This is a genomic window from Devosia sp. YIM 151766, assembly GCF_030285925.1.
Taxonomy (GTDB): domain Bacteria; phylum Pseudomonadota; class Alphaproteobacteria; order Rhizobiales; family Devosiaceae; genus Devosia.
In genome coordinates this window covers 2,889,623-2,944,720 of sequence record NZ_CP127251.1, presented here as the reverse complement: position 1 = coordinate 2,944,720, position 55,098 = coordinate 2,889,623, and the positions used below count along the sequence as shown (strand labels likewise).

Annotated in this window: 58 protein-coding genes and 1 tRNA gene (2 of these 59 only partly in view); 30 read left to right on the top strand and 29 right to left on the bottom strand. The window is 63.7% G+C overall.

The features are described 5' to 3' along the window. Positions 1-13 carry the start of a tRNA glutamyl-Q(34) synthetase GluQRS gene (gene gluQRS, locus O9Z70_RS14455; RefSeq protein WP_286022024.1) on the bottom strand. The gene continues 830 nt to the left of window position 1, outside the view, so only the first 13 of its 843 coding nucleotides appear in the window; the start codon lies at positions 11-13; its stop codon lies beyond the left edge, outside the window. A gap of 82 nt (positions 14-95) precedes the next feature. On the opposite strand from gluQRS, the gene O9Z70_RS14450 reads away from it, so the two are divergent. The 3 genes from O9Z70_RS14450 (at position 96) to O9Z70_RS14440 (ending at position 2,124) form a co-directional block, all read left to right on the top strand. Beyond that, positions 96-767, top strand: a complete 672-nt coding sequence (locus tag O9Z70_RS14450) for a DNA-3-methyladenine glycosylase family protein (RefSeq protein WP_286020138.1) — start codon at positions 96-98, stop codon at positions 765-767. Then, positions 764-1,414, top strand: a complete 651-nt coding sequence (locus O9Z70_RS14445; RefSeq protein ID WP_286020137.1) for an alpha/beta hydrolase — start codon at positions 764-766, stop codon at positions 1,412-1,414. Before O9Z70_RS14450 ends, O9Z70_RS14445 begins: the two co-directional genes overlap by 4 nt. A gap of 152 nt (positions 1,415-1,566) precedes the next feature. Next, a complete protein-coding gene (locus tag O9Z70_RS14440; protein WP_286020136.1) occupies positions 1,567-2,124 on the top strand; it encodes an HNH endonuclease in 558 nt (185 codons plus the stop codon). A gap of 656 nt (positions 2,125-2,780) precedes the next feature. On the opposite strand, the gene O9Z70_RS14435 is transcribed toward O9Z70_RS14440, so the two are convergent. The 5 genes from O9Z70_RS14435 to O9Z70_RS14415 form a co-directional block, all read right to left on the bottom strand. After that, a complete protein-coding gene (locus O9Z70_RS14435) occupies positions 2,781-3,209 on the bottom strand; it encodes an SRPBCC family protein (protein ID WP_286020135.1) in 429 nt (142 codons plus the stop codon). Beyond that, positions 3,206-3,619: a DUF1801 domain-containing protein gene (locus O9Z70_RS14430; RefSeq protein ID WP_286020134.1), complete on the bottom strand. Its 414-nt coding sequence runs from the start codon at positions 3,617-3,619 to the stop codon at positions 3,206-3,208. Before O9Z70_RS14430 ends, O9Z70_RS14435 begins: the two co-directional genes overlap by 4 nt. Before the next feature lie 9 nt (positions 3,620-3,628). Then, positions 3,629-4,048: a DUF1801 domain-containing protein gene (locus O9Z70_RS14425; RefSeq protein ID WP_286020133.1), complete on the bottom strand. Its 420-nt coding sequence runs from the start codon at positions 4,046-4,048 to the stop codon at positions 3,629-3,631. A 110-nt stretch (positions 4,049-4,158) separates the two neighbouring features. Next, positions 4,159-4,377, bottom strand: a complete 219-nt coding sequence (locus O9Z70_RS14420) for a hypothetical protein (RefSeq protein ID WP_286020132.1) — start codon at positions 4,375-4,377, stop codon at positions 4,159-4,161. Next, positions 4,374-4,697, bottom strand: a complete 324-nt coding sequence (locus tag O9Z70_RS14415; protein ID WP_286020131.1) for an ArsR/SmtB family transcription factor — start codon at positions 4,695-4,697, stop codon at positions 4,374-4,376. The genes O9Z70_RS14420 and O9Z70_RS14415 overlap by 4 nt, the downstream gene beginning before the upstream one ends. Before the next feature lie 296 nt (positions 4,698-4,993). Between O9Z70_RS14415 and sdhC the strand changes: the two genes are divergently transcribed. The 6 genes from sdhC to O9Z70_RS14385 all read left to right on the top strand — a co-directional run bounded on the left by sdhC (position 4,994) and on the right by O9Z70_RS14385 (position 8,912). Next, a complete protein-coding gene (sdhC, locus tag O9Z70_RS14410) occupies positions 4,994-5,380 on the top strand; it encodes a succinate dehydrogenase, cytochrome b556 subunit (RefSeq protein WP_286020130.1) in 387 nt (128 codons plus the stop codon). Next, on the top strand, positions 5,380-5,772 hold the full coding sequence (sdhD, locus tag O9Z70_RS14405; protein ID WP_286020129.1) for a succinate dehydrogenase, hydrophobic membrane anchor protein: 393 nt from the start codon (positions 5,380-5,382) through the stop codon (positions 5,770-5,772). Before sdhC ends, sdhD begins: the two co-directional genes overlap by 1 nt. 5 nt (positions 5,773-5,777) lie before the next feature. Further along, a complete protein-coding gene (gene sdhA, locus O9Z70_RS14400; RefSeq protein ID WP_286020128.1) occupies positions 5,778-7,589 on the top strand; it encodes a succinate dehydrogenase flavoprotein subunit in 1,812 nt (603 codons plus the stop codon). A gap of 9 nt (positions 7,590-7,598) precedes the next feature. Beyond that, the gene (locus O9Z70_RS14395; RefSeq protein WP_286020127.1) at positions 7,599-7,754 is read left to right on the top strand and encodes a hypothetical protein; all 156 of its coding nucleotides are present in this window, start codon (positions 7,599-7,601) and stop codon (positions 7,752-7,754) included. Positions 7,755-7,767: 13 nt separating this feature from the next. Then, positions 7,768-8,058: a hypothetical protein gene (locus O9Z70_RS14390; RefSeq protein ID WP_286020126.1), complete on the top strand. Its 291-nt coding sequence runs from the start codon at positions 7,768-7,770 to the stop codon at positions 8,056-8,058. Between the two features lie 68 nt (positions 8,059-8,126). Then, positions 8,127-8,912, top strand: coding sequence for a succinate dehydrogenase iron-sulfur subunit (locus tag O9Z70_RS14385; RefSeq protein ID WP_286020125.1), 786 nt, complete (start codon positions 8,127-8,129; stop codon positions 8,910-8,912). 317 nt (positions 8,913-9,229) lie between these two features. Here O9Z70_RS14385 and O9Z70_RS14380 read toward each other — a convergent pair whose 3' ends face one another. The 3 genes from O9Z70_RS14380 to O9Z70_RS14370 all read right to left on the bottom strand — a co-directional run bounded on the left by O9Z70_RS14380 (position 9,230) and on the right by O9Z70_RS14370 (position 12,358). Then, a complete protein-coding gene (locus O9Z70_RS14380; RefSeq protein ID WP_286020124.1) occupies positions 9,230-10,321 on the bottom strand; it encodes a hypothetical protein in 1,092 nt (363 codons plus the stop codon). 81 nt (positions 10,322-10,402) lie between these two features. Then, positions 10,403-11,347 carry a DMT family transporter gene (locus O9Z70_RS14375; protein WP_286020123.1) on the bottom strand — a complete coding sequence of 315 codons (945 nt, stop codon included), beginning with the start codon at positions 11,345-11,347 and terminating at the stop codon, positions 10,403-10,405. An 81-nt stretch (positions 11,348-11,428) separates the two neighbouring features. Further along, positions 11,429-12,358 carry a tyrosine recombinase XerC gene (locus O9Z70_RS14370; RefSeq protein ID WP_286020122.1) on the bottom strand — a complete coding sequence of 310 codons (930 nt, stop codon included), beginning with the start codon at positions 12,356-12,358 and terminating at the stop codon, positions 11,429-11,431. A gap of 109 nt (positions 12,359-12,467) precedes the next feature. On the opposite strand from O9Z70_RS14370, the gene O9Z70_RS14365 reads away from it, so the two are divergent. After that, positions 12,468-14,636: a primosomal protein N' gene (locus O9Z70_RS14365; RefSeq protein ID WP_286020121.1), complete on the top strand. Its 2,169-nt coding sequence runs from the start codon at positions 12,468-12,470 to the stop codon at positions 14,634-14,636. Positions 14,637-14,679: 43 nt separating this feature from the next. Here the strand turns inward: O9Z70_RS14365 and O9Z70_RS14360 are convergent, their stop codons facing one another. Both O9Z70_RS14360 and O9Z70_RS14355 read right to left on the bottom strand, forming a co-directional pair. Beyond that, a complete protein-coding gene (locus tag O9Z70_RS14360) occupies positions 14,680-17,310 on the bottom strand; it encodes a TRAP transporter permease (protein WP_286020120.1) in 2,631 nt (876 codons plus the stop codon). Between the two features lie 94 nt (positions 17,311-17,404). Further along, entirely contained in the window at positions 17,405-18,373 is a 969-nt protein-coding gene (locus O9Z70_RS14355; protein ID WP_286020119.1) for a TAXI family TRAP transporter solute-binding subunit, read from the bottom strand. 361 nt (positions 18,374-18,734) lie between these two features. Between O9Z70_RS14355 and O9Z70_RS14350 the strand changes: the two genes are divergently transcribed. The 5 genes from O9Z70_RS14350 to O9Z70_RS14330 all read left to right on the top strand — a co-directional run bounded on the left by O9Z70_RS14350 (position 18,735) and on the right by O9Z70_RS14330 (position 23,713). Beyond that, on the top strand, positions 18,735-19,295 hold the full coding sequence (locus O9Z70_RS14350) for a F0F1 ATP synthase subunit delta (RefSeq protein ID WP_286020118.1): 561 nt from the start codon (positions 18,735-18,737) through the stop codon (positions 19,293-19,295). Then, positions 19,295-20,830: a F0F1 ATP synthase subunit alpha gene (atpA, locus tag O9Z70_RS14345; RefSeq protein ID WP_286020117.1), complete on the top strand. Its 1,536-nt coding sequence runs from the start codon at positions 19,295-19,297 to the stop codon at positions 20,828-20,830. Before O9Z70_RS14350 ends, atpA begins: the two co-directional genes overlap by 1 nt. A gap of 22 nt (positions 20,831-20,852) precedes the next feature. After that, on the top strand, positions 20,853-21,740 hold the full coding sequence (locus O9Z70_RS14340) for a F0F1 ATP synthase subunit gamma (protein WP_286020116.1): 888 nt from the start codon (positions 20,853-20,855) through the stop codon (positions 21,738-21,740). A 21-nt stretch (positions 21,741-21,761) separates the two neighbouring features. Then, positions 21,762-23,201 (top strand): F0F1 ATP synthase subunit beta, encoded by a 1,440-nt coding sequence (gene atpD / locus O9Z70_RS14335; RefSeq protein ID WP_286020115.1) that lies wholly within the window; start codon positions 21,762-21,764, stop codon positions 23,199-23,201. An 86-nt stretch (positions 23,202-23,287) separates the two neighbouring features. Next, positions 23,288-23,713: a F0F1 ATP synthase subunit epsilon gene (locus tag O9Z70_RS14330; protein WP_286020114.1), complete on the top strand. Its 426-nt coding sequence runs from the start codon at positions 23,288-23,290 to the stop codon at positions 23,711-23,713. A gap of 115 nt (positions 23,714-23,828) precedes the next feature. Here the strand turns inward: O9Z70_RS14330 and O9Z70_RS14325 are convergent, their stop codons facing one another. The 16 genes from O9Z70_RS14325 to O9Z70_RS14250 form a co-directional block, all read right to left on the bottom strand. Then, complete coding sequence (locus O9Z70_RS14325; protein ID WP_286020113.1) at positions 23,829-24,515, bottom strand: aspartate/glutamate racemase family protein; 687 nt, start codon at positions 24,513-24,515, stop codon at positions 23,829-23,831. Next, on the bottom strand, positions 24,512-25,054 hold the full coding sequence (locus tag O9Z70_RS14320) for an RNA pyrophosphohydrolase (RefSeq protein ID WP_286020112.1): 543 nt from the start codon (positions 25,052-25,054) through the stop codon (positions 24,512-24,514). The genes O9Z70_RS14325 and O9Z70_RS14320 overlap by 4 nt, the downstream gene beginning before the upstream one ends. Before the next feature lie 12 nt (positions 25,055-25,066). Then, complete coding sequence (locus tag O9Z70_RS14315; RefSeq protein ID WP_286020111.1) at positions 25,067-26,197, bottom strand: divergent polysaccharide deacetylase family protein; 1,131 nt, start codon at positions 26,195-26,197, stop codon at positions 25,067-25,069. A gap of 89 nt (positions 26,198-26,286) precedes the next feature. Next, the gene (locus O9Z70_RS14310; protein WP_286020110.1) at positions 26,287-27,687 is read right to left on the bottom strand and encodes a S41 family peptidase; all 1,401 of its coding nucleotides are present in this window, start codon (positions 27,685-27,687) and stop codon (positions 26,287-26,289) included. 7 nt (positions 27,688-27,694) lie between these two features. Beyond that, on the bottom strand, positions 27,695-29,089 hold the full coding sequence (locus O9Z70_RS14305; RefSeq protein WP_286020109.1) for a murein hydrolase activator EnvC family protein: 1,395 nt from the start codon (positions 29,087-29,089) through the stop codon (positions 27,695-27,697). Positions 29,090-29,200: 111 nt separating this feature from the next. Further along, the gene (gene rlmH, locus O9Z70_RS14300; protein ID WP_286020108.1) at positions 29,201-29,683 is read right to left on the bottom strand and encodes a 23S rRNA (pseudouridine(1915)-N(3))-methyltransferase RlmH; all 483 of its coding nucleotides are present in this window, start codon (positions 29,681-29,683) and stop codon (positions 29,201-29,203) included. 9 nt (positions 29,684-29,692) lie between these two features. Continuing rightward, positions 29,693-30,079: a ribosome silencing factor gene (rsfS, locus tag O9Z70_RS14295; protein ID WP_286020107.1), complete on the bottom strand. Its 387-nt coding sequence runs from the start codon at positions 30,077-30,079 to the stop codon at positions 29,693-29,695. A gap of 189 nt (positions 30,080-30,268) precedes the next feature. After that, entirely contained in the window at positions 30,269-30,886 is a 618-nt protein-coding gene (locus O9Z70_RS14290; RefSeq protein WP_286020106.1) for a nicotinate-nucleotide adenylyltransferase, read from the bottom strand. 445 nt (positions 30,887-31,331) lie between these two features. After that, positions 31,332-32,615, bottom strand: coding sequence for a glutamate-5-semialdehyde dehydrogenase (locus tag O9Z70_RS14285; protein ID WP_286020105.1), 1,284 nt, complete (start codon positions 32,613-32,615; stop codon positions 31,332-31,334). Next, positions 32,612-33,754, bottom strand: a complete 1,143-nt coding sequence (proB, locus tag O9Z70_RS14280) for a glutamate 5-kinase (RefSeq protein ID WP_286020104.1) — start codon at positions 33,752-33,754, stop codon at positions 32,612-32,614. The genes O9Z70_RS14285 and proB overlap by 4 nt, the downstream gene beginning before the upstream one ends. A 166-nt stretch (positions 33,755-33,920) precedes the next feature. Continuing rightward, positions 33,921-34,964: a GTPase ObgE gene (gene obgE / locus O9Z70_RS14275; protein WP_286020103.1), complete on the bottom strand. Its 1,044-nt coding sequence runs from the start codon at positions 34,962-34,964 to the stop codon at positions 33,921-33,923. Then, positions 34,961-35,491: a GNAT family N-acetyltransferase gene (locus tag O9Z70_RS14270; protein ID WP_286020102.1), complete on the bottom strand. Its 531-nt coding sequence runs from the start codon at positions 35,489-35,491 to the stop codon at positions 34,961-34,963. The genes obgE and O9Z70_RS14270 overlap by 4 nt, the downstream gene beginning before the upstream one ends. Further along, complete coding sequence (locus O9Z70_RS14265; protein WP_286020101.1) at positions 35,488-36,015, bottom strand: GNAT family N-acetyltransferase; 528 nt, start codon at positions 36,013-36,015, stop codon at positions 35,488-35,490. The genes O9Z70_RS14270 and O9Z70_RS14265 overlap by 4 nt, the downstream gene beginning before the upstream one ends. A gap of 121 nt (positions 36,016-36,136) precedes the next feature. Next, the gene (gene rpmA, locus O9Z70_RS14260; RefSeq protein WP_286020100.1) at positions 36,137-36,403 is read right to left on the bottom strand and encodes a 50S ribosomal protein L27; all 267 of its coding nucleotides are present in this window, start codon (positions 36,401-36,403) and stop codon (positions 36,137-36,139) included. Between the two features lie 12 nt (positions 36,404-36,415). Beyond that, complete coding sequence (gene rplU / locus O9Z70_RS14255; RefSeq protein WP_286020099.1) at positions 36,416-36,973, bottom strand: 50S ribosomal protein L21; 558 nt, start codon at positions 36,971-36,973, stop codon at positions 36,416-36,418. A gap of 248 nt (positions 36,974-37,221) precedes the next feature. After that, positions 37,222-37,986: an MBL fold metallo-hydrolase gene (locus tag O9Z70_RS14250; protein ID WP_286020098.1), complete on the bottom strand. Its 765-nt coding sequence runs from the start codon at positions 37,984-37,986 to the stop codon at positions 37,222-37,224. Positions 37,987-38,295: 309 nt separating this feature from the next. Here O9Z70_RS14250 and O9Z70_RS14245 point away from each other — a divergent pair. Further along, positions 38,296-38,385, top strand: a tRNA-Ser gene (locus O9Z70_RS14245). A gap of 182 nt (positions 38,386-38,567) precedes the next feature. On the opposite strand, the gene O9Z70_RS14240 is transcribed toward O9Z70_RS14245, so the two are convergent. Then, positions 38,568-39,635 (bottom strand): PLP-dependent cysteine synthase family protein, encoded by a 1,068-nt coding sequence (locus O9Z70_RS14240; protein ID WP_286022023.1) that lies wholly within the window; start codon positions 39,633-39,635, stop codon positions 38,568-38,570. 443 nt (positions 39,636-40,078) lie between these two features. Continuing rightward, positions 40,079-40,843: an IclR family transcriptional regulator gene (locus O9Z70_RS14235; protein ID WP_286020097.1), complete on the bottom strand. Its 765-nt coding sequence runs from the start codon at positions 40,841-40,843 to the stop codon at positions 40,079-40,081. Positions 40,844-40,987: 144 nt separating this feature from the next. Here O9Z70_RS14235 and O9Z70_RS14230 point away from each other — a divergent pair, with 144 nt between their 5' ends. The 14 genes from O9Z70_RS14230 to O9Z70_RS14165 all read left to right on the top strand — a co-directional run. Then, positions 40,988-42,427, top strand: a complete 1,440-nt coding sequence (locus O9Z70_RS14230; protein WP_286020096.1) for an aldehyde dehydrogenase family protein — start codon at positions 40,988-40,990, stop codon at positions 42,425-42,427. 1 nt (position 42,428) lies between these two features. Next, positions 42,429-43,949: a sugar ABC transporter ATP-binding protein gene (locus O9Z70_RS14225; protein WP_286020095.1), complete on the top strand. Its 1,521-nt coding sequence runs from the start codon at positions 42,429-42,431 to the stop codon at positions 43,947-43,949. Next, positions 43,946-44,905: an ABC transporter permease gene (locus O9Z70_RS14220; RefSeq protein ID WP_286020094.1), complete on the top strand. Its 960-nt coding sequence runs from the start codon at positions 43,946-43,948 to the stop codon at positions 44,903-44,905. Before O9Z70_RS14225 ends, O9Z70_RS14220 begins: the two co-directional genes overlap by 4 nt. A gap of 54 nt (positions 44,906-44,959) precedes the next feature. Beyond that, positions 44,960-45,916 carry a substrate-binding domain-containing protein gene (locus tag O9Z70_RS14215; protein WP_286020093.1) on the top strand — a complete coding sequence of 319 codons (957 nt, stop codon included), beginning with the start codon at positions 44,960-44,962 and terminating at the stop codon, positions 45,914-45,916. 424 nt (positions 45,917-46,340) lie between these two features. Beyond that, positions 46,341-46,541, top strand: coding sequence for a hypothetical protein (locus tag O9Z70_RS14210; RefSeq protein WP_286020092.1), 201 nt, complete (start codon positions 46,341-46,343; stop codon positions 46,539-46,541). An 11-nt stretch (positions 46,542-46,552) separates the two neighbouring features. Continuing rightward, entirely contained in the window at positions 46,553-48,238 is a 1,686-nt protein-coding gene (locus O9Z70_RS14205; RefSeq protein WP_286020091.1) for an IclR family transcriptional regulator domain-containing protein, read from the top strand. Continuing rightward, a complete protein-coding gene (locus tag O9Z70_RS14200) occupies positions 48,238-49,341 on the top strand; it encodes a mandelate racemase/muconate lactonizing enzyme family protein (protein ID WP_286020090.1) in 1,104 nt (367 codons plus the stop codon). The genes O9Z70_RS14205 and O9Z70_RS14200 overlap by 1 nt, the downstream gene beginning before the upstream one ends. Positions 49,342-49,468: 127 nt before the next feature. Then, positions 49,469-50,500, top strand: a complete 1,032-nt coding sequence (locus O9Z70_RS14195; protein ID WP_286020089.1) for an NAD-dependent epimerase/dehydratase family protein — start codon at positions 49,469-49,471, stop codon at positions 50,498-50,500. 35 nt (positions 50,501-50,535) lie between these two features. Continuing rightward, positions 50,536-51,273: a ribonuclease activity regulator RraA gene (locus O9Z70_RS14190; protein ID WP_286020088.1), complete on the top strand. Its 738-nt coding sequence runs from the start codon at positions 50,536-50,538 to the stop codon at positions 51,271-51,273. Beyond that, on the top strand, positions 51,270-51,737 hold the full coding sequence (locus tag O9Z70_RS14185; protein ID WP_286020087.1) for a nuclear transport factor 2 family protein: 468 nt from the start codon (positions 51,270-51,272) through the stop codon (positions 51,735-51,737). Before O9Z70_RS14190 ends, O9Z70_RS14185 begins: the two co-directional genes overlap by 4 nt. A gap of 25 nt (positions 51,738-51,762) precedes the next feature. Next, a complete protein-coding gene (locus O9Z70_RS14180) occupies positions 51,763-52,572 on the top strand; it encodes a shikimate dehydrogenase family protein (protein ID WP_286020086.1) in 810 nt (269 codons plus the stop codon). Between the two features lie 105 nt (positions 52,573-52,677). After that, a complete protein-coding gene (locus O9Z70_RS14175) occupies positions 52,678-53,493 on the top strand; it encodes a transporter substrate-binding domain-containing protein (RefSeq protein WP_286020085.1) in 816 nt (271 codons plus the stop codon). Position 53,494: 1 nt separating this feature from the next. Continuing rightward, positions 53,495-54,571 carry an Ldh family oxidoreductase gene (locus O9Z70_RS14170; RefSeq protein WP_286020084.1) on the top strand — a complete coding sequence of 359 codons (1,077 nt, stop codon included), beginning with the start codon at positions 53,495-53,497 and terminating at the stop codon, positions 54,569-54,571. A 36-nt stretch (positions 54,572-54,607) separates the two neighbouring features. Continuing rightward, positions 54,608-55,098, top strand: the 5' portion of a protein-coding gene (locus O9Z70_RS14165; protein ID WP_286020083.1) for a transporter substrate-binding domain-containing protein. The gene runs 310 nt beyond the window's last position; the window shows 491 of its 801 coding nt (coding positions 1-491); the start codon lies at positions 54,608-54,610; the stop codon falls past the right edge of the window.

Genomic DNA, 55,098 nt, shown 5'->3' with positions numbered 1-55,098 from the left:
GCAGGGCGGGCATGGAATCGAGGTCGTCCAACAGAAGGGCTCTCCCCGGCGCTTCCCGAGGAGGCGGGCGAGGCGGGGCCAGGATATCAGGATCTATGACAAATATCATTGCAACTTCCGCTCCGACACCGCGGATCGATACGCCGGAGGGCCTGGCCTGGCATCTCGATGCGCTGACGGAGCTGGTGCCGGCGCTGGCGCCGATGCGGGCGATGGCCGGCACGGTGCTGCCGCGCGTCAATCCCCGGCATTTCGCCGGCATGGCCAAGGTGATCTGCGGGCAGCAATTGTCGGTGCAGAGCGCGGCGGCCATCTGGTCGCGGTTCGAGGCGGTGCCGGGGGCGCTGACGCCGGAGAGCTATCTGCGCCTCGATGAGGAGAGTGTGCGGGCGGTGGGATTTTCGCGCGGCAAGTTCCTGGCCCTGCGCGCCGTGGCCGAAGCGGTGGTGGCGGGCGAGCTGGATTTCGCCGCGATCGAGGCGTTGCCGGCGGAGGAGGCGATTGCGCGTCTGGTGACGCTGAAGGGGGTCGGTCCCTGGACGGCCGAGGTCTATCTGCTGTTCTGCGGCGGACATCCCGACATTTTTCCGGCCGGCGACCTGGCGCTGCTCAAGGCGGCGCATCACGGGCTCGGCCTTGACGCCCGGCCGACGATCAAGGAGATGATCGGGCTGGCGCGGGACTGGTCGCCGCATCGTTCGGTGGCGGCGCTGATGTTCTGGCGCTATTTCGCCGCAGTGAAGAACAGGGAAACGAGCCTTTTATGACCAAGCTTTCCGGCCCGATGCTGGCCCCGGCCAATGGCGGGGCGCCCGATGCCGCCATGGTGCTGCTGCATGGCTATGGCAGCGACGGCCACGACCTCATCGGGCTGGCGCCGCATTGGCAGGGCGTCCTGCCCGGCGCCCTGTTCGTCTCGCCGCATGCGCCGGAAGCGCTGGGCATGGGCGGCTACCAATGGTTCGCCATCGATTGGAGCGGCGATCGCGTCGCCAGCCGCCAGAGCGGATTGCAGGCGGCGCGGCCGGTGCTGATCGAATTCCTCAACGATCTGTGGAGCCAGACCGGCTTGACGCCGGAGCGCACCATGCTGACCGGCTTCAGCCAGGGGGCGATGATGGCGCTGCATGTCGGCACGGCGCTGCCGGCGGAACAGAAATTGATGGGCATTATCGGCTTTTCCGGCGCCTTGGTGCCGCCCGAGGGCTTGGGAGGCGGGCACCTGGCCAAGCCGCCGATCTGCCTGGTGCATGGCGATCTGGACGAGGTGGTCGATCCCAATCTCAGCGCCGAGGCGGACGCGGCTTTGCGCGACGCCGGGTTCGACGTGCATTATCACGTCAGCCGGGGCGTGGCCCATGGCATCGCGCCGGACGGACTGGCCTTTGCGACGCAGTTCATCGCGGGGCTGTAAAGAAATCCGGCGGGACCCGATTTCCCGACGCTCCTTTCGTCCCGGCGCGCCGAAGCAAAAATAAGCCCGACATGCCGCTTCACATGCCCGACATAAAGGGCTTAGTATAATGGAGCTATGGACTTACGCGATTCCCGATCCGGGAGACTCAAGTGACCATCCATGTGTCGCCTGAGACCTGTCCCGCCCTGGTGCTGAATGCCGATTTCCGGCCTCTCAGCTATTATCCGCTCTCGCTATGGTCGTGGCAGGACGCCATCAAGGCGGTGTGCCTGGATCGCGTGAATATCGTTTCCGAATACGAGACGATCATCCGCTCGCCCAGTTTCGCGATGCGCTTGCCCAGCGTGGTGTCGCTCAAGGATTATGTGAAGCCGGCACGCCATCCCGCCTTTACCCGCTTCAACGTGTTCCTGCGCGACCGTTTCCAATGCCAATATTGCGGCAGCCCGCACGAATTGACCTTCGATCACGTCATTCCCCGCTCCAAGGGCGGGCTGACCACCTGGGAAAACGTGGTGGCGGCCTGCGCGCCGTGCAATCTGCGCAAGGCCAATCGGCTGCCCAAGGAAATCAAGATGTTCCCGCACCAGACGCCTTACGCGCCCAGCGTCTATGACCTGCACAATAATGGCCGGGCCTTCCCGCCCAATCACCTGCATCAGAGCTGGCTCGATTATCTCTATTGGGACATCGAATTGGAGCCGTAAGAGGATTGGCGCGCGATTTTCTCGCAGGCCTCATTCTGATCTTTCGGCAGGCTCCAATCTGCCGCAGACCTCATCCTGACCCTTCGGCAAGCACAGGATGTCGAAGGACGAGGTTGGGAGCGCCGTGGCCGCGACCTCGTGGTCCGACAAGCTCACCATGAGGTCTAAGTGGCGTCGGCGCATATATCGCCCTCTTTTCGGATCGTCGCCCTCGCGCTTGACGCGGGGGCTCCTGCGGCAGGCGCAACAGACACAGGACCCTCGCGTCGAGCGCGAGGGTGACGAGTGGGGGATTGGGGGTGACGAGTGGGGGATTGGGGGTGACCCCCTTCCCTCGACAGCGAGGCTTTGGCTTTTTTAACGGAGGTTCCCGCTTTCGCGGGAATGACGCGGTGGCCAGCGGCGCGGTCTTGCTCGCGAGCCGCATCCCGGATCGTCGCCCTCGCGCTTGACGCGGGGGCTCTTGCGGCAGGCTCAACAGACACAGGACCCTCGCGTCGAGCGCGAGGGTGACGAGTGGGTGGGATAATATCTAGCTCCCTTCCCTCGACAGCGAGGCTTTGGCTTTTTTAACGGAGGTTCCCGCTTTCGCGGGAATGACGCGGTGGCCAGCGGCGAAGGTGAAGGGGGTGAAAGTTAAGGGGCGGGACGAGCGATTACAGACCGGCCAGCGTTTCTTCGAGCTTGCCGAGGAATTGTTTCCAGCCGGCATGGGCCCCGCCATAGGCCTGTTTCTGCCCGGGGCGGAAGCCGCTTTGTTCGACGCGCAGATGGGTGCCGGCGGCATTGGGGGTGAGGGTGAAGGTGACGACGCTTGCCAGCGCATAGGCCGGGTCGTCATTGGCGAAGTTCCACGTATAGGACAGGCTGCGATCGGGTTCGATGGCCAGCACTTCGCAATCGATAATGCCGCCCCATTCGCCGCGCAGCTGGAATTTGTGCCCCGGGCTGGGCACGAAATCATTCTTCATCAGCCAGTCTTCGATCAGGTGCGGCTGGGTCAGGGCGCGCCAGAGTTTTTCCGGCGGATGCACAAAATCGCGTTCGACCACGACGGAGCGGGTTTCGGTGTCGGTCTGGGTCATTGCAGGCGCTCCCGGCTGGGTTTCTTGGCATTGTTGAGGGCGATGGCGGCGCGGATCAGCGCGATAAACGCCGCCTCGTCGAAATTCTCGTCCCGGCGGAAATCGATGGCGCGGCGGGTATTGCCGTCAAGGCTGGAATTGAAAAGCCCATGCGGATCGTCGAGCGCGGCGCCTTTGGGAAAGGTGGTCTTGACCGCGGCCTTATAGGTCTCGCCGGTGCAGATGATGCCGTTGAGCGACCAGACCGGATTGTTCCATTTGAATTCCTCGGCAATTCCCGGATCGGCCGAGAGGATGAGGGCGCGGAGGCGGGCCAACAGTTCGCCGCGCCAATCGCCCAATTCGGCGATGCGGCGGTCGATATGGGCGGGGGCTTCGGACTGGTCCCAGTCGGCAGTGGCTTTGGGCATTTGACGTCCTCACATCTTCTCGCCGGGCAGGCGGCTCGCCTGCTTGACCCATTCGGTGAATTGCGCGTCGAAATCGTCACCTTCATGGATGTCGAGATAACGCACGGCGGGATATTTGGATTTGCCCTTGGGCAAGGGATCGAGCGACGCGCCCTGGAAGAAGGTGACTTTCACATAGCGCTCGAAGCAATGCAGGCTCAGGAACCAGTAATCCTTCTTGGTGCCATAGAAGGGCGAGTTCCATTTGACCGCCTTTTCGACGCCGGGAATTTCGCGCGTGATAATGGCGTCGATGCGCCGGCCGACAGCGCTTTTCCAGCCGGGCATGGCGGCGATATAGGCCTTGACGGGCGCCTCGCCATAACCCTTGGCGATCTGCGGATTGCCCCCGGAGAGCAATTTCGGCGGTTGGCTGGTCTTGTCGGGCATGGTTCCTCCTGGAGCCTCATGCGATTGGATTGCAGCAAATCGCCGGCTCTTCCTCTTTGATGTCGCATCGCTTGTGCAGAAAGCCGGATTCCACTTTTCTGCACGATGCGCTAGCCGGCCAGGCGGCGGCTCCGCCAGCGGCCGATATAGGGCAAGAAGAACATGTAAAGCCCACTGAGCAAAAGCAGGAATAACGGCAGGAGCGGCAGATAGGTCAGCCAGTCAGAGGACTGGCCGGCAAACAGGGCGATGAAATTGGCGATCACCGTCAGGGTGAAGAAAATCGAAATCCAGCGATGGCTCTGCCGGATGAAGAGGTGCGGGTTCATTGGTCCATCCTGTGGAGAAGGTCGTCGAGCGCGTCCAGGCGCTGTCGCCAGAAGGTCTGCATGTCGCGGGTCCAGTCGCTGAGGGGGGCGAGGGCGGCGAGTTCGGCGCGGTAATGGGTCTGGCGGCCCTGGGGGCGGTCCCCGACCAGGCCGGCGCGCTTGAGGACGGCCAGGTGCCGCGAAACCACCGGCTGGGAGACGCCGGCGCCGCTGGTCAGCGCGCCGACCGTGCGCTCGCCCTCGCGGCAAAGGCGCTCGAACAAAGCGCGCCGGGTCGGATCGGCGAGGGCGCGGAACACATCATCGGGCGAGGCAGGCATAATGTCATATCCATAGCTGAATGGCTATGAATGATAGATAGCCATCGAGCTATGAATGAGTCAAGCGGAAGAATCGGCATGGCGGGCGGGCGAGGCAGTGTCTTTGCGAGCCCGCGAAGGAGACGACGCCATTCGAACAGTCTGTGCGCCCAGCGAACAAAGTGCGTAATGCGCCGAAAGTAGTCCCTTGATATGGGTCGGGGGCTTTGATTTCCTCGGCATTGGGCGCTAGAAACTCGAACCATTCCAAACTGGACGCGATATTCCATCGCGTCCCGCCGGCCCCGGATCGCCCCATGTCTGTCAGAGCCCGACCCACTTCCCCGCATTTGCAGATCTACCGCTGGACCATCACCATGGCCATGTCGATCTTCCATCGCGCCACCGGCATCGCCAATTATGCCGGCATGGCCCTGTTCGTGATCTGGCTGATGGCCGCGGCAATGGGGCAGGAGGCGCTCGACGGGGTCAATATCGTCTATGGCAGCTGGTTCGGGCAGGTGGTGCTGTTCGGCTTCACCTGGAGCCTGGTGCATCACATGCTGGGGGGATTGCGGCACTGGATCTGGGACTTCACGGTGATGCTGGAGCCCGGCCAGCGCGAGGCCCTGGCCTGGGCGACGCTGGCCGGCTCGATCGCCATCACCATTCTGATCTGGACAATCTTCGTGTGGGTGGCGTGATGCGTGAAACCATGATCACCAAGGACATGATCGCCGATCCGCGCAGCCGCTATGGCGACGCCAAGGCCTCGACCCGCCATTTCATCACCCAGCGGGTGACCGGCCTGATCAATATCCTGTTTCTGGGCCTGTTGCTGTTCCTGGTGGTGCGGCTGGCCGGGCAGGACCGCGGCGAACTCGTCGCCATTATCGGCAATGGCTGGATCGGGGTGCCGCTGATGGTGCTCATCGCGGTGGTGGCGGTGCATATGCGCAACGGCATGCGCGATACGCTGGAAGATTATGCCGAGGGCCGCATGTTCCGGCTGACCATGGCTCTCAACAGCTTTTTCTGTCTCATCGTGGCGCTGGCCGGCATCGGCGCCGTCGCCCGTCTCGTCTTCTGGAACTGATCGACATGGCTCAATACGAAGTGATCGACCACGAATTCGACGTGGTGGTGGTCGGCGCCGGCGGCGCGGGCCTGCGTGCCACGCTGGGCATGGCCGAGCAGGGTTTCAACACCGCCTGCATCACCAAGGTGTTCCCGACCCGCAGCCACACGGTGGCGGCGCAGGGCGGCATTGCGGCGTCCTTGCAGAATATGGGGCCGGACAGCTGGCAATGGCACATGTACGACACCGTCAAGGGGTCGGACTGGCTGGGCGACAACGATGCCATGGAATATCTGGCGCGCGAGGCCCCGGCGGCCATTTATGAGCTGGAACATTACGGCGTGCCGTTTTCGCGCACCCAGGACGGCCGCATCTATCAGCGGCCCTTTGGCGGGCATATGACCGAATTCGGCGACGGCCCGCCGGTGCAGCGCACCTGCGCCGCCGCCGACCGCACCGGCCATGCCATCCTGCATACGCTGTACGGCCAGTCGCTCAAGCACGACGCGCAATTCTTCATCGAATATTTCGCGCTTGACCTGATCATGGGCGAAGACGGCTCCTGCCAGGGCGTCATCGCCTGGAAGCTCGACGACGGCACGCTGCACCGCTTCCGCGCCAAGCTGGTGGTGCTGGCGACCGGCGGTTATGGCCGCTCCTATTTCTCGGCCACTTCGGCCCATACCTGTACCGGCGACGGTAATGGCATGGCGGCGCGGGCCGGGCTGCCGCTCCAGGACATGGAATTCGTGCAATTCCATCCCACCGGCATTTATGGCGCCGGCGTGCTGATCACCGAAGGGGCGCGGGGCGAGGGCGGCTATCTCACCAATTCGGAAGGCGAGCGCTTCATGGAGCGCTATGCCCCCAATGCCAAGGACCTGGCCTCGCGCGACGTGGTCAGCCGCTGCATGACGCTGGAAATCCGCGAGGGACGGGGCGTCGGCCCCAAGAAGGACCATATCTACCTGCACCTCGACCATCTCGATCCCAAAGTGCTGCATGAGCGGCTGCCGGGCATTACCGAAAGCGCCCGCATCTTTGCCGGCGTCGACCTGACCCGCGAGCCGATCCCGGTCCTGCCGACGGTGCACTATAATATGGGCGGCATCCCGGCCAATTATCACGGCGAGGTGCTCAACCCGACACCAGACGATCCCAACCGCATCGTGCCCGGCCTGATGGCGGTGGGCGAAGCGGCCTGCGCCTCGGTGCATGGCGCCAATCGCCTCGGGTCCAATTCGCTGACCGACCTCGTGGTCTTCGGTCGTGCCGCCGCGATCCGCGCCGGCAAGGTGCTGGACAAGGCCGCGCCGGTACCGGGGATCAACAAGGCCCAGGACGACAAAATCCTCGCCCGTTTCGACCGGCTGCGCCACGCCAATGGCGCCCAGCCGACGGCGAAGCTGCGTGACGAGATGCAGCACACGATGCAGGCCGACGCCGCCGTGTTCCGCACCTCCGAATCGTTGCGCCAGGGCGTCGAGGCGATGAGCGAAATCTATGCCCGCCTGCCCGACATCAAGGTCACCGATCGCTCGCTGATCTGGAACTCGGACCTGGTCGAGACGCTGGAGCTGGAAAATCTCATGGTCTGCGCCGTGACCACGGTGGTGTCGGCCGAGGCCCGCCACGAAAGCCGCGGCGCCCATGCTCATGAGGATTTCCCCAATCGCGACGACGAAAACTGGCGCAAGCATACGCTGAGCCGCATCGATGTCGCTACCGGCGCGGTGGAATTGTCCTATCGCCCGGTCATCATCGACCCGCTGACGCCGCCGGATCAGGGCGGCATCGACCTCAACAAGATCGCGCCCAAGGCGCGGGTTTATTGAGGATCGGGCATGTGTGAGCATTGCCAAGAAGCGGCTGAGGATATCGAGGCGCAGGTCGCCAGCTTCATCGCCCGGCGCGAGGCCGCCATGGCGGCGGCCGAGAAGCCGGCAATCGGGGCGAAGCGGCGGGGTCTTCGCCACAATGGGGCGGCGGCCAAGGACTGAAGGGAGCCAGACGATGCGCAAGACTGTCTTTGCAATGCTGATCTTGGCGACGGGTATGGGGCCGGCCCTGGCCGCCGCGCCCAGCGCCGCCCAGAAGGACGAATTCTACAAGGTCTGTTTCGGGATTTCGCAGAACGCCGAATTATGCGGCTGCAAGGCCGATGCGGCCATGACGCTGATCGACGAGCGCTTCATGGGCGTGGTCATCGCCTCGATGAAGGGCGGCTCGCCCAGCGCCGCCGATTATCAGGCCTATAATGCCTATGTCGCCAGATCGAACCAGGTCTGCAAGCCGAATTATTGAGAACTGATCGCTGCGGGCGCGACGATCCTTGGGCCTTGCGAGGCCGGTTGAGAAGGAAGAACATCGACATGGCCGAACTGACTTTGCGCAAGGCCGACCAGCCGCAAAAGGGCCAGACCTGGCCCAAGCCGGAAGGCGCGACGCGCCTGCGCGAATATCACGTCTATCGCTATGACCCGGACAAGCAGGACAATCCGCGCATCGACACCTATTTCGTCGATCTGGACGCCTGCGGCCCGATGATCCTGGACGGCCTGCTCTATATCAAGAACAATATCGACCCGACGCTGACGCTGCGCCGCTCCTGCCGCGAGGGGATTTGCGGGTCGTGCTCGATGAATATCAACGGGCTCAATACCCTGGCCTGCACCAAGGGCATGGATGACAGTTCGGGCCCCATCAAGATCTATCCGCTGCCGCATATGCCGGTGGTCAAGGACCTGGTGCCGGACCTCAGCAATTTCTACGCCCAGCACCGGGCCATCGAGCCCTGGCTCAAGACCACCTCGCCGGCGCCGGAAAAGGAATGGACGCAGTCCATCGAGAACCGCGCCAAGCTCGACGGGCTCTATGAGTGCATTCTCTGCGCCTGCTGCTCGACCTCCTGCCCGTCCTATTGGTGGAACGGAGAGAAATATCTCGGTCCCGCGGCGCTGTTGCAGGCCTATCGCTGGCTGATCGACAGCCGCGACGAGACCACCAGCGAACGCCTCGACAACCTCGAAGACCCGTTCAAGCTCTATCGCTGCCACACGATCATGAACTGCTCGCAGGCCTGCCCCAAGGGCCTCAATCCGGCCAAGGCCATTGCGCAGATCAAGAAGATGATGGTGGAGCGCAGGGTCGCGGCTTAGGGGCATATCCGTTCCCAAACGCCATGCTCGCGGCAGGCTCCCTGCCATGATCCTCTCCTCACTGCTCGTCACCCTCGCGTCAAGCGCGAGGGTGACGAGCCGGGAAGGGCGCCGTCGAAGCAAGAGGCCGGCAACACCCACCCGATTTTGCTTGACCACAATGTCATTGGCGCGAAAGGCGGGAACCTCTGTTGGCAAAACGGAGGCCCCCGCTTTCGCGGGGGTGACACCGAGAAAAAGGCGATAGCAATGTGCGAAACCACCCCATCGCCACCCCGCGTCGAGCGCGAGGGTGACGATGGGGTGGATGGGTCGGATCAGCTCTCGCCTTCGCGCAAGGCGATGGTGCCGGCCTCGAAGGCGGCGCGGCAATCGCTGGCGTCGGCGGAGCGGTCGCTTTCGAGCAGGGTGATGGCGGCGCCGGGGCCTTCGAAGCGCGGATCGTCGCAGACATCGTTATCGGCATAGGGGGAGCTGTCGTCGCCGAAATCGACAGCCGAACCGTCATAGGGCGCGGCCTGCGCATAGTCGGGGCGATAGACCGGCTTGATGGCGATATCGCCGGCGGCTTCGAGCATGCGGCAATCGCTGGCATCGGCGGCGATGTCGTCGGCATCGAGCTTCTTGGCCATGCCCGGCCCGGCAAAGCGCGGGTCGTCGCATTCCCCGTCATGGGCCCAGCGGGACTGGTCATTGCCATAATCGAATGCGCCGCTGGCAATGCCGGCGGAGCGCAGAACCACCGTGCCGGCGATGAAGGCGGCGCGACAATCGCTGGCATCGGCCAGCCGGTTATCGTCATAGGGCTGGGCGGTGGCGCCCCGGCCGGAAAAATCGGGATCATCGCATTCCCCGTCATGGGGCCAGTCGCCGCTATCGTCGCCGAAATCCACGCGGTCGGCGAGCAGGGTCAGCCAGGCGGTGGCGGGATTGCCATCGCCTGGGGCGCCATCGCTGCCATCGCCCAGGGCGATGGTGCCGTCGGCGAAAGCATTGCGGCAATCGGTAGCATCGCGGCCGATATTGTCATCGTCCAGCGTCCCGGCCATGCCCGGCCCGGCAAAGCGCGGATCGTCGCATTCCTGGTCATTGGCCCATTCGCCGCTATCGTCGCCGAAATCGATGGCGTCGCCAATGGCCGCCGTTTCATCGGCCAGCGTGATGGCGCCGGCCTCGAAGGCGGCGCGGCAATCGCTGGCATCGGCCAGCCGGTCGCTGTCGAGCAGGGTGACGGCCATGCCGGCGCCGGCAAAGCGGGGATCGTCGCATTCCCCGTCATTGGCCCATTCGCTGCTATCGTCGCCGAAATCGATCTCGGCATCGGCTTGCGCCAGGACCGGAACGGCGAGGGCGGCCATCAGCGCCAAGGCCAGCGCGGCGCGGCCAAGATTCCTGTTCATCATATCCATGCCATGTCCCTCCTGATTGCCGCCATGACGCATTCCTGCTGCCACTTTACAGCGGTATTGCGGCAATCAGTAGCGGGAAAACTAGGCCTCGCCCCGGGCGCGGTTTTCAAGGCGCGCGAACAGCGACGAGCCGAGCAGAACCAGCGCGGTGCCGATGGCATGGAAGATGGTGAATTGCTCCCCCAGAATGACTATGGCCAGCGCGATGGTGATGATGGGGCCCAGAGAAGCGGTGGAGGCAGTGGCGCGCGCACCGATGCGGGCAATGCCGGCATTGAGTAGGAAAGAGGGCAGCACGGTGCCAAAAATGCCCAGCATCAGGCCGAGGAACCAGATATAGGGGCTGAAGGTGGCATAACTGGCGGGACCATCGACCAAAAGGCTCTGGCCGATGGCAAGGCAGGCGGCGGTGGACATGCCGATACAGGTGAACAGGCCCGAGCCGATAATCAGCATCTGTCGCCGGGCCAGGTGCTGATAGAAGGCGAAGGTCAGGGCTGCGCCCAACACCAGGACGGTGCCGAGCAGCAGGCCTTCGGGCTGCACGGCCAGGTTCCAGGTGAAGATGACCAGCAGGCCGGCATAGGTGGTCAGCATGGCCGGCAGCAATTTCCAGTTCATGCGGTCGCCGAAGAACCAGACGCCGAACAGCAGCACGAAGAACGGATAGGTGAACAGGACCAATCGCTCATATTGCGCCGAGACGAAGGCCAGGCCGGCAAAATCGAGATAGCTGGAAACGTAATAGCCCAGGGCGCCAACGCCCATGCAGGCCAGAAAGGTTCGTGGGGTCAATAGGGCGCGGATCCGGTCATTGCGCCGCAGCAGGCCGATCAGGATGACGAGATAGACCGGCAGCGCCACCAGCATGCGCAGGGCCAGCGTCGCCTCGGTCGAGACGCCTTCGGCGAAGGCGAGCTTGATGAAAATGCCCTTGGTGGAAAACAGCGCCGCGCCGCCAAGGGCGAGGCCATAGCCGATCATATCGATGGCGAGTGGAGCGGATCGGGTCCGGGAGGGGGGCATGGAGCGTCTTCTTTCTCCCCAGCAATAGACCCTCCCCGGGGCCGCTCAAAGCCGTGGCCGGCCAAAACCGTCCATTCGGGTCTAGCCGCGCGGATGGGCGCGGGCATAGCTTTCCAATAGGTGCTCGGTATCGACGGCGGTATAGATCTGGGTGGTGGAGAGGCTGGCATGGCCGAGCAATTCCTGGATCGAGCGCAGATCGCCGCCCTTGCCGAGCAGGTGTGTGGCGAAGGAATGGCGCAGGGCATGGGGCGTCGCCGAGGGCGGCAGGCCGAGGGCGGAGCGCAATTGCTGCATGCGCAATTGGATGAGACGGGGCGAGAGCACGCCGCCGCGCACGCCGCGGAACAGCGGCTCTTCGGGCCAGAGCTTGAAAGGGACGAGGCCGAGATAGGTGTCGATGGCCTGCCGCACCGGGGCGATCAGCGGCACCATGCGCATCCTGCCGCCCTTGCCGGTGACGCGCAGCGTATCCGCTTCGAGATCGGAGCGGGTCAGCGCCAATGCCTCGGAAATGCGCAGGCCGGCGCCGTAGCACAGGGAAATCACTGCCATGTCGCGGGCCGCGACCCAGGGGCGTTCCTCCATCTGGCCGGTGGTGGCGATGGTCTGCCTCGCTTCGACAATGGTGAGGGCCTTGGGCAGGGAAGGCGCGATCCTGGGGGTGCGGATGACGTTGAGCGCCTCGCTGGCCAGAATGCCCTCGCGTTCGAGAAAGCCGAAAAAGCTCTTCAGCGCCGAGAGCACCCGGGCCAGCGAGCGCGAGCCGAGGCTTTCGGTGCGGCGCCGGGCCATGAAGGCGCGGATATCGGCGCCGCGCAATTCCTGGAGCGATTGCAGGGTCACCGGTCCGCCCATATGGGTGGCGAGGAAGCTCATGAATTGCGACAGGTCGCGATTATAGGCTTCCAGCGTCTTGGGCGCGAGGCGTTTCACCGAGCCCAGATCGCGCAGCCAGGCGGAGATGCGCTCGCGGATGAAATCGTCGGTGGCAAAGGCGCTGTCGGTCATGGAGACATATTAGCGCCATTGCATGAACAATCCCTAGCGCCATTCGATGGGGCAGGGCTGCGGAATCGCTTGCAAAGGCGCGCCATGGATGCGAACAGAACAAGCACAAATGCTGACAGGTCCGGACATCGTAGCGGTCATGGTCGGGGTGGCCGTCGAGGGCCCCTATTCCTATCGCGTGCCCGAAGGCATGGCGGTCGGCCGTGGTTCGATCGTGGCGGTGCCGCTGGGGCCGCGGCTGATTCTGGGCGTGGTCTGGGGTGCGCCGAAGGATATGGTGGCGCATAACCGGCTGCGCGATATCGCCCATGCCTATGACGTGCCGCCTCTGTCCGAGGAATTGCTGGCACTGGTGGAATGGGTGGCGCGCTATACGCTGGCGGCGCCGGGACAGGTGCTGCGCGGGGTGCTGCGCTCGCCCGAGGCGCTGGAAGCGCCCCGGCCGGTGATCGCCTATCGCCGCACCGGGCACGAGCCGGAAAAGCTGACGCCGGCGCGGTTGCGGGTGCTCGATGCCTTGATGGACGACATGGCCTGGCCCAAACCGGCGCTGATCGGGGCGGCGGGGGTGTCGCCCTCGGTGATCGACGGGCTGGAACGGGCCGGGGCGCTGGAACGCATCGAAATGCCGCCGCCGCCAGTGGTCTTGCCGCCCGAAGCGGACGGCAATCCGGCCAAGCTCAATGCCGAGCAGCAGCGGGCGCTGGCGCAGATCCTGGCGCTCGACGCCAATGGTTTCGGAGTGGCGCTGCTCGATGGCGTGACCGGCGGCGGCAAGACGGAAGTGTTCTTCGAGGCGGTGGCCGACAGCTTGCGGGCGGGCAGGCAGGCGCTGATCCTGCTGCCGGAAATCGCGCTGACCAATACGTTCATCGAGCGCTTCACCAGGCGGTTCGGCGCCAGGCCCGCCGAATGGCATTCGGACATGACCCCGGTGCAGCGGGCCAAAGTGTGGCGCGGCGTCCTGGACGGCACGGTGCGGGCCGTGGTCGGCGCTCGCTCGGCGCTGTTCCTGCCATTTCGCGAACTGGGCCTGCTGGTGCTCGATGAGGAGCATGACGGGGCCTATAAGCAGTCCGACGGTTTCACCTATCACGCCCGCGACATGGCGATCGTGCGGGCCAATCTGGCCAAGGCGCGGGTGGTGCTGTCCTCGGCCACGCCATCGGTGGAATCGCGCAACAATGCCAATGCCGGCCGTTATGGACATGTGCGGCTGGAAAGCCGCTTCGCCGAGGCGGCCATGCCGGACGTCACCGCCATCGACATGCGGGTGGACGGGCCGGAAAAGGGTGCGTGGATCGCCCCGGCCCTGGCGCGCGAAGTGTTCGCCGCCCTCGACCGGGGCGAGCAGGCGCTTTTGTTCCTCAACCGGCGGGGCTATGCGCCGCTGACGCTTTGCCGCGCCTGCGGGCATCAATATCAGTGCCCGGATTGTTCGGCCTGGATGGTGGAGCATCGCTTTCGGGGCGTGCTCATGTGCCATCATTGCGGGCATGAAACGCGCACGCCCAGCGTCTGCGGCGAATGCGGGGAGGCCGACAGCCTCGTCGCCGTCGGGCCGGGAGTGGAGCGGGTGGCCGAGGAAGCGGCGGCGCGGTTTCCCGATGCCAGGCGGGTGCTGCTTTCGACCGATATGGGCAGCCATGCGCAATTGCGTCAGCGTTTCGCCGAAATCGAGCGCGGCGAATACGATCTCATCATCGGCACCCAATTGGTGTCCAAGGGGCACCATTTCGAAAAGCTCTCGGTGGTCGGCGTGCTCGATGCCGATCTGGGGCTGGCGCATGGCGATCCCCGGGCCGCCGAAAAGACCTTCCAGATCCTGACCCAGGTGGCGGGGCGCGCCGGCCGCGCTTCCCGGCACGGCAAGGCGTTCCTGCAAACCTATCATCCCGGCCATCCGGTGATGCAGGCCATGGTGAGCGGCGACCGCGAGGCGTTTTACGCCCAGGAATTGCTGGCGCGGGAGGCCGGCGGCATGCCGCCTTTCGGGCGGCTGGCGGCGCTGATCGTCTCGGCCAATGAACAGCACAGGGCCATGGCCCATGCGCGGCACCTGCTATCGGCGGCGCCGATGGCCGAAGGGGTGCGGCTCTATGGGCCGGCCGATGCGCCCGTCGCCATGATCCGCGGCCGGCACCGCGTACGGCTATTGGCGCAATCGGGCAAGGATTTCGACCTGTCCGGCTATATGCGCTTCTGGCTCGGCAGCGCGGAAAGGCCCAAGGGCGACCTCAAGGTGCAGATCGATATCGACCCGATGAGTTTCATGTGAGCTGGTCATGAACGCACCGGCGGGCCCCGCCGGTGCGTTATTTTCATGCGGGAACGGTGCGTTTCCTGGGCATGCCCGGCTGGTCCCATTCGCGGCGGCGCCATTGCAGCATGGCGACGGCGGTGATCAGGAGCAGGGCCGGGATGAAGACCAGTTCCTGTGGCGGCCGCTCCGGATTGGCCACCAGAACGCGCTCCACATTGTCGCCAATATTGATCCCCAGCCGTTCGGCCTGGCTGCGGAAACGCACATTGAGCACCTGGACCTGGCCGGCGAATTCGGTGATTTGCACACCGGCATTGGACAGGCGGGCGGCACCGTCGGCTTCCGCTCCCATCGGCAGGCGGACGACGCGCTGATATTCATCGCCGGTCACGGAGAAGCCGGAAACCTCGACCGTCAGGAAGCCGTTTTCGGGCACCTGTTCGGCCAGGGTGACGATGTCGCCGGCCGGGGCATCCAGGGTGCCGGGCAGAATCCGGTCCATGAACTGGCCGGGCACGAAGAGCATGAAACAGGCCAGCAGCAATATTGCCGTTTCCCAGATGCGGCTGCGGGAAATGAAGATCTGCTGGGTCACCGACACGAACATCAGCATGCCGATCAATGACATGGTGACGGTTAAGGCCAGGCCCCACCAAGAGGTGACGCCGATCAACAGCAATTGGTGATTGAAGATGAAGATCAGCGGCAGGATGGCGGTGCGCATCTCATAGCGGAAGGCCTGAACGCCGGTTCGCACCGGATCGGCGCGCGAAATGGCCGAGGCTGCGAAGGAGGCGAGGCCGACAGGCGGAGTCACGTCGGCCATCAATCCGAAATAGAAGACATAGAGATGCACGGCCACCAGCGCCACGGCGAGGCCGTTGAGAGAAGCCACATCGACGATAACCGGCGCGATCAGCGTGGCGACGACGACATAATTGGCGGTGGTCGGCATGCCGAGGCCAAGCACCATGCAGATCAACGCCGTCATCAGCAGCATGATCAGCAGATTGCCGCCCGAGACCGAGATGACGATTTCAGTCATGACCAGACCAACGCCGGTCAGGGCGACGGTGCCGACGACGATGCCGGCCGCGGCGGTGGCAATGCCGATGCCGATCATGTTGCGCGAACCGGTGACCAGCCCGTCGAGCAGGTCGTGGACACCGGATTTGAGTTCGCCAAACACCTTGGTCTGGCCACGGAACAGGGCGATGAGCGGCTTTTGCGTCACCACCAGCACCATCAGCGCGCAGATGCCGTAAAAGGCCGACAGGCCGGGGGACAATTGCTCGACCATCAGGCACCAGACCAGGATGAAGACCGGCAGGATATAATGAATGCCGGTGGGCGCCACTTTGAGCGTATCGGGCAGGACCAGGTCGGGATTGTTGGGATCGTCCTCGGCCAGGTCGGGGAAACGCGAGCGGATGGCCAGGAGGACGAGATAGAGCAGGGCGCTGCCGAGCGCCACGCCCCAGGTGGCGGCGGTGCCGAACAATTCCCGCGTCCAGCCCAGGGCCACGCCGACCAGCCAGCAGAAAATGACGAAACCGGCCGCCGTCATGCCGAACAAAGCCGCACTCATCAGATTGGAGCGGTGCTGCTTGCGCTCGAGACCCTTGAGATTGTGCCGGCGCGCCTCGATGTCGACGACATAGAACAGCGCTATATAGGTGAGAAGCGCCGGGACGATGGCGTGCTTGACCACTTCGGAATAGGGAATGCCGACATATTCGGCGATGAGGAAGGCCGCCGCGCCCATGACCGGCGGCATGATCTGGCCATTGACCGAGGCCGAGACCTCGATGGCGCCGGCCTTGACCGGCGGATAGCCCACCCGCTTCATCAGCGGGATGGTAAAGGTGCCGGTGGTGACGACATTGGCCACCGAGGAGCCGGAAATCAGGCCGGTCGCCGCCGAGCCGAGCACTGCCGCCTTGGCCGGCCCGCCGCGGAAATGCCCCAGCATGGCGAAGGCGACCTTGATGAAATAATTGCCGGCCCCGGCCTTTTCCAACAGGGAGCCGAACAGCACGAACAGGAAGACAAAGGCGGTCGAGACCCCCAGGGCCACGCCGAACACGCCCTCCGAGGTCAGCCAATATTGGGTGGCGGCACGGGGGATGGAGGCGCCGCGATGGGCGAAGAGATCGGGCAGATAGGGGCCGAAAAAGGCATAGCAGAGAAAGAGGATGCCGACGATGGGCAGGGCCAGGCCGAGCGAGCGGCGCGCCGCTTCGAGCAGCATCAGCATGCCGACAATGGCAACGCCGATATCGAGCATGGTCGGCAGGCCGGGACGGCGCGCCAATTCGCCCTGGAAGACGAAGATATAGGCGGAACAGCCGGCGGCGATGAGGCCCAGACCCCATTCATACCAGGGGATGTAGTCGCGCGGCGAATTTTTGGTGGCGGGGAAGGCGGCAAAGGTCAGAAACAGGGCGAAAGCCAGATGGATGGCCCGGGCTTCGGTGGCGTTGAAGACGCCGAAGCGCAATTGGAACGGCAGGGGCGAGGCGTACCAGAGCTGGAACAGCGCCCAGAGCAGCGGCACGACGAACAGCACGATCTGCGCCGGGCGGCTGCGCGGCATGCGTCCGCCGGTATCGGCTTCGGCGACGATCCTGGCAAGGTCCTCCGTGCTGGCGGGCGATTGCGAAGAGGTATTGGCTTGCGCGTTCGTCATCAGTGCAGCTCCCATGGATCGCGGCCAAGGCAGAACAAGAAAAGCGGCGGCCCGTTACCGGGTCGCCGAAAAGTCACTGGATCAGTGCGGAGCCTTACAGCCAGCCACGCTCGTTATAATAACGCTCGGCGCCCGGATGCAGGGGAGCGGAGAGGCCGTCAACGACCATGTTCTGCTCCTGCAGATTGCCAAAGGCCGGATGCAGCGCCTTGAACGCGTCGAAATTGTCGAACACGGCCTTGACGAGAGCATAGACGGCGTCTTCGGAGGTGTCTTCGGACACGGCCAAGGCGGCCAGAACGCCGAAAGTCTGCGTGTCTTCCGGGTTGTTGGAATAGGTGCCGCCCGGAATGGTGGCATAGGCGTAATAGGGATTTTCATCGACGAGAGTGTCGACGAAATCGCCCTGGATCGAGACCAGCTGCGCGCCGCAGGTCGTGGTCGGGTCGGCGATATTGGCCGAAGGGTGGCCCACGCCATAGAAGAAGGCGTCGATCTGGTTGTCGCACAGGGCCGGGCCATGCTCGTCCGGACGCAGTTCGGAGGTCAGGGCGAAGTCGTCGCGGCTCATGCCGACGCCGTCAAGGATGATGTCCATCGAGGTCTGGGTGCCCGAACCGGGGGCGCCGATATTGACGCGCTTGCCCGCCAGGTCCTCGAAATTCTCGATGCCGGCATCGGCGCGGGCGACCAGGGTGAACGGCTCGGGATGCAGCGAGAACACGGCGCGCATGCCATCCCAGGGGCCCTGCTCGGCAAAGTCGACCTCGCCATTGACGGCATAATACATCACGTCCGACTGGGTGACGCCGAAATCGAGCTCGCCCTGGCGGATGGCATTGAGGTTGTAAACCGAGGCAGCCGTGGATTCCACCGAGCAGCGGAAGCCATGGTCGGCACGGGTTTCGTTCATCAGGCGGCAGATCGCACCACCGGCAGCATAATAGACGCCGGTAACGCCGCCAGTGCCGATGGTGACGAATTGCTGCTGCTGGGCAGCGGCAGGCATGGCGCTAGCGAGCATCGCGGTAGCAGCCAGAGCCGGTGCTAAAAAGTGCTTCATGATGTATCTTCCTTCCCATTGGTCGTTTGTTTGCGGCCTTATTGGAGAACCTCTCAGGGTTCAGGGCCCATTAGATGGCCATATTATTCTTCGCACAAGTCTTTTGGCGCGATATTCCGCTCCCCTGTTGCCGAGCCGGGTCCCGGCATTCCGGGGCGGCGGGCCCTGCGACACTTTCGACACATTTGAATCACCTCCGCAAGCCTTGCATGGCCGGCTTGGCCTGTGTTAGAGCGAGCGCGACTTTCAGGGGGTCCGGCTCGAACCCCGTTTCCGAGCACGTCCAAGCTACAAAAACCCGCCCGGGCTCCAGCAAACGGAGCCAGTCCAGGGGCCGGCCAAATTAAAGGGTGAAGCGGCATTGGCAGCGCAGAATTCAGTGCTTACCCAGATCGCGCGGCCATATGCGTCGGCGCTGTTCGATCTCGCCAAGGGCGAGAATCAACTGGCCCAGGTGGAAACCGGGCTTTCCGATATTTCCCGGCTGATCGGTGAAAGCGAGGATTTCTCCCGCTATCTCCGCTCCCCGGTCATTCCCGGCGACATCAAGGCCTCGGCGCTCGATGCCGTTCTGGGCAAGGCCAAGGTCAATCCGCTGGTCGGCAATTTCCTGCGGATCGTGGCGCGCAATGGGCGCCTGTTCGCGCTGGACCAGATCATCGTGGCCTTTCGCGAACTGGCCGCCGCCGGCCGTGGCGAGACCCATGCCGAGGTGACCTCGGCGGCCCCGCTCACCGATGCGCAGGCCAAGGCATTGGCCGAAACGCTGAAGGCCAAGCTGGGCAAGACCGTCACGCTCAATCAATTCGTTGATCCCTCGCTGATCGGCGGCCTTCAGGTGAAGGTCGGCAGCCAGATGATCGACTCTTCGCTCAAGACAAAACTCGCTGCGATGAAGATCGCCATGAAAGAGGTCGGATAATGGACATCAAAGCCGCGGAAATCTCTGCGATCCTCAAGGACCAGATCAAGAATTTCGGACAGGAAGCCCAGGTTTCCGAGGTCGGCCAGGTGCTCTCGGTCGGTGACGGCATCGCCCGCGTCTATGGCCTCGACAATGTGCAGGCCGGCGAGCTCGTCGAATTTCCCGGCGGCATCAAGGGCATGGCGCTGAACCTCGAAACCGACAATGTCGGCGTGGTGATCTTCGGCAATGACCGCTCCATCAAGGAAGGCGACGTCGTCAAGCGCACCGGCGCCATCGTCGACACCCCCGTGGGCCCGGGCCTGCTCGGCCGCGTGGTCGACGGTCTCGGCAATCCGATCGACGGCAAGGGCCCGATCGAGCATAGCGAGCGCCGCCGCGTCGACGTCAAGGCGCCGGGCATCCTGCCGCGCAAGTCGGTGCATGAGCCGATGTCCACCGGCCTCAAGGCCATCGACGCGCTGATCCCGATCGGCCGTGGCCAGCGCGAGCTGATCATCGGTGACCGTCAGACCGGCAAGTCCGCCATCATTCTCGACACCTTCCTCAACCAGAAGGCCGCGCATGACGCCAATGCGTCGGAAACCGAGAAGCTCTATTGCATCTATGTCGCCATCGGGCAGAAGCGCTCGACGGTGGCCCAGTTCGTCAAGCAGCTCGAAGAAGCCGGCGCGCTGCAATATTCGGTGGTCATCGCCGCAACCGCCTCCGACCCGGCGCCGCTGCAATATATCGCGCCCTTCACCGGCTGCACCATCGGCGAGTTCTTCCGCGACAATGGCATGCATGCCGTGATCGCCTATGACGATCTGACCAAGCAGGCCGTGGCCTATCGCCAGATGAGCCTGTTGCTGCGTCGTCCGCCCGGTCGCGAAGCCTATCCGGGCGACGTGTTCTACCTGCATTCCCGCCTGCTCGAGCGCGCCGCCAAGCTGAACGAAGACCATGGTCTGGGTTCGCTCACCGCGCTGCCGGTCATCGAGACCCAGGCCAATGACGTGTCGGCCTATATTCCGACCAATGTGATCTCGATCACCGATGGCCAGATCTTCCTCGAAACCAACCTGTTCTTCCAGGGCATCCGCCCGGCGGTGAACGTAGGTCTGTCAGTGAGCCGCGTGGGCTCTTCGGCACAGGTCAAGGCGATGAAGCAGGTTGCCGGCTCGCTGAAGGGCGAGTTGTCGCAATATCGCGAAATGGCGGCCTTCGCCCAGTTCGGTTCCGACCTCGACGCCGCGACCCAGCGCCTGCTCAATCGCGGGGCGCGCCTGACCGAGCTGCTCAAGCAGCCGCAGTTCAGCCCGCTCAAGACCGAAGAGCAGGTGGCGGTGATCTTTGCCGGCGGCGAGGGCTATCTGGACTCGATCGCGGTCGACAAGGTGCAGGATTTCGAAAAGCACGTGCTGAGCAATCTGCGCTCTAAGCATGCCGACCTGCTCTCGACCATCGCCACCGACAAGGCGTTGAGCGACGACACCCGCGCCAAGCTGAAGTCGGCTCTGGACGAGATCAAGAAGACCTACGCGGCTTAAGCCCTGAAGGAGACGACAGGCAATGCCGTCGCTAAAGGACCTCAAGAACCGGATCGACTCGGTCAGATCGACCCAGAAGATCACCAAGGCCATGCAGATGGTGGCGGCGGCCAAGCTCCGTCGCGCCCAGGAAGCTGCGGAAGCCGCTCGCCCCTATGCCGAACGCATGGGCGAGGTGCTGGCAGCGCTCGGCGCGGTCTATGACGGGCAGGAAAACGCCCCGGTGCTGCTCGGCGGCACTGGCAAGGACCAGGTGCATCTGCTGGTGGTCGCCACCGGCGAGCGCGGCCTGGCGGGCGGCTTCAACTCCTCCATTGCCCGCCTGGCGCGCGAACATGCCCAGAAGCTGATCAGCCAGGGCAAGACGGTCAAGATCCTGACCGTGGGCCGCAAGGGTCACGATATCCTGCGCCGGCAATATTCGGAACTGATCGTGGACACGTTCAATTTCCGCGAGATCAAGCAGGTGGGCTTCACCCAGGCCCAGCTGGTCGCGGAAAAGGTGCTGGCCCTGTTCGCCGCCGGCGAATTCGACGTGGCGACGCTGTTCTTCGCCAAGTTCGGCAGCGTGATCAGCCAGGTGCCGACGGCCCAGCAGATCATCCCGGCCAAGCTGGAAAAGACCGAAGGCGAGGGCGAAGTGGCCGCTGCCGCGGTGCCTTACGAATACGAGCCGAGCGAAGAAGCGATCGTCGAGGACCTGCTGCCGCGCAATATCAGCGTGCAGGTGCTGCGGGCGCTGCTCGAAAATTCCGCCTCGTTCTACGGGGCGCAGATGTCCGCCATGGACAATGCGACCCGCAATGCCGGCGAAATGATCAATGCGCTGCAACTGAGCTATAACCGCCAGCGGCAGGCCCAGATCACCAAAGAACTCATCGAAATCATCTCGGGCGCCGAAGCGCTCTAACCCATCAGCGAGGACGAACAAATGGCAGAAAAGAAGGCCGGTCGCGTTTCGCAGGTCATTGGCGCCGTCGTTGACGTGGTGTTCGACAGTCACCTGCCCGCCATCCTGAACGCACTTGAAACCACCAATAACGGCCAGCGCCTGGTGCTGGAAGTTGCCCAGCACCTGGGCGAAAACGCCGTGCGCGCCATCGCCATGGACACCACCGAAGGCCTGGTGCGCGGCGCCGAAGTGACCGATCTGGGCACCGCCATCACCGTTCCCGTCGGGGAAGCGACCCTGGGCCGCATCATGAACGTCATCGGCGAGCCGATCGACGAGGCCGGCCCGATCTCGGGTGAAGCCAAGCGCGAAATCCACCAGGATGCACCGGCTTTCGCCGAACAGAACCCGGAAAGCCAGGTTCTGGTCACCGGCATCAAGGTGGTGGACCTGATCGCCCCCTATGCACGTGGCGGCAAGGTCGGCCTGATGGGCGGCGCCGGCGTGGGCAAGACGGTGCTGATCCAGGAACTGATCAACAACGTCGCCAAGGCGCATGGCGGTTATTCGGTCTTTGCCGGCGTCGGCGAACGCACCCGCGAAGGCAATGACCTTTACCACGAAATGATCGAATCGGGGGTGAACAAGGACCCCAAGGCGCATGACGGCTCGACCGCCGGTTCCAAATGCGCACTGGTGTTCGGCCAGATGAACGAGCCTCCCGGCGCCCGTGCCCGCGTGGCGCTGACCGGCCTCACCATCGCCGAGAATTTCCGCGACCAGGGCCAGGACGTGCTGTTCTTCGTCGACAACATCTTCCGCTTCACCCAGGCCGGCGCCGAAATGTCGGCACTGCTGGGCCGCATCCCCTCCGCCGTGGGGTATCAGCCGACGCTGGCCACCGATATGGGCGCGATGCAGGAGCGCATCACCACCACCAATAAGGGCTCGATCACCTCGGTGCAGGCCGTGTATGTGCCGGCCGACGACTTGACCGACCCGGCCCCGGCCACCTCCTTTGCCCACTTCGACGCCGTGACCGTGCTCAACCGCGCGATTTCGGAAAAGGGCATCTATCCGGCCGTGGACCCGCTGGCCTCCAATTCGCGTATTCTCGATCCGCTGACCGTGGGCCAGGACCATTATGAAGTGGCCCGCGACGTGCAGGCGATCCTGCAGAAGTACAAGGCCCTGCAGGACATCATCGCCATTCTGGGCATGGACGAGCTGTCCGAAGAGGACAAGCTGACCGTGGCCCGTGCCCGCAAGATCGAGCGCTTCATGAGCCAGCCCTTCGACGTGGCCGAAGTGTTCACCGGCACGCCGGGCGTGTTCGTGGCGCTGGAAGACACCATCAAGGGCTTCAAGGGTCTGGTGGCCGGCGATTACGACCATCTTCCGGAAGCGGCCTTCTACATGGTCGGCACCATCGACGATGCCGTCGCCAAGGCGCAGAAGCTGGCCGCCCAGGCCGCCTAAAATCCGGCAGGGCCGCCGCGGCGGCCTGCCATCTCGTCAAGGAGCCCGGATGATTATTCGGGCTCTGTTGCCAAAGGACCAAGAACATGGCTGAAGGCCTCAAGATCGAGATCGTGTCGCCCGAACGGCTGGTGCTGTCGGAAGTGGCGCAGGCGGTGACGGTGCCGGGGACCGAAGGCTATTTCACCGTCATGCACGATCACGCGCCGTTCATGACGACGCTGAAGCCCGGCTTCATCACCGTGGCCCGGGATGGCGGCGTCGCCCAGGTCTATTTCGTCAAGGGCGGCTTCGCCGACGTTTCGCCGAGCGGGCTGACCATCCTGGCCGAGCAATCGGTGCCCTTCACCGAATTCGACCATGCCGATCTGCAGGCGCAGATCAAGGCGGCCGAGGAAGAGCTCAACCGCGCCGGGACCCCCGAGGATAAATCCTATGCGCAGGAAGTGGTTTCGGCCCTGCTCAACCTCGCCATGGAAGCCCAGCATATCGACGGGGCCCATGTCCACTGATCGCCGCCGCTGCGCCGCTTGACCGCAAGGCCGCTTCCATTGGAGGCGGCCTTTCGTTTGGGATGAGGCGCCGGGAGAAGGGCGCCATCGGCCTGGCGTTTGCGGTTTGTGACCGCTACGCCAAAGCCGCGCTGACCAGGGCACGGGCATGCAGGTCGGTGGTGTCGTAGCAGGGCAGCGGGCTGACGCTGTCATCGATCAGCATGCCGATTTCGGTGCAGCCGAGAATCACCGCCTGGGCGCCGCGCGCGGCGAGGCGCTCGATGGCGTTCACATAGATGCGCCGCGATTGCTCGCGCAATATGCCCTTGCAGAGTTCCTCATAGATGATGCCGTCGAGATTGGTGCGCTCCACCTCCGGCACCAGCACGCCGAGACCGCGCGCCGCCAGGCGGTCCTTGTAGAAAGCCATTTCCATGGTGAAGCGCGTGCCCAGCAGGCCGATCGTGTCATAGCCGTCGGCGAGCAGGGCATCGGCGGTGGGGTCGGCGATGTGGATGAAGGGAATGGCGATCCCCTCGGTCACCAGATCGGCGACCACATGCATGGTATTGGTGGCCAGACCCAGCAGCTGGGCGCCGGCCTGCTGGAGCCCCAGCGCCGCGGCGTTGAGTTCGCGTCCGGCCACATCCCATTGGCCCTCGGCCTGCATCTTGGCGATGGGGGCGAAATCGAGGGAATGGACGAGCAGCGGCGCCGAATGCAGCCCGCCGAGACGCGTGGCGGTTTCCCGATTGAGCACACGATAGTAATGGGCCGTCGATTCCCAACTCATGCCGCCGATGAGCCCGATGGTCTTCATGGCTGAGGCGGGGCGAAGCGGCGCGGGATATCGGCGAAGGCGGCAGCGACTTTTTCATAAGCCTGACGCTTGAAGGGTACGATCAGCGACGGTGTATGGCTGAGATTTTCCCAGCGCCAGGCGTTGAATTCGGCGGCAAACTTGCCGCCGCCGGGGGCGTCCACTTCGATCTCGTCCTCGGAGCCGGTAAAGGCGAAGGCGAACCAGCGCTGGCGCTGGCCGCGATAGCCGCCCTTGAAGCTGGTGCCCAACAGCGCCTCGGGCAGGTCGTAATAGATCCATTCGGGCGCCTCGGCCAGGAGGCTGACCGAGGTGATGCTGGTTTCCTCGTGCAGTTCGCGCAGCGCGGCGCGCAGCGGGTCCTCGCCCTTGTCGATGCCGCCCTGGGGCATTTGCCAGGCATGGCCGAGCCTGGCCGACTGATCGGGATCGCCCTCGGCCTTGCGGTGGCCGATAAAGACCTTGCCTTGGGGATTGAACACGGCAATGCCCACGCAATCGCGATAGGGCAGGGATTCACGGTCGGGCCGGCTGGACATGGCGGAGCACCTTTACTGCATCAGGGCGCTGGCCGGCACCAGGGCAATGCCCCTGGCGTCGAGTTCCCGCGCCCATTCGGACACTGTCTGCACCGATATGGGCAAGGCGCTGACAATGCCAATAGCGCTGCCCGCATCCATGGCCTGGGCCTCAAGGCTGGCCAGGGCCGCGAGAATGGAGGCGCGGGCGGGATTGGCGTCCACCATCAGGCTGGCGCGGGCGAAGGGCACCTTGTTGGCGCCGGCCAATTGCGCGGCGACGGAGCGGTTGGAGCCGCCATCGTCGATATAGCCAATGCCCCTGGCGCCGAATTCTTCGAGGATCGGCGCCATGTCGGCGGCCGAGGCGGTGAAGCGCGCCCCCATATTGTTGATGACGCCGAAATAGCCGCCGAAACGGGCCATGAGCCAGAACAGCTTTTCAAGATTGGCCCGCGGCGTCTCGCCGGTCAGGATCGTATGCGGCCCCGGATCGTTTTGTGGATAGTCAAAGGGCTCCATGGGCACTTCGAGCATGACCTCGTGCCCGGCGGCGCGGGCGGAGGCCACCGTCTGGCTCAGCGAGCGGCCATAGGGCGCGAAGGCCAGGGTGACGTCGTCGGGCAGGGCGTCGATGGCGTCGAGCGAGCCCTGCTCATTGATGCCGAGGCCGGTGATGATGATGGCGATGCGGGGAGCGTCTTCCGCCAGGGCCGGCACCGGCCGGCGATAGGCAAGGAATGGGGTCAGGCCGGCATTGGACATGCGGGGAATGGGGCCATTGGCCGTCTCCTCGCTCAGGTCGGGCAGGATGCCGGAATGGTCCCGGGCCTGGCTGGCCGCGCCATCAAGCGGCGGCGGCGGGATTGCGGCGTCCGGGCTGTCCCCGGCGGGGAATTGCTGGGGATCGGCAGTGATCGTGGCGGGGCCGCTGGCGACATTGTTGGCGATGACATTGCCGTCGCGAGTGGAGGTGATGGCGACATCGAGGCTGGGCCGGCCGCCCTCGGGGTCCTCGACCAGGGCGATGCGCAAGGCCGCGCCGCCCAGGATCAGGACGATCGCCAGAAACAGCAGCCGCGCCAGCGGGAAGTGAAAAGGCCCGGCGCGGTGCTTTTTCCGGCGCTTGCGCCCGGTCAATGGCGTGGACAGATCATTGGCCATGAACGTTCCGCAACTGCCTTTTTAGCGGTTTATCACAGACCAGGGGCCGGATGTCCGGTCCATGGCGTATTCGGGAAGCGGCCCGGCGCTCACTCCGCACGGGGCGGATAGGCCGGGTCGGTCTCCTCGCCGTTGATCAGGCGAAGAGCATATTGCAATTGCGCATCCTCGGTCTGTTCCACCGGCACATAGACGGAGGAGCCGACAGTGGATTCCTCCTGGCCCTCGATAGTGATGTGGCCGGCCAGGCCGGCCTCGCCGATGATCTCGTCGCGACCCTGGAATTCCTCGGGCACCACCTGCTTGACCTCGATATCCGGGGTGATGCCGAGCGCCTGGATCGACCGGTTATTGGGCGTGTAATAGCGCGCCGTGGTCAGCCGCATGGCGCCGTCCGGACCCAGCGAGATGATGGACTGGACCGAGCCTTTGCCGAAGGAGCGGGTGCCCACGACCGTGGCCCGCTTGTGATCCTGCAGGGCGCCGGCGACGATCTCGGAGGCCGAAGCGGAGCCGCCATTGATCAAGACGACCATGGGCACATCGGCGAGTTGGGCGTCGAGTTCGTCGGGCATGGCGTCGTAGCGGGCGCTTTCGCTTTCGGTGCGGCCACGGGTCAGCACCACGGCGCCGCGATTGAGGAAGGCATCGGCCACATAGACGGATTGATCCACGAGCCCGCCGGGATTGTTGCGCAAGTCGAGAATGATGCCCTTGGGCGGGACGCCATCGCGTTCGTCATAGATGGCTTCGACGGCGCGCTCGATGCCGACAAAGGCCTGTTCGGAGAAACGGGACAGGCGCAGAAGCGCCACGTCGTCTTCCATGGACCAGCGGACGGCGCGCATCGAGATGATGCCGCGGGTCAGCTCGAATTCCAGAGGGTCGGCGACCCCTTCGCGCATGATGGTGATGGTGACCTTGGTGTTGACCGGACCGCGCATCTTATCGACGGCTTCGTCCTGGGTCATGCCCTGAACCGGCTGACCGTCGATCTCCACGATCAGGTCGTTGGTCAGGATGCCGGCCCGGGCCGCCGGGGTTTCGTCGATGGGGGAGACGACCCTGATCAGATGGTCTTCCATGATGATCTCGACGCCCAGGCCGCCGAACTGGCCGGATATGTCTTCGCGGGTCTCGTTGTAATCGGAGGGCGGCAGATAGCCGGAATGGGGATCGAGCGAGGTCAGCATGCCCTGGATGGCGGCGCGGATCAGCTCCTTTTCATCGGGCGGATCGACATATTCGGCGCGGATGCGGTCGAAAATCTCACCGAACAGGTTGAGGTCCGCATAGATTTCCAGCGGATCGCGCGGTTCCCTGGCCTTTTCGGCGGCACTGGGTTCGGGCTCCTCGCCGGTGGGATTGGGCGGGACGGGAATTTCCTCGGCGGGCGCCGGATTGGGCGCCTGATCCTGGGCAATCAGCACGGAAGCCGGCACCAGCAAAACCGCCAGAATGGCGGCGGCGCCAAGAATTGGGAAACGCATGAAGAGATTATCCCGTCTGTTCGTTGTCTGCCCACCACAAGGCGGGATCGAAGGACTCGTTGTTCTGTCGGAGTTCAATATAGAGGGTCGGCTGGTCGTTACCAGCATTGGTGGTGACCGTCCGTCCAATTGTGCGTGATCCCATAAGTCCCAGCGGCTCGCCCATTTGCACGAATTGCCCGATTTCGGCGGTGATGACGTCCAGCCCTGCCAGCAGGGCGGTGTAGCCATTGCCGGTATTGAGAATGACGATCTGGCCATAATTGAGGTAAGGCCCCTTATAAAGCACCCAGCCATCGGCGGGGGCGAGCACCTGGGCCTCGGCGCGCGTCAGGATCGACTGGCCCTGGGCAATGCCGCCCCGGCCGTCATTGTCGCCGAAATTCATGGCGGGGCTGCCATTGGCCGGCTGCACCAGATAGCCCCGGGCCAGGGGGAAGGGCACGGCCGGCTGGCTGCGGGCGCTGTCGGCGAAAGCCAGTTCGATGGCTTCGCGCGATAGCTGCGGCAGGTCCGGGTCGGTATTGGCGGGGGCAGCGGTGGCGCCGGCGGCGACCCGTTCGGACAAGGCGGCGATCAGTTCGCGCAGGGTGCCGGCGCGTTCGGCCAGGGCCATGGCTTCGGCCTGCTCGGCTTCGAGCTCGGCGCTCATATGGGCGATGCCCTGCTTGCGGGCCGCGATCAGGGTGGCGATGCGAAGCTGTTCTTCTTCAAGCACTTGGTGATTGGCCTTGAGGATATCTTCCTCGGCCAGCGCCGCGGCCTTGATGTCGGTCAGGGCCTTGAGGTCGGTGGCGACGCTATCGGCTCTTTGGCGCAATTGCGGGACGATGGCGGCGATGAGCATGGCACTGCGGGCTGAGCCCAGGGCGTCGGCGGGATCGACGATGAGCGCCGGTGGCGGATTGAGTGAAATCCGCTGCAAGGCCGCGAAAACATTGGCGATTTCGGCGTCGGCGCCATCGAGGCGTCCGCGGACTTCGAATTCGCGGACGATGAGATCGGCCAGGCGTTCCTCGATATCGGCCACTTCGATTTCGGCCAGCTTGACGCGCTGGCCGGCGGCGATGAGCGCGGCGTTCTGCTGGATTCTATCGCCTTCCATGGCGTCGATCTCGGCCTTGAGCGCCTCGATGCGCTCGCGGCTAAGGGTCAGGGAGGATTCGACCTGTTCGAGATCGGAGGCGCTGTTCTCGGCCGTCGCCATACCCGGCTCGTCGGAAATATCTTCAGTATCTTCAGCGGCTTGGGACGGGTCGAGCGGCAGGCCGGGCCGCAATTCGGCCGGCGCCGCCTCGACGGGTTCGGCCTCGCCCTGGGCGAGCGATGGCGCGCCGGCAAGCCCGCAAAGCAGCAGGCCGGTCAGCAGGATCTTGATCACGCTTGCCGGCGGCAAGGACATGGGCGCTCCCCGAATCAGTGACGGCACTTTAGCAAGCAGGGGGCAAATGGCCGGTTAACATTGCTTAACCATAGCGTGAATTGGGTAGCGGATTGTTAGCGTTGAGCGTCGCTATTCGCCGCGATGATAGGGATGGCCCGCCAATATGGTAGTGGCGCGATAAAGTTGCTCGGCGAGCATGATGCGCACGAGTTGATGCGGCCAGACCATGGGCGAGAAACTGACGACCAGATCGGCCGCCTTGACCAGTTCGGGATCGAGGCCATCGGCGCCGCCGATGACGAAGCTCACCGCCGGGCGGCCATCGTCGCGCCAGCGGCCGAGCCGATGGGCGAAGGCGTCGGAGGTCAGCGACTGGCCGCGCTCGTCCAGCGCCACGACCACGCCCTCGGGCAGGGCGGCGCGGAGGGCGCGGGCTTCCTCAAGCTTGCGGGACGAAGCCGAGCCGGCGCGGGACTCGGAGGTTTCGGCGATGGCGAAGCCGGTCAAGGCCAGCGGCCGGCCCGCCGCCGCGGCACGGTCGAGATAACGGGCCACGAGCTCGCGCTCCGGCCCGTTCTTCATGCGGCCCACGGCGGCGATGGCGACGCGCATGGGGGACGATCAGTGCTGGTCGGCGGCGAAATCGGCCTGCCACATCTTTTCGATATTGTAGAATTCGCGCACTTCGGGGCGGAAGATATGGAGAATGACGTCGCCGGCATCGACCAGGACCCAGTCGGCATGCGGCAGGCCCTCGACGCGGGGCTTGCCATGGCCATGGTCGCGCAGGGCCGTGACCACCTGGTCGGCGATGGCGGCGACATGGCGGTGCGAGCGGCCCGAGGTCACGACCATATGGTCGGCCAGCGAGGACTTGCCGGTAATATCGACCGCGACCGTCTCTTCGGCCTTGGCGTCATCGAGAATGTCGAGAATGAGGTCGATCAGGGTTTTCCGACCGGCGATTGCGGCCGGAGTGGCGGAGGTGTTTTCGGGCAGCGCGGCCATTAGAAACGGCCTTCCGCCCATGCGCGGGCATGGGTCATGCGTAGGTCAAGCATCCTTGGTTGTTGATCGGAATGTTGCGGCGTCGTGAAAACGGCAAGCCGTCTGTTCCTGTTCCGGTGACAATGATCACACTTGCCGGTGAATATGCCCCCTCGGCGGCCATTTCGCAAGGTGGCGGGGCGATCACGCTTAATTTGTGCCGGTTGCGGCCCGGATCGAGCTGGACGACAGCATGGATTGCTTGCCTTGCAGATAGATCCAGGCGGGGGGCCTGGCCCGGGCGAGCAGCGGGCCGGCGGCTTCGTCGAGCTGGGCATGGTCGAGCGCTGCCGCGGCCCGGGAGGCCAGGGCCCGCCGGCCGACCCCGGGCCGGACATAGACGGCGATGGGGATCATGGCGGCGATATCGCGCCAGCGTTCCCAGCGGTGGAAATCGGCGAGGCTGTCGGCGCCCATGATCCAGACGAAGCGCCGGTCGGGCAGGGTGCGGGTCAGGAAGCGGATGGTCTGCCAGGTATAGGCAAAGCCCCTGGCGGCCTCGAAGCCGGTGACGCGGATGCGCGGATGGGTGATGCGGGCCCTGGCGGCGCGGACCCGCTGCTCCAGCGAGGGCAGGCCGGAATTGTTCTTGAGCGGGTTGCCGGGGGTGACGAGCACCCAGAGCGCGTCGAGCTGGAGACGGCGCAGCGTTTCCTCCATGACCAGCAGGTGCCCGTCATGAATGGGATTGAAGCTGCCCCCGAACAGACCAATGCGCATGCCGGCGGCGGAGGGGGGCAATTCGGTGATGCCGGGAATGGCGCTCATGGATGGTTTGCCGGGTTGATCGGTGGGCTCGGCCACCGGGTCATTGCCGCGAATGCGGGAAGCGCTGTGACCAGAACCGAGGCTCCCGCTTTCGCGGGGGTGACGCCGGGAGAGATATGGCAGCGGGTGCGAGATGGAATGCGGGCCCGGTTCAGACTTCGCCTTGAGGGGAATTGTTTACATTGGCAGTTTGCTTCGGCCACAGGATTGGCGGTTCCTGCGCCTCCCTCCCCCTTGAGGGGAGGGATTGAGGGTGGGGGTGGCGGAGCGGGGGCGAGGCTCCCGGATGTGCAGGAACCGCAGCACCCCCTCCCCGACCCTCCCCTCAAGGGGGAGGGGGCGAAGGGCCTCACGTCCGGAGTCAACTTGATGCGAACTGCCCGATGTAAACCCTCCATCTCAAGGGAAAGGCGCCGATCGTCGGCAGGGCTGCTGGCGGAACGGCTCAAGGCCGCAATTGTCCGTTGCCGCGGACGCGGTATTTGAAGCTGGTGAGCTGTTCGACGCCGACCGGGCCGCGGGCATGCATTTTGCCGGTGGCGATGCCGATTTCGCCGCCGAAGCCGAATTCGCCGCCATCGGCGAATTGGGTGGAGGCGTTGTGCACGAGAATGGCCGAGTCGATTTCATTGAAGAATTTTTCGACGGCGGCCGGGTCCTCGGCGATGATGGCTTCGGTATGGTGGCTGGAATAATGCTCGATATGGGCAATGGCCGCTTCGAGGCTGTCGACGATTTTCACCGCGATGATGGCCTCTTCATATTCGGTCTTCCAGTCCTGTTCCGACGCGGCGCTGGCCTCGGGGATCATCGACATGACGGTTTCGTCGCCGCGAATTTCGCAGCCCTTGGCGATCAAGGCTTCGATGATGGGCCGGAGATGGGTGGCGGCGACGTCCTTGTGGACCAGCAGCGTCTCGGCGGCGCCGCAAATGCCGGTGCGGCGCATCTTGGCGTTGAGGGTGATGGCGACGGCTTTGTCGAGGTCGGCGCTCTTGTCGATATAGACATGGACCAGGCCTTCGAGATGAGCGAAGACCGGCACCCGCGCCTCGGACTGGACGCGGGCGACCAGCGACTTACCGCCGCGCGGCACGATGACGTCGATATGGTGATCGAGGCCCTTGAGCATCTCGCCCACCGCCGCGCGGTCGGTGACCGGCACCAATTGCACGCATTCCGTGGGCAGGCCGGCCAGGTGCAGGCCATCGAGCAGGCAGTCGACGATGGCGCGGGACGAGTGGAAGCTGTCGGAGCCGCCGCGCAGGATCACGGCATTGCCCGATTTGATGCACAGCGCCCCGGCATCGGCGGTGACATTGGGACGGCTCTCGAAGATGACGCCGATGACGCCGAGCGGAGTGCGGACGCGCTCGATATGCAGGCCATTGGGCCGATCCCATTCGGCAATCGTCGCGCCGACCGGATCGGGCAGTTCGGCGATAATGGTCACCGCCTCGATAATGCCGTCGATGCGGGCATCATTGAGCAGCAGACGGTCGAGGAAAGCGCCGGAAATGCCCTTTTCCTTCGCCGCCGCCATGTCGAGTTCATTGGCGGCGAGGATTTTCCGGCGATGGGCATTGATGGCGCCGGCGGCGGTGAGCAGGGCGGTGCGCTTCTGCTCGGGGGTGGCGATGGCGAGCGCCCGCGCGCCGATGCGGGCGTTGCGGCCGATTTCGGCCATCAAAGCGGGAATGGTCGCAGCCTGTTGGTCGAGAGCGTTCATGGTTCCACTTCCTCCTTGGCGCCGAGCAGCACCAGATTGTCGCGATGCACCAGCTCGGAACGGCTGTCCGCGCCGAGCAGGGCGGTGATGGTGTCGCTCTGCCGGCCCATGACGCGGCGGGCATCGGCACTGTCGAGACCGGACAGGCCCCGGGCAATCTCGCGGCCATCGGGGGCGATAATAGCGATGGTGTCGCCGCGTTGAAAATTGCCGGCGATGCGGGTGACGCCGACCGGCAGCAGCGAGCGGCCCTGCTTGAGGGCGCGCACGGCGCCGCCATCGATCTGGACGCTTCCGGCCACGGCGAGCGTACCCATGATCCAGCGCTTGCGCGACTGGGCGCGCCCGGTGGCGGCGTGGAACAGGGTGTGCTTGCCGCCCGCCGTCAGGGTGGCGAGCGGATGGGGCTCGGTGCCTTTGGCGATGATCATGGCGGTGCCGGCCAGGGTGGCGATCTTGCCGGCCTCGACCTTGGTGGTCATGCCGCCGCGCGACAGATGGCTCGCGGCGCCGCCGGCCATGGCCTCGATGGCCGGGGTGATGGCCTCGACCAGCGGAATATGGACGGCGTCGGGGTCCTTGGCCGGCGGGGCGGTATAGAGCCCGTCGATATCGGAGAGCAGGACCAGGAGGTCCGCCTCGATCATGGTGGCGACGCGGGCCGAGAGGCGGTCATTGTCGCCATAGCGGATCTCGGCGGTGGCGACGCTGTCATTCTCGTTGATGATGGGAATGGCCCCCAGCCCCAAAAGGGTGCGGATCGTGGTGCGGGCATTGAGGAAGTAGCGGCGCTCCTCGGTGATATTGGGGGTGATGAGAATCTGGCCGGTGACGATGCCGTGCCGGCCCAGCGCCGCGGCCCAGGCCTGGGACAGGGCAATCTGGCCGGCGCTGGCCGCGGCCTGACTCTGTTCCAATGTCAGCGTGGTGGCCGAGAGGCCGAGCAGGGAGCGGCCCAGGGCGATGGCGCCGGAGGAAACGATGACGATCTCGCGGTTCTCGGCCTTGAGCGCGGCGATATCCTCGGCCAGGCCGGCGAGCCAGTCGGCGCGCAATTGGCCGGCCTTGTCGACCAGGAGGGCCGAGCCGATCTTGATGGTGACGCGGCGATAGGGCGCGAGGGGCTGATTGGCACTCATCTGGCGACAAACTCGATCCACTCCCTCCCCCTTGAGGGGAGGGTTGGGGTGGGGGTGCTGCGACAATAGCTGGAATCAATGGTTTGGAGCGTGCCGACAGGCCGGCACCCCCACCCTCTTTCCCTCCCCTCAAGGGGGAGGGAGGCGAAAGAGCCCAAGCATCCCATCACGGCGTCCATTTTGTTGCCGCCTGCTGGTTCTCGCGTTCGGCCAGCTCGGCCTTTTCGGCGTCGAGAATGTGGAACACGTCCCAGAGCACCTGTTCGACACCGGCGCCGGTGACCCCGGAAATGGTGCGGATTTCGGCCTTACTGGCCTTTTCGAGCGCCTTGACCTTGTCCTCGAGCTCGTCCGGCGTCAGGGCGTCGGTCTTGTTGAGCACGACGATTTCGGGCTTGTCGGCGAGGATGTCGGCATAGGCGGCCAGTTCGTGGCGGATGGCGTTATAGGTATGGGCGACGTCTTCATTGGTGCCGTCGACCAGATGGATGAGCACGCCGCAGCGCTCGATATGGCCGAGAAAGCGGTCGCCGATGCCGACGCCTTCGCTGGCGCCCTCGATGAGGCCGGGAATGTCGGCCAGCACGAATTCGCGCTCGCCGAGCCGCACCACGCCCAGATTGGGATGCAGGGTGGTGAAGGGATAATCGGCGATCTTGGGCTTGGCGGCGGAGACGGCGGCGAGGAAGGTCGACTTGCCGGCATTGGGCTGGCCGACCAGCCCCGCATCGGCGATGAGCTTCAAACGCAGCCAGATGCCCTTTTCGACGCCTTCCTGGCCGGGATTGGCGCGGCGGGGGGCCTGGTTGGACGAGGTCTTGAAATAGGCATTGCCGAAGCCGCCATTGCCGCCCTTGAGCAGCACGACGCGCTGGCCCACCTCGGTGAAATCGGCGATGAGGGTTTCCTGGTCCTCCTCGAAAATCTGCGTGCCCTTGGGCACGCGCAGCACGATATCGGCGCCATCGGCGCCGGTGCGGTTCTGGCCCATGCCATGCACGCCGGTTTCGGCGCGGAAATGCTGCTGATAGCGGAAATCGATCAGCGTATTGAGGCCATCGGCGCAGACGGCGACGACATCGCCGCCGCGGCCGCCATTGCCGCCATCGGGACCGCCGAATTCGATGAATTTCTCGCGGCGGAAGCTGACGGCGCCGGAGCCGCCGGAGCCGGATTTGATATAGACCTTGGCCTGATCGAGAAATTTCATAGCCGTCTTGCCTTCCAGGCGCTCTGGGTGAGTTGGGTGTCGATATGCTCCACCTCGACGCCGCGCGCAAGGCAGAGCAGGCTGGAGCGGCCGGTCTCGGTAAATCCGAGCTTCTTCTGGATGGCGAGGGAAGCGGCGTTGAAATGGAAGACGCCGGAATAGATTACCGGCGCGCTGCTGGCCGTGAAGAACCAGTCGAGGCTCGCCGCCGCCGCCTCGCTCATGATGCCGCGGCCCCAGAAGGGCTGGCCGAGCCAATAGCCGATGATCGGGCCATGAGGGCCGGGATGGAAGCCGACCTGGCCGGCATAGGCGCCGTCCACCTCGATGGCGAAATTGGTCTGGTCGGCCGGCATGTCGGGCCGGCGCGTCGCCAGCCAGGCCAGGGCATCCGCCAGGCGATAAGGAAAGGGCACGCGCGCCAGATTGCCGGCAACGGCGAAATCGTTGAGATAAGCGGCCAGCGCCGGCGCATCTTCCCCATGGGGCTGGCGCAGGATCAGCCGTTTGGTGCGCAGCCGGGTCATCTCGATAAATCCAGCGCCATGATGGCCAGTTGCTGGCCCTGGAGATTGCCGTCCCGATCCGTGGCCACGCCGATTTCGGTAAAGCCGAGCTTGCTCAGCACCTTGCGCGATGCGGCATTGGCGAGGAGGGCGCGGGAGCGCAATGCCGTGGCACCCGCCGCGCGGGCGGCGGCGACGAGGGCGGCGGCGGCCTCGGTGGCATAGCCATGGCCCCAATGGCGTTCGCCCAGCCAATAGCCGAGTTCGGGCGCCTGTCCGGGGCTGAACGAAAGGCCGACAACGCCGATCAAATTGCCGTCGAGCAGCAGGCCATAGCAGGCCTCGGCCGCGCTGGGCACGATGTTCTCAACGAAGAAGCGGGCGTCGTCCCCGGTATAGGGAAAGGGCAGGCGGCTCATCCATTTGTGGAGATTTTCATTGTTGCAATGTTCCGCGATCGCCGCCGCGTGCGCCATGGTCGGCGCGGTCAGCACCAGACGCGGGGTGACGAGCGTTGCGGGCAGGCGATGCTTCAAAGTGCTCATGGCGCGAAACTTTCGACAACGAAAAGGGGAACCGGCGGACCGGCTCCCCTGTGCATTGCTGTGCTTCTTGCCAAACAAAGCCGGGGAACGGGTCTCCGGCTCTGCGGTCAGGCCTGCCGGATTATTCGGCGGCCTCTGCCGGGACGACGGAAACGTGCACTTTGGCATTGGCGCGGGTGCGGAAGGCGACCTTGCCGTCGACAAGGGCGAAAATGGTGTGATCCCGGCCCAGGCCGACGCCGGAGCCCACGGCCCATTTGGTGCCGCGCTGGCGCACGATGATATTGCCGGCGACGACCGCTTCGCCACCGAACTTCTTCACGCCGAGACGACGGCCAGCGGAATCACGACCGTTGCGGGATGAACCGCCTGCTTTCTTATGTGCCATGGTCTAAGCTCCTTATTCCTTGTCGGCCTTGGCTTCAGCCTTCTTGGCCGGGGCCTTCTTCGCCGGCTTGTCGGCGGCATTGTCTGTCTTGGCGGCGGCGGCCTTCTTGGCAGCCGGCTTCTTGGCGGGCGCCTCGGCGGCGGCTTCGGCCTGAGGCGCGGCGGCCTTGGTCTCGGCCTTGGCTTCGCTCTTCTTGGCCGGGGCCTTGGCGGCCGTGGTCTCGGTCTTTTCGGCCTTGGCGGCAGCCTTGACGGTCGGCTTGGCGCCGCCGGTCAGAATCTCGGTGATGCGCACGGTCGACAGCAGCTGGCGGTGGCCATTGCGGGTCCGCGAATTGTGGCGGCGGCGCTTCTTGAAGACGATGACGGTCTTCTGCTTCTTGGTTTCCACCAGTTCGGCAGCGACCAGGGCGCCTTCCACCAGCGGGGCGCCGACAATGTCGCCGACCATGAGGACCTGGTCGAAGGTGACGATGTCACCGGCCTCGGCCTCGAGCTTTTCGATCTTGATGACGTCGTCGGCAGCAACCTTGTACTGCTTGCCGCCCGTCTTGATAACGGCGAAAGTCATATTCATGCCGCACGGTGTTGCCGCACGGTCCCTATCTGTCGCGCCCTGTGGCGCCGCGGCTTCATGCCAGATCCGCGGGCTTGTCGCATGAGGGGCCGGATTAAGAGATCCGGCCGGCAGCCTCGAGCAGCGTTTTCAAACAAAACCAGCGCACCGGCAGGCACCGGTGCGCAGATGGCTGGCTTATCGGGGCAAAACACCCGGAAGTCAAGCTGTTCGTCAAGCCATTCGTCGGCCGGCCCGCCGCGTCAGCCGCCGTTCGGATACCAATTGCGCAGGCGCACTTCCACCCCCGGATCGATATCGGTTTCGAGCGGGCTGAGATCGCTGTCGCCATAATGATAGGGATAGACGATGCCGGGTTTGAAGATATTGATCGCCGCCACCGCCTGGTCCGGCGTCATTGTATAGGGCAGGTTCATCGGCAGGAAGGCCACGGCGATGTCGCGCAGGGCCAGCATGTCCTCATGGGGCTCGGTGTCGCCGGCTATATAGATATTGGTATCGCCGAAGGTGAGCACATAGCCATTGCCGACGCCGACGGGATGATAGCCCATGCGGTCCGCGGTGGTGTTGTGGGCGGCGATGGCGCGGACGGGAATGTCGAGAATGGTGCCGGCTTCGCCATTGGCCAGCGCAGTGGCCTTGGCCTGGAGCGCTGCGGGGAGCTGGTCGAAGACCGCGCCATTGGTCAGCAGCGGCGCCTCGCCGGCAATGGCCTCCAGGGTCGGCACGTCGAAATGATCGCCATGGCCATGGGTGATGAGAATGGCGGAGGGGGCGGGCAGGCCGGCATAAAGATCGGCACCGCCCACGGGATCGACATAGATAGCCTTGCCGTCCCATTCGAGCACCAGACTGGCATGCTCAACGGGATGGATGACGAGATCGCCGGCGCTGGTGGAAATGAGGTCGGGTATCGGGCTCTCCTGGGCGTGAACGAAGCGGCTGGCGGCGAGCCCGGCAAAGGGCAGGCCCGCCATGCCGGCAATAATGCTGCGGCGCGTAACCATGGTCAAATCTCCCGGTATGATGGATCCAATGCCGGTTTAATGCCCGAGACGGCGTCACGGTCCGGCATGCACGCAATCGTGACGGGCCCGCGCCCCGGCGAAGCCGCCCGCAGCGCGGCGGTTTTGCGCACCTGTCCCCGATGTGGGCCCGTGATCCCGGCGGCCGGCACCGGCATGCCGCAAGACGCCATTCGTGGCTTTTCCGCAAAATAGCGCGCAGAAGGGGAGTTGCAGGCGGCTTTGCGCTATGCCATAAGCCGCCCCGTATCGACCAGCCGCGCCCGCTCCACGGGCGCAAGACGATCTCGCGGAGAGATGGCAGAGCGGTTGAATGCACCGCACTCGAAATGCGGCATAGGGGCAACTCTATCGGGGGTTCGAATCCCTCTCTCTCCGCCAGTCGATACCTCGGAAGCTCCTGAAAATGCTGAGTTTTCCGCCACGCTATCCGGTTGTGCTGCCTGTCTTGGCCTTGTGGAGACTTTGCCTGGCCCGGAGGATGGATGGGCGCTCAAAGCTCGTTCGGTTGACACTCAAGGGGAGGCCTTATGGGGCGGTTGCTCCGGGCCATTGGGCCAGCATCATTCCTTCCGAACCGACTGGCGCAAGAACATGTCCGGATGAAGCATTTTCCCACCAAATGCGGCTTCGACCATCGGCAGGAAGTGCGCAATAATCAGATCATTTGTGTTCAGCCAGTCGTCACAGAAATACGTATCCGCATACCGATCCCCATCATCACAAATTAACGTCACGATCGAGCCGCTCTGGCCGGTCTTGCGCATCTGGTCTGCGGCCCAGATGGCTCCGAGGAAATTGGCGCCTGTCGATCCACCCACTCGCCGACCGAGATGGTCAGAAACGAAACGGCAGGCTGCAATAGAGGCCGCATCAGGTATCTTGACCATCGCGTCGACAACATCGGGCAGAAATGAGGGTTCGACGCGGGGTCGGCCTACACCTTCGATACGCGAACCAGCTTCGCAGGTTGCGGATCTGTCGCCGCTTGCCCAGCCGTCGTAGAATGCCGAATATTCGACATCCGGCACGCATAATCTGGTAGCCCGCCCCGAATAGCGGATATGCCGGCCGATGGTGGATGCCGTGCCGCCTGTTCCTGCGCCCATGACAATCCAGGCGATAGCCGGCTCGTCTTGCATCTGCTGGAAAATCGATTCTGCAATATTGTTTCGCCGCCAGTCTATGGCGCGTTCCGCGTTGGTAAACTGATCCAGGAAATGCCCACCAATATCTTGCGCCAGCGTCTTTGCAGCTGGATAGATAGAGGAAGCGTGCTCCACGAATTTCAGTCTCCCGCCATATTGGAGTATGGCCTTCTGCTTACTGAGGCTTAGACCACGCGGAACGACGGCATAAAAATCCAAGCCGAGAAGTTGAGCGTAATAAGCCTCGCTCACAGCCGTAGAGCCCGAGGATGCATCGATCAGCGGGACGCCCTGGGTAACGGAGCCGTCGCAAATAGAGGCAAGGAGCAGCGAATGCGCCAACCGGTGCTTTAGACTGCCGGTTGCATGGGCGGATTCATCCTTAAAAAAAGCGAAATGCCGGGAAAGGCGGGCAATGGAACCGAAAGAACAGGTGTCTCCATTCCCGCTCGCGCCTCGGCGAGCAGAATGTCCACCGCCCATCTGGACCACTCTGATTTATCAAGATATTTGTTGCTGAAATTCATTTCTTTTTAGATCATATTGCCAATATTCTTTCTGCTAATAGAAAATATACACCGCGTCAATCGGATATGGTGGCAATAATTTCTCTTTGCATTTTGGGAGATGCGTGCCATAAGGCGTGCTACCAGATGCCAGCTTTCGAGTGACGATAGATCGGCAGGGATAGGGGCTTGCAAGGTGGGGGTGCAACAATGGCGGGTATGTATCTATTCTGGGCTCCGGGGCGCCCATGATCTGCGCGATCGTTTTCGGAAATCGTTACGCAAACCACGAGGTTGAAGCTCAGGCGCTCGCCCCGCTCGGGGAGAGAGAGGCGCTCCCTCTTCGCCGATCCTGGTTTAAAGGATGGAAACACCACCGGCATGGCGCCCGAAGCCTCGAACATGGTGCCTATGGTAAAATTATCCCCCCAGCTTGTCCGACAGCGCCTTTGCGTGGCTCAATAGAACTTCGCGCAATTCTTTCAGCTTGGCGATGTCAAACCGGCTGCTGGGGCCGGAGATAGCGATGCCGCCGGGGACAATTCCACCGCGTTCAAACACGGCAACGGCAACGCAGCGCATGTCGGGGGCAAATTCCATGTCGTCGAAGGCGTAGCGCTGCGCGCGAACCAGCGCCAGTTCCCGTCGCAGGGCGTCGGGGTCGGTAATGGTCTTAGGTGCAACCTGCGGTAAGCCCTTGGCAATAACCGCATCCGTAAACCGCGCATCCTGATAGGCCAGCAGAACCTTTCCGATGGATGTCGAGGGCAGGGCGGATCGGTCGCCGATCTGGAAGTCCACGCTGACGCGCTGGGTGCCCTTGGCGCGAAACAGCAGCACGGCGCTGTCGCCTTCCAGCATGGAATAGTGCACCGTTTCGCCTGTCTCCTCAGCAATCTGGCGGATGCATGAGACGATCTGCAACGCGCGATCATCTTCGCGGATCAGGTTGCGCGTCAGCGACAGGACTTTGAGACTCAATGCGTAGCTTTTGGCGCTTTCATCGCGGGTTACGTAACCAGCCTGCACCAGTGTCATTAGCATTCGATATGCGGTTGCGCGATCTGCTCCCATGCCAGTCGCCACCTCAATGACAGACAGTGGTCGTTGCTGCTCTCCAAGAAAATCCAGTACAGACAATGCTTTAAGCGCCGTTGCGCTGATGTTGGTGTCTAGCGTGCTCATGTTTTTCCGAGAAGTCATTCGTTCATTATTCGTATAATTCGTATGATTAATTCCGGCAAGATCATTTTTCGTTGACTCGGTTCATATTGTGAATTACCTCAATCTCAAGCAAAAAATCGAAACCGGTGTCGGGGGCGCTCATCGATGGACATGCTGATCAACAGCATCTGGACGCAGGCGTCTGACGGAGCCTTCGATGCGGTGACCAATCCGGCGACCGGCGAAACCATCGATACCGTGCCGCGCGCCACGATGGCCGATGTCGATGCGGCCGTGGCGGCAGCCCAGTCGGGCCGACGGTTTATGGCGGATTTGCCGGCCTATCGCCGCTACGAAATCCTGGAAGCAGTTGCGCGTCGTATCGAAGCAAATCAGGCGAATCTCGGTGCAAAACTCTGCCGTGAGAACGGCAAGCGGTTAGCAGAAACCACCAGCGAGGTCGGTGTCGCGGCGCGGATTTTCCGAGGCTATGCCGAAGAGGCCAAGCGCATTTTCGGTCGCACCTTTCCGCTTGATACCATTCCTGGTCGCGAGAAGTCGCTGGCCCTGACGACGCGCGAACCCGTCGGTGTCGTGGTGGCCATCGTGCCGTTCAATTATCCGGTCGAGTTGTGGAGCCACAAGGTTGCCGGTGGGCTTGCTGCTGGCAATGCAGTCATCACCAAGCCGCCCGAAGATTGCCCGCTCGTGATGCTAGAAATTGCACGCTATCTCGAAGAGGCGGGTCTGCCCAAAGCCGCCCATCAGGTTGTCACAGGTGGTCGCGAGGTTGGCGAAGCTCTGGTGCGTGCACCGGACGTGCAGATGATCACCATGACCGGCAGCACCGCTGCGGGCATTCGTATTCTCGAAGTTGCGGCCAAGACGCTGAAGAAAGTCCATGTTGAACTGGGCGGCAATGACGCGACGATCGTCTGCGCAGATGCCGACATCCCGGCCACGGCTGCGGCGCTGGTGGCCGGTCGGTTCACCAGTGGTAACGGCCAGATCTGCTGCGCGGTGAAGCGCGTTCTGGTGCAGCGCTCGGTCTACGCACCGTTGCTCGAGGCGGTCGTTGCTATCACCAAAAGCCTGCGTATCGGCGATCCGTCCGACAGCGCTACCGATGTCGGACCATTGATCAACCGCCGTGGTGCGGAACGCGTCGAGGCGCAGATCGCCCAGGCCGTTGCCGATGGCGCGGTTGTGGTCGCCGGCGGCACGCGACGCGACAATTTCATTGAGCCAACTATCCTCACGGGCGTCACCCCGGGCACGCCCGCCTTTGCCGAAGAAACCTTCGGCCCCGTGCTGCCCTTCCTCGTCTATGACGATTTCGAGGAGGCTCTCACCCTCGCCAATGACAGTCCCTATGGTCTGCAGGCGGCGATTTTTACCAATGACATGCGCCGCATCATGCGCGCCTATGAAGTGCTCGATGTCGGCACGGTGGTGGTCAACCACACGACAGCCGTGCGCGTCGAAACCCTGCCATTCGGCGGCAATCGCGGCAGCGGTAATACCCGCGAAGGCATGCATGACACGCTGCACGACATGACCAAGCAGAAGACGCTGCTGCTCAGCGAAGTCTTTGGGGCAATCTGAGATGGCGCGCCTTGAGGTCAGCCATATCGCGAAGAGCTATGACGGCAACAAGGCGGTGCGCGACATTTCGTTCTCCGTGGGAGCCGGACAGGTGCTGGCGCTGTGCGGCGAGAATGGCGCCGGCAAATCCACGCTGATGAAGATGCTGTCTGGCGCCGTCATCCCCGACGAGGGCAACATCGTCGTGGGCGGCGTATCGGCCAATATTGCCCAGCCAGCCGATGCGATGGCGCTGGGTATCCGCACGGTCTATCAGGAACTGAGCCTCCTGCCGCATCTCAGTGTGGCGGAAAATCTGCTGCTCGGGCGCATGCCGAAGAAACTGGGCTTCGTGGTCGATTGGCCGGCTGCCAATGCGCTCGCGCAGCACGTCCTGTCCGGCTTCGGCTTTGACTCCATCGATCCTCGCTCGCTGGTTGGCGAGCTCAGCGTCGCGCAGCAGCAGATCGTCGAAATCGCCAAGGCGCTAGTGGCCGATCCGGCTATTCTGATCCTTGATGAACCGACCGCCGTGCTCTCGGCTTCGGAGACCGAAAGGCTCTTTGCCAAGGTGCGTGCGCTGGCGGCATCGGGCACCACGGTGCTTTATATTTCCCATCGCCTCGAAGAGATTTTCGAGATCGCCGATCATGTGGTGGTGCTCAAAGATGGCCAGAGCGTGATGGCCGGGCCGATTGGCGCGCTGACCCAGGATAGCCTGATCGAAGCTATGGTGGGCCGCCCACTCGAAGCGATCTTTCCACCTCGCAATCGCTTGCCGGGCGCGACCGTTCTCGAGGTCGCAGGACTGACGCGCGAGGACGACTTTGCCGATGTAAATCTGACGCTACGCGCAGGTGAAATCCTGGGCATGTTCGGGCTTGTCGGCAGCGGCCGCACCGAAATTGCCAAATCGATCTTCGGCGCCCTGCCGGCCCAGAGCGGGCAGATCACTCTGAATGGCAAGCTCGTCCGCTTTGCAACGCCCGAAGATGCGGTACGCCACGGCATTGCCTTCATCACCGAGGACCGCAAGGGCGATGGTTTGGCGCTTGACGCCAGCGTGCTCGATAATGCCGGACTCGCTTCGTACGATCGCGTCTCGCAGTTCGGCGTGCTCAATATGCGCGCGCGGCGCCAGCTGGTGGACGAAAAGGTCGCCCAGCTTTCGATCCGCCCTAGGGGCGTCGAGCGTCCGGTGCGCCAATTGTCGGGCGGCAATCAGCAAAAGGTCGTGCTGGCGAAATGGCTCTTGGTGCAGGGCACCAAGCTTTTCATTTTCGATGAGCCGACGCGCGGCGTCGACATCGCCACCAAGGTCGAAATTTATCAGATGATCGCCGATTTGGCCGTCGCTGGCGCTGCCGTGCTGCTCATCTCCTCGGAAATGCCCGAGGTACTGGGCCTGTCCGATCGCCTGCTGGTGCTGCGCGAAGGGCGCATCGTCGCCGAACTGACGCCCCAGGATTTCAAAATGGAAACCGTATTCATGCATGCCGCCGGAATTGATGTGCCGGCCAACACGACGGAGCGTCTGAATTGACACTGGCTACTCAATCCCTTTCGGACAAGCCAGCCTTCTGGCAGCGCTTCAGCCGTGCCGATCTCATCTTTGCAGCGGCGATCATCGCGCTGATCGTCTTCGCGTCCATTGCATCGGACGCTTTCCTCACCCAGCGCAACATCGTCAATGTCTCGCGCCAGATCGTCACCAACGGCTTTCTCAGCCTGGGCATGCTGATGGTTATCCGCACCGGCGGCATCGACCTGTCGGTGGGTTCGGTCCTGGCCTTTGCCGGATTGCTGGCGACGGGCCTGCAGGCCGACATGCATTTCTCGCTGGCCATTCTCTTGGCCCTCGTCATGGGCGGCGCTGTGGGCTGGGTCAATGGCACGCTGATTTCGCGCTTCAACCTGCAGCCCTTCATCGTTACGCTCGCAACCATGGGGAGCCTGCGCGGCCTGCTCTATGTCTATGCCGATACGCCGCGTTATCCATCTGACGAGCTGTTCCGCAGCCTGTTGGGCGGTGCCTTTATCGGCCCCGTGCCGGTCAATTTCATCCTCTTTGCACTCGCCGTCCCGTTGGTGTGGTTCTATCTCGAACGCACCGTGTCGGGCCGTGCCGCCTATGCGCTGGGCGTCAATAAGGAAGCCGTACGCCTCGCGGGCATCAATGTCGGAAAGCACCTGACGCTGGCCTATGTCCTGTGCGGCGTCTTCGCGGCCATTGCCGGAGTGCTCTTGTCCAGCCGGCTGGGCATTGCCCAGCCCAGCGTGGGTATTGGCTACGAACTCGACGCCATTGCGGCCGTGGTCATCGGCGGCGGCCTGCTCGGTGGCGGCGGCGGCACGGCACTCGGCGTGCTGGGCGGCGTGCTGGCGCTCGCCGTGGTCGACAACGTACTCAACCTCTTCAACGTCGACTCCTACTACCAGCAATTGGTGAAGGGGATGATTATTCTTGTTGCGGTGCTGGCTCGCCGGAAAAAAGCCTGACCGCGCATCAACCGCGCGGAACCCAACGGGCCGCGCACCAAAGGGAGAAGAACTATGAATATCAAGACGACACGAAACCTGCTGGGGGCCGCAGTCTTCGCAACCGCCATGCTTGGGGCCGGCGCTTTGCGCGCCCAGGAGGAGATCAAGATCGGCGTGGTCAACCTGTCGCTGTGCTGCGCCTATTTCGTGGGCATGGATGCAGCGGTCAAGGATGAGGCGTCCGCCTATTCCAATGTGCGCCTGCTTTCGACCGATGCCGATGGCGACGTCGCCAAGCTGACCTCGGACGTCGAAGACCTGCTCAACCAGGGCGTCAGCGGCCTGATCGTCTCGGGCGCCTTCATCGAGGCCGCGCCAGCGGCGCTCGAAGCGATCACCGAAGCCGGCGTGCCCGTCGTCATGGTCGATCGCCTGCTCAAGGGCGGCGACTATACCAGCTGGGTTGGCCCGGATAACCGTGCCATCGGCGAAGGCATTGGTGACTACATCGTGGATCGTCTCGGCGGGTCGGGCAAGGTCGTCATCATCCGTGGCGGCCCGGCCGACAATACGATCGGCTCCAACCGCACTGATGGCGTCAGCGCCAAGCTCGCTGCGGCCAATCTGACTGCCGTGGTCGCGCCGGGATGGGGCGACTGGAGCGCCGATGGCGGTTTCCGCCAAATGGAAGACATGCTCTCCAAGGAAACCGACATCTCGGCGGTGTTCTGCGAGAATGATTCCATGTGCCTGGGCGCACAGAACGCCATTGCCGATGCGGGTCTTGCCGACAGCATCTTCATCGCCTCGGTCGATGGTGAAGCCGGTGCTCTTGCTGAAATCGCCCGCGAAGGCAGCAATTATGGTGCTACCGGCCTCAACAGTGCCGACCAAATCGGCCGCGCCGGTTTCAACCGCCTGATGGCCATCCTGGCTGGCGCGGCCGCCCCCAAGGATACCGCCATGCCATCTCCAATCATCACGAAAGATAATGTGGCGCGCTTCATCAATGAAGACAGCGTGTTCTAATCCCCACATGCGTTGATGACGTGCAAGACAAAGGAGCAGTCGGCATTGCGCCGACTGTTCCGCTTTTAACTGACATCGGCTATCCTACCGGCTTGGAGACACACATCGAGCAACAAGAATGGAAGTGCTCTTGGTCGACATATTCTCTCCTCCGCGTGCGATTTCCTGACTGTGGGCGTGGTGATCAATGCTGACGACTATCGCCATTGCATGTCCTGAAACAGCTGGACTGAAGACTCACCAGGCGCGATCGCGTCTCACACCTGCCAGGCGGATGTTGCCTCGATTAGCTGTCACAGGCGAATAGCTGGGCCTACTGACTCAATCTCGTCATCCTAGTCTCAATATATGAGACTTTGGAGCAGCGCTTTGTTGACGCCAGAGTGTTGGCTCGGCTAGCTGCTTGCTTCTGGGAGGTTGTTCAGTGTCGGATCGGATAGGCGTGCAGCATGGCCAGATGCGCGAAATAGTGCCTGCCTTTGGCGAGCACATTGGTCGGCTGGTTTTCGATGGCGTGGATGGGCTGGTGCCCCGACAGGATGTTCCGGGCACGGGCGCCCGCATTTCCGCGCCGGGCGAGGAACTCTCCGGCACGATATCGCTGGCGGTACGGCGCGCGAACTGATCGGAGCGGGCATGACAAGGCGTCACGACAATGCAGTCGGGTGGGAAGAAGAGGATGCGCCTCAGATCAGCGTCAAAGGCGCTGCGCTGATCGGCAAGGCGACCGAGGTGCTGACCCGTATCGGCAGCGCGCCCGGCAAGGTCGGCTTCGCCGAGCTGTCGAGCGCCACGGGCATCGCGCGGGCCACGCTCTACCGCATCCTTTCGGCGCTGGCCTCGCGCGGACTGATCCGCATCGATCCGGTGACGCAGAATTATACGCTGGGCTTCCAGTTTCTTGAACTGGCGCAAAATGTCTGGTCCTCGGCCGATCTCGCCTCAGTCGCATCGGCAGAACTGCGCCGCTTGCGCGATATGACCGGCGAAACGGCCTATCTGGCCGTGCAGGAAAAGCGCCATGTGCTGGCGCTGGGACGTTTCGAAGGCGCACACTCCCGGCGATCCAATGCGCGCCTAGGTGCGCTCAAACCCATGCATTGCACCAGTCAGGGCAAGGCCATCCTGTCGGCGCTGAGCGAAGCGCAGGTCGATGCGATCCTCCACGAAGGTATGGAGCGCTTCACACCTTTCACCATTGTCGACCCCGCCGCGCTCAAGGTGCAATTGCAGATCATTCGCGCCCGGGGCTATGCAACCGATGACGAGGAGATCGTTGAAGGGACGCGTTGCGTCGGGGCTGCCGTGACCGACCGGGCAGGGCGCCCCATTGCCGCGATCAGCGTGGCGGGGCCGGTCTATCGCATGACGGTGGAGCGGGCCGAGCAATTGGGCCGCGAAATTGCCGAGGCGGCGCGCCGAATTTCCGATCAATTGGCGCCCTATCTGTTCGAAACGCGCGCTCGCCATCCCGATATCCGCCAGGCTAGCGAGGCCGCGGGCTTTGCCACGGGCTCGCCTTTCTGGGATGCGTCACGTGGCCATTTGTGCTGGGTCGACAAGCTTGCGCCATCTGTCCATGGCCTGCGTGGACCCAAGGATGTGTTCAGCCTTGATGTTCTCGGCGAAAGTCTGGTGAGTGCTGCGCAGCACGAAGATGGCGTCGTCATTGCCAGCGTCAATCGCATCGGCCTGCTCGCGCGCGATGGTCAGTTCGACTTGCGCGACCTTGCGGGCGACAAGCGGCTGACGACGATCCTTGCCTTGCCCGATGGTGCGCTCTGGGCCGCGGCCACGCGCCGCGACGTCGACGGGGCGGTGTTGGGGCCACTTGACCTGGCCAGCGGCAAAATCGACCCTGTTTTCGAGCTGCCGGACGCCGTTTCAGGGCTTGCGGTCAATCGCGATGGCACGACGCTTTATGCCACCCTGCCGGGGCGCGGTGCCATCTACCAATTAGCGCCGCTCGAAAAGCGCAAGCGCATCTTCGCCGATCTGCCTAAGGTGGCTGGTTCGCCCGCTGCGCTCGCTCTGGATGGGGAGGAGCGGGTCTGGGTTGCCATGGCCGATGGCTGGAGCATTATTCGCCTCAACGAGGATGGCGACTTCGATCGCACCATAGCCATACCTGTACCGGCGCCGACCGGCATCTGTTTTGGCGGCGCGAACTATGACCGGCTTTTCGTCACCAGCGCCCGGCTGGGCCTGACCCGAGAGGCGCTGATGCATTCGCCGCTATCGGGCCATGTGCTCGAACTCGATGCCGGCCAGCCCGGCAGCCCGGCCTCTGTCACAACCCTTTCGCCAAACCAGGTCACCTGATGTCCCACACCGCCCCCATCACTTCGCTCGAGACCTTTCCGGTTTCCATTCCCTTTGTTGATGGGGGCAAGGGGACCGGGGCCACGCCGTCACGCTGGCACACGCTTGATATGGTCCTGGTGCGCCTCGAGGACGAAGATGGCCATGTCGGCTGGGGCGATTCCTTCTCCTATTTCTGCACGAGCGCCACCCATGCCGCCGTTAACGATATGATCGCGCCAAGCGTTATCGGACGCGCGATCGAGGACATTTCGGCCTGGAATATCGAGGTGCAGAAAAAGCTGCACCTGTTTGGGCGCTACGGGATCACCACTTTTGCCCTTTCGGGTGTCGATATCGCATTGTGGGATTTGCAGGCCAAGCGAAACGGCGAGCCCCTAGCTGCGGCCGTCGCTGGTTCTATGGTGACGCCGCGGGCCATGCCCGCCTATGCGAGCCTTGTTCGCTATGGCGACATCGACCTGGTTCGGCATCATTGCCAGCGCGCAATCGACCGGGGCTTTCATCACATCAAACTGCACGAGGTCGAGCCGCAGATCATTGCCGCTGCGCGAGAGGTCATCGGTCCCGATGCGGTGCTGATGGTCGATGCCAATTGTGCCTGGACGATCGAAGAAGCCATCGCCCAGGTGCCTTCGCTCAAGGCGAGCAATGTGCTCTGGATCGAGGAGCCGATTTTTCCGCCTGACGACTATGACGGCCATAGGCAGATCGAGATGGCCGGAATGGCAGTGGGCGCTGGCGAAAATGCCTCGACGGCATTCGACTTTGCCCGCCTCAGCAAGTCCTTGCGCTTTCCGCAGCCGAGCGTCACCAAGGTCGGGGGGGTCTCCGAATTCGTTGGTGTCGTGCGCGATGCGCGGGCATTGGGCAAATCGGTCATGCCACACACGCCCTATTTTGGGCCGGGCTTTTTCGCCACTCTCGCCATGGCACCGCTGCTGCCGCAGGATTCGCTGCTCGAATATCTGTTCGTCGATCCCGACGGTTGGCTGCAGCCGCCACCGGCCCTGGTCGATGGCAAGATGATCGTGCCCGAAGGTGCCGGGATCGGATTTGAGCCCGATCCCGACATGCTGGAGCGCTTCGCCATTTCAGCGTAGTCCCATGATGTGAGATGGGGTTTGCTCCCAGCCAAGATTGGCGCTTTCCAGCCGGAGGGAATTCTTTCAAGGTGAAACTGCCGGATGACCAAGGGTCTCTGGCACCTGACGATCCTTGGAGAGTAAAATGGACGTTTTCGTTTCCGGCGCAACCGGCCGCGTCGGTGGGACCCTGGCAACTGCGCTGCAACAGCGTGGCTTGAAGGTCAGGACCATTGCTGTCCCCAACGATCCCAATCGCGCAGCCACCGAAGCGCGCGGTGTCGAATGTATTACTGGCAGCCTTGCCGATGTCGACATCGTGCGTCAGGCGGTAGAAGGCGTCTCGTCCATTTTCCATATGGCGGCCGTCATTTCGTTCCAGCCCACGGCGCGAGATCTGCTTTGGGACGTCAACGTCGTGGGGACCTATAACGTGCTGCGTGCCGCCGCCGAACAGGCGAGGCACCGCAAGGTGCGTATGGTATTCGCGTCCAGCGATCAGGTCTATCCTACCCGTTTTGCGCGCTATCGCCCGACCGACGAGTTGCACCCGCACGAGCCCTATACTTTCTACGGCATGTCCAAAGTGCTCGGCGAAGAGATGGTCAAGTTCTACAACCGCTCCGAAGCCAATCTCGACATTAGCACGGCAGTCTTCTCCCATACCGAAGCGGCCCATGAGCTGATCGATCCCAATGGCGAATATTCCGGCGCCGCCTTCTATGTGAATGCCCGGGTCAAGAGCCTCAAGGCCAGCAGCACCCACCATGCCGGCGCCAATAGCGACGATCAGTTGCGCAAGGTGCTCGATATTCTCGAGCCGCTGATGGGCGATGATGAGCCGCTGCTGCTCACTTACGATGAAAACGGCAAGCCCCATACCCAGGAGCTGGTGGATGTGCGCGACATCGTGCAGGGCCTGCTGCTGATCCATGACAAGCCCGAGGCCATTGGCGAGACCTTCAATATCGCCCCTGTCAGTCCCGTCAGCCTTGCGGAATTCATTCCCTATCTCGCCGAGGCTACCGGCCGCCGTTATGTCGAAGCGCATATTCCCGTGCCGCTTGGCCGCACCCATGGCAGCAGCGTCAAGGCCCGCTCCATCCTCGGTTTCCAGCCCCAATATTCGCTGTTCGACATGGTCGATGAGGCCGTCGGCCGGACCAAGTCGAAGTGAACCAAGTAGTCGCACTGCGCCAAGCGGAGTCTGAAATGAGCGATGTCGTCGTTACCCAGGATATCCTGGACAAGCTGAAACAGGCCAGCACGGCCACCCTGACCACTCAATTGTTCAAACATGGCTTCCGCCAGCAATTCCTTGTGGGCCTCAATGCCCTCAACAAGGAGGCCGGCAGCTTTGCGGGCGAAGCATTCACCCTGCGCTTCATTCCGTCCCGCGAAGACAAGGATTGGGATCTGGGCGATCTGGCCAAGCGCGGCGACGACAACCTGCAATGGGAAGCGGTCGAAGCGATCGAGCCGGGCAAGGTTCTGGTCATCGATAGCCGCAGCGATCCGCGCGCCGCCTCGGCCGGCAACATGCTGATGACCCGATTGATGCGCAAGGGCGTGGCCGCCGCCATTACCGATGGCGCCTTCCGCGACGGCACCGAAATTTCGCGCATGAATTTCCCGGCCTATTGCGCCGCCAATACCGCCTCGACCCGTCCGGCCTTCCACCGGGCCATCGACATGCAGCGTCCCATCGGCTGTGCCGGTGTTGCGGTCTATCCGGGTGACGTCATCGTGGGCGATGCCGATGGCGTCGTGGTGATCCCGCGCCATCTGGCGCCGGTTTTGGCCGACGCGGCCTATGAACAGGAAATGCGCGAGCGGTTTCTGTTTACCAAGATCGATGCCGGCGCGCCGCTCTGGGGCACTTATCCGCCCGATGAGCAGACGCTGGCCGAATATGTCTCCTGGCGCGCCAATAATGGAAAACAGTCATGACTGAAGCCGCAAACAAGGCCGAGGCGCTGATCCGCCGTTATTTCGCCGCCTGCAATGCCGCCGATCACGACGAACTGGTCTCCTGCTTCACGCCCGATGCCGTGCATTATTTCCCACCCGGCCTGCCCGGGGCGCCCTGGCGCGGGGCCAAGGCCATCGCCGATGGCTGGGTGTGGTGCGTCAAAACGCTGGGCTCGCGCTGGACCATCGAGAAAGTGCTAGCCGGCGCCGATGGCCGGGAAGCGGTGATCGAATGGACGCATTGGAAAACCGCGCCGGGGGAAATTCTGCGCGGCGACGAATGGTATATTTTCGACGAGCAGATCGAACGCATCGTGGAAATCCGTGCTTATTACGCCTCGCCGGTAGACAAGTCGCAGCCGCTTAATGGGTTGCATGATTTCGACTATGCGGGGCGGGGCTTTGCCATGGCGCCGCCGTCGCCGGCCCCCAAGCTCGACTGATCAGGTTCAACCCACAGGCACGCCCATGACCGCACTCACCGGCAAAACCCGGATCAATCTGCTGATCGGCTCGCCCATTTCACAGGTTCTGGCGCCGGGCTGGCTGAGCGAACGCATGCAAGAGGCCGGCTATGACGGGCTGCTGGTGCCGATGCACATCCTGCCGGAACGGCTAGATTCGGCGCTGCCGGAACTGATGGCCATGCCCAATGTGGATGCCATTCTGGTGACGCTGCCGCATAAATTCGGCGCCGCGCGCCATTGCGCCGAACTGTCGCCGCGCGCTGCGGCGCTGGGAGCGATCAACGCCATGCGCCGCCGCCCGGAAGGGGGTTGGTTCGGCGACAATTTCGATGGTGCCGGCATGGTGAAGGGTCTGTCCGATGCCGGCCATGCGCTGGCCGGCAAGGCGGTCTATGTGGCCGGGGCCGGCGGGGCCGGCTCGTCCATCGCCGTCTCGGCGCTGGAAGCCGGCGCGACGCGGCTGGCGCTGCACGATCCCGACACCGAAAAGCAAGCCGCCCTGCTGGCCCTGTTGGAGCGCCATTATCCGGGGCGGGCGCGCCAGGGGCAGGGCGATGTCACCGGGTTCGACGTGGTGATCAATGCCAGCTATGCCGGTTTCAACCCCAATGATCCACTGCCAGTCGATGTGTCCGGGCTGGCCGGAAACGCGGTGGTGGCCGATGTCATCACCGACCCGGTGCCCACCAGGCTGCTGATCGAGGCGGAGAAGCGCGGCTGCGCCACACGCGACGGCACCCATATGCTGGAAGGGCAGATGCAATTGCTGTTCGACTTCATGACAGAGCAGGCCCGCAGTCTCACGAAGTGAGACGCAGCCGGGCGTGATCGGCGCATCGCCGCTTACTTCGCCCCGGCAATATCGTAAGTGATGAGACGCTGCCGGAAGGGCGGCACTCAGGAGGACTTTCAGAAGATGACCATAGACACCGTTTTTTCCCGCCGCATGGTCCTTGGCCTGGCTCTGGCCGCCGCCGTGCTCACGCCGGTGCTGGCGCATGCCGATGCGCTCGCCGATATCGAGGCCGCCGGCAAAATCCGCGTCTCGATCGACCCGGCAGCCCCGCCCTATTCCTCGCTTGACGCTTCGGGCCAATATGTTGGCTCGGAAGTGGAATTCGCCAACAAGCTGGGCGCCGATTGGGGCGTCGCGGTGGAACTGGTGCCGACCTCGGCCGCCAACCGCATTCCCTATCTGCAGACCAATCGCGCCGACGTGGTGATCTCGACGCTCTCGATCACCGATGAGCGCCGCGAAGTGATCGACTTCTCGCGCCCTTACAGCGCCATCCAGATCGTGGTGGGCGGCCCGGCGGCGTCGGGCGTGGACAGCATCGACGACCTGGCGGGCAAGCGTATCGCCGTAGTGCGCGGCAGCACCAATGACGCCCAGATCACCGCCGATGCGCCCGAAGGCGCCGACATCGTTCGTCTCGAAGACGACTCGACCGCCATCACCGCGCTGCTGAGCGGCCAGGCCGATCTGTACGTTACCGCGCCCGCTCTATTAACCACCGTCAATGCCCAGAATCCGAGCCTCGATGTTCGTCCGCTGATCGTGCTCAATACCAATGTCACTGGCATTGGCGTCGCCAAGGGCGAGGATGCGCTGCGCGAAAAGCTCGACGCCTGGGTCGCCGACGGCATCGCCGATGGCAGCCTCAATGCCATCTATAGTGGCGCCTTCGGCATCGACCTGCCGCCTGAAGTCACCGAGTGGGCGGAACAGTGACATGAACGTGCTGCCCGATCCGAAAGCCGGCGGCGCGCGCTTTGCGTATTCCGCGCTGCTCGATGCCACCACGGCGCTATTCATGGGGGCCGGCATGCAGGAAGCTATGGCGCAGGACGTGGCCAGTTCGCTGGTTACCGCCGATGCTATCGGGCACAGCACGCATGGGCTGGCCATCGCGCCCTGGTATCTGGACGAAATCGCCTCGGGGGCCCTGCATCTGGAGGGCAGCTATGAGGTGATTTCGGACCGACCGGCCTGCGTCGCCTGGAACGGACGGCGCCTGGCGGGGGCCTGGCTGATCAACCGCGCCATCGATGTGGCGCTGGAGAGGATTGAGCGCGAGGGCGTGGTGACGCTGACCATCGGGGAGGGCTATCATACCGGGGCCCTCGCCACCTATCTGCCCCGCATCACCGAGCGGGGGCTGATGGCGATCCTGGCCTGTTCGGGGCCGGCGCATCAGGGCGTGGCTCCTTTTGGCGGCACACGCGGCGTGTTCACCCCCAATCCGCTGGCCGCCGGCATTCCCACCGGGGCCGACCCGATCCTGCTCGATATCAGCTGCTCGATCACCACGGTGAAACGTTCGACCCAATTGGCGCAGGCCGACCGGCTTTACGAACATGAATGGCTGCTGGACGAAGAGGGTCAGCCGACATGCGACCCCAAGGTGCTGATCGAGGGGCAGGGTACGCTGATGCCGGTGGGCGGCATGGATCATGGCCATAAGGGCTATGCCATGGCGCTGCTGGTGGAGGCGCTGACCCAGGGCCTCAGCGGCACCGGAAGGCGCCAGCAAATGTCCGGCACGGTGATGAACACTTTTTTGCAGGTCATCGATCCGGCGGCCTTTGGCGGGCGACGCGTCTTTGCCGACGAGATGGACTGGCTGGTCGATCGCTGCCGCGAAAATCCCCCGCGTCCGGGGGTGGAACGGGTGCGCATTCCCGGCGACCAGGCCCGGCGCCGGCAGGATGAAGCGGCGCGCGAGGGCGTGTTCCTGGCGGAAGAAATCCTGGTTCCGCTCAAGCCTTATTTCGACAGGGCCGGCATCGCGTTCCCAAACGCGGCCTGACTTTTCCTGTTCCCACAGCTTCTTTTGGAGGAGACAATGAAGCTATTGAAGATCATTTCCGCCCTGGCGCTGACCGTGAGCCTGGCGCTGACGGCGCAGGCCCAGGCAGAGACAACGCTGGAGCGTATCCGCGCCGAGGGCAAGATTCGTATCGCCATCGATCTGAGCGTGCCGCCCTGGTCATATCAGGACGAGAACCTCGAGCCAGCCGGCTCGGAAGTGGGGGCGGCGCAATTGCTGGCGGAATCGCTGGGGGTGGAGCTCGAAATCGTGCCCACCAATGGCGCCAACCGCATTCCCTTCCTGCTCTCCAACCGGGCCGATGCCATCATGTCGGCGCTCAGCATCACCGATGAGCGCAAGCAGACCATCGATTTCTCGCTGCCCTATTCGGGTGCGGCCACCTTCATCGCCGCGCCCAAATCCATGGACATCAAGAGCGTGGACGACCTGCACGGGCTGCGCATCGCCGTGACCCGGGGCACGACCAACGACACGGACCTGACCGCGACCGTGCCCGAGGATGT

Excerpts from the sequence above, each read along its gene's own strand:
- O9Z70_RS14250 (WP_286020098.1), bottom strand. The coding sequence starts at position 37,986 with ATGGTTACGCGCCGCAGCATTATTGCCGGCATGGCGGGCCTGCCCTTT.
- O9Z70_RS14325 (WP_286020113.1), bottom strand. The coding sequence starts at position 24,515 with ATGAAGACCATCGGGCTCATCGGCGGCATGAGTTGGGAATCGACGGCC.
- O9Z70_RS14370 (WP_286020122.1), bottom strand. The coding sequence starts at position 12,358 with ATGACCGACAGCGCCTTTGCCACCGACGATTTCATCCGCGAGCGCATC.
- O9Z70_RS14265 (WP_286020101.1), bottom strand. The coding sequence starts at position 36,015 with ATGAGCACTTTGAAGCATCGCCTGCCCGCAACGCTCGTCACCCCGCGT.
- rlmH (WP_286020108.1), bottom strand. The coding sequence starts at position 29,683 with ATGCGCGTCGCCATCGCCGCCGTGGGCCGCATGAAGAACGGGCCGGAG.
- O9Z70_RS14305 (WP_286020109.1), bottom strand. The coding sequence starts at position 29,089 with ATGTCCTTGCCGCCGGCAAGCGTGATCAAGATCCTGCTGACCGGCCTG.
- O9Z70_RS14215 (WP_286020093.1), top strand. The coding sequence starts at position 44,960 with ATGAATATCAAGACGACACGAAACCTGCTGGGGGCCGCAGTCTTCGCA.
- rsfS (WP_286020107.1), bottom strand. The coding sequence starts at position 30,079 with ATGGCCGCGCTGCCCGAAAACACCTCCGCCACTCCGGCCGCAATCGCC.
- O9Z70_RS14450 (WP_286020138.1), top strand. The coding sequence starts at position 96 with ATGACAAATATCATTGCAACTTCCGCTCCGACACCGCGGATCGATACG.
- O9Z70_RS14375 (WP_286020123.1), bottom strand. The coding sequence starts at position 11,347 with ATGCCCCCCTCCCGGACCCGATCCGCTCCACTCGCCATCGATATGATC.
- O9Z70_RS14225 (WP_286020095.1), top strand. The coding sequence starts at position 42,429 with ATGGCGCGCCTTGAGGTCAGCCATATCGCGAAGAGCTATGACGGCAAC.
- proB (WP_286020104.1), bottom strand. The coding sequence starts at position 33,754 with ATGAGTGCCAATCAGCCCCTCGCGCCCTATCGCCGCGTCACCATCAAG.
- O9Z70_RS14180 (WP_286020086.1), top strand. The coding sequence starts at position 51,763 with ATGACCGCACTCACCGGCAAAACCCGGATCAATCTGCTGATCGGCTCG.
- O9Z70_RS14420 (WP_286020132.1), bottom strand. The coding sequence starts at position 4,377 with ATGAACCCGCACCTCTTCATCCGGCAGAGCCATCGCTGGATTTCGATT.
- O9Z70_RS14290 (WP_286020106.1), bottom strand. The coding sequence starts at position 30,886 with ATGAGCGCCATTCCCGGCATCACCGAATTGCCCCCCTCCGCCGCCGGC.
- rpmA (WP_286020100.1), bottom strand. The coding sequence starts at position 36,403 with ATGGCACATAAGAAAGCAGGCGGTTCATCCCGCAACGGTCGTGATTCC.
- O9Z70_RS14380 (WP_286020124.1), bottom strand. The coding sequence starts at position 10,321 with ATGGATATGATGAACAGGAATCTTGGCCGCGCCGCGCTGGCCTTGGCG.
- O9Z70_RS14270 (WP_286020102.1), bottom strand. The coding sequence starts at position 35,491 with ATGACCCGGCTGCGCACCAAACGGCTGATCCTGCGCCAGCCCCATGGG.
- O9Z70_RS14235 (WP_286020097.1), bottom strand. The coding sequence starts at position 40,843 with ATGAGCACGCTAGACACCAACATCAGCGCAACGGCGCTTAAAGCATTG.
- sdhD (WP_286020129.1), top strand. The coding sequence starts at position 5,380 with ATGCGTGAAACCATGATCACCAAGGACATGATCGCCGATCCGCGCAGC.
- atpA (WP_286020117.1), top strand. The coding sequence starts at position 19,295 with ATGGACATCAAAGCCGCGGAAATCTCTGCGATCCTCAAGGACCAGATC.
- O9Z70_RS14185 (WP_286020087.1), top strand. The coding sequence starts at position 51,270 with ATGACTGAAGCCGCAAACAAGGCCGAGGCGCTGATCCGCCGTTATTTC.
- O9Z70_RS14170 (WP_286020084.1), top strand. The coding sequence starts at position 53,495 with ATGAACGTGCTGCCCGATCCGAAAGCCGGCGGCGCGCGCTTTGCGTAT.
- O9Z70_RS14310 (WP_286020110.1), bottom strand. The coding sequence starts at position 27,687 with ATGCGTTTCCCAATTCTTGGCGCCGCCGCCATTCTGGCGGTTTTGCTG.
- atpD (WP_286020115.1), top strand. The coding sequence starts at position 21,762 with ATGGCAGAAAAGAAGGCCGGTCGCGTTTCGCAGGTCATTGGCGCCGTC.
- O9Z70_RS14195 (WP_286020089.1), top strand. The coding sequence starts at position 49,469 with ATGGACGTTTTCGTTTCCGGCGCAACCGGCCGCGTCGGTGGGACCCTG.
- O9Z70_RS14330 (WP_286020114.1), top strand. The coding sequence starts at position 23,288 with ATGGCTGAAGGCCTCAAGATCGAGATCGTGTCGCCCGAACGGCTGGTG.
- O9Z70_RS14320 (WP_286020112.1), bottom strand. The coding sequence starts at position 25,054 with ATGTCCAGCCGGCCCGACCGTGAATCCCTGCCCTATCGCGATTGCGTG.
- O9Z70_RS14200 (WP_286020090.1), top strand. The coding sequence starts at position 48,238 with ATGTCCCACACCGCCCCCATCACTTCGCTCGAGACCTTTCCGGTTTCC.
- sdhC (WP_286020130.1), top strand. The coding sequence starts at position 4,994 with ATGTCTGTCAGAGCCCGACCCACTTCCCCGCATTTGCAGATCTACCGC.
- O9Z70_RS14190 (WP_286020088.1), top strand. The coding sequence starts at position 50,536 with ATGAGCGATGTCGTCGTTACCCAGGATATCCTGGACAAGCTGAAACAG.
- O9Z70_RS14395 (WP_286020127.1), top strand. The coding sequence starts at position 7,599 with ATGTGTGAGCATTGCCAAGAAGCGGCTGAGGATATCGAGGCGCAGGTC.
- O9Z70_RS14340 (WP_286020116.1), top strand. The coding sequence starts at position 20,853 with ATGCCGTCGCTAAAGGACCTCAAGAACCGGATCGACTCGGTCAGATCG.
- O9Z70_RS14435 (WP_286020135.1), bottom strand. The coding sequence starts at position 3,209 with ATGACCCAGACCGACACCGAAACCCGCTCCGTCGTGGTCGAACGCGAT.
- O9Z70_RS14390 (WP_286020126.1), top strand. The coding sequence starts at position 7,768 with ATGCGCAAGACTGTCTTTGCAATGCTGATCTTGGCGACGGGTATGGGG.
- O9Z70_RS14385 (WP_286020125.1), top strand. The coding sequence starts at position 8,127 with ATGGCCGAACTGACTTTGCGCAAGGCCGACCAGCCGCAAAAGGGCCAG.
- sdhA (WP_286020128.1), top strand. The coding sequence starts at position 5,778 with ATGGCTCAATACGAAGTGATCGACCACGAATTCGACGTGGTGGTGGTC.
- O9Z70_RS14415 (WP_286020131.1), bottom strand. The coding sequence starts at position 4,697 with ATGCCTGCCTCGCCCGATGATGTGTTCCGCGCCCTCGCCGATCCGACC.
- O9Z70_RS14205 (WP_286020091.1), top strand. The coding sequence starts at position 46,553 with ATGACAAGGCGTCACGACAATGCAGTCGGGTGGGAAGAAGAGGATGCG.
- O9Z70_RS14445 (WP_286020137.1), top strand. The coding sequence starts at position 764 with ATGACCAAGCTTTCCGGCCCGATGCTGGCCCCGGCCAATGGCGGGGCG.
- O9Z70_RS14230 (WP_286020096.1), top strand. The coding sequence starts at position 40,988 with ATGGACATGCTGATCAACAGCATCTGGACGCAGGCGTCTGACGGAGCC.
- O9Z70_RS14360 (WP_286020120.1), bottom strand. The coding sequence starts at position 17,310 with ATGACGAACGCGCAAGCCAATACCTCTTCGCAATCGCCCGCCAGCACG.
- O9Z70_RS14365 (WP_286020121.1), top strand. The coding sequence starts at position 12,468 with ATGCTGACAGGTCCGGACATCGTAGCGGTCATGGTCGGGGTGGCCGTC.
- O9Z70_RS14240 (WP_286022023.1), bottom strand. The coding sequence starts at position 39,635 with ATGGGCGGTGGACATTCTGCTCGCCGAGGCGCGAGCGGGAATGGAGAC.
- O9Z70_RS14315 (WP_286020111.1), bottom strand. The coding sequence starts at position 26,197 with ATGGCCAATGATCTGTCCACGCCATTGACCGGGCGCAAGCGCCGGAAA.
- O9Z70_RS14175 (WP_286020085.1), top strand. The coding sequence starts at position 52,678 with ATGACCATAGACACCGTTTTTTCCCGCCGCATGGTCCTTGGCCTGGCT.
- O9Z70_RS14425 (WP_286020133.1), bottom strand. The coding sequence starts at position 4,048 with ATGCCCGACAAGACCAGCCAACCGCCGAAATTGCTCTCCGGGGGCAAT.
- obgE (WP_286020103.1), bottom strand. The coding sequence starts at position 34,964 with ATGAAATTTCTCGATCAGGCCAAGGTCTATATCAAATCCGGCTCCGGC.
- O9Z70_RS14430 (WP_286020134.1), bottom strand. The coding sequence starts at position 3,619 with ATGCCCAAAGCCACTGCCGACTGGGACCAGTCCGAAGCCCCCGCCCAT.
- rplU (WP_286020099.1), bottom strand. The coding sequence starts at position 36,973 with ATGACTTTCGCCGTTATCAAGACGGGCGGCAAGCAGTACAAGGTTGCT.
- O9Z70_RS14355 (WP_286020119.1), bottom strand. The coding sequence starts at position 18,373 with ATGAAGCACTTTTTAGCACCGGCTCTGGCTGCTACCGCGATGCTCGCT.
- O9Z70_RS14285 (WP_286020105.1), bottom strand. The coding sequence starts at position 32,615 with ATGAACGCTCTCGACCAACAGGCTGCGACCATTCCCGCTTTGATGGCC.